Origin of the sequence: Longitalea arenae, from assembly GCF_016924755.1 — a bacterium.
Taxonomy (GTDB): domain Bacteria; phylum Bacteroidota; class Bacteroidia; order Chitinophagales; family Chitinophagaceae; genus Niastella; species Niastella arenae.
The window spans coordinates 346,027-402,591 of record NZ_JAFFJX010000006.1 but is presented as its reverse complement, the minus strand read 5'-3'; the positions used below and the strand labels follow the sequence as shown (position 1 = coordinate 402,591).

Here is a 56,565-nt window from a genome sequence, read left to right as displayed (position 1 = left end):
TATGAAAAGCCTGGTAGGAGATACCGTCATGCGCCAGATCTGGCGCGACTCGGTATTGCGTAAACAGTTTGCACCCCAGTTAAAAGGCATGCGCGAATTGTTCAAAAGTTCTACCACGGGTTTGCGCGAAAGCCTGGCTGAAGTGAACCACTTACAGGCACGTGTTTCCTCTAATTCTATCTCATCTTCCCAATTGCTTGATAAGGTCAATGAGCTGTTAAATACTTCTGCTGCCCGCATCTTCGGCAAGGAACATAATTACCTCTGGGAAAAAGATACAACCCGGCTTTCTGCCAGCGCCCGCCATTCGCTCGGTAAAGCGTATGATGGTGAAAGAAAGGCCCTCCATTATTACTTCAGGGACAGTGGCCAGAAGCGGCTCGTCCTGCTGCTCATTGGGATCTTGTTCTTCGTTTGGCTTTTCCGCAATATTAGAACCCTGAAGCGTTTGAACGCGTTGGAACGCATTAATGACCTTGAGTTTGAATACCTGCCTCAAAACTACATTGTGGCTGCCTTTATTATGATGCTGGCAGTGGCGCCATTGTTCGATCTGCATGCACCTTCTGCATACATCGAATCAGTACAGTTCCTCATGCTTGTGATCCTCACGATCATCTGCTGGAAAAAATGGCCCCGCCGTCTCTTCGTATACTGGATCGCTATCGTGATCCTCTATATTTGTTTTTCTTTTACCCATCATATGGCTGATCCCGGCTTCTGGCAGCGCAACTGGCTGGTATTACTGAACGTGCTGTCGGTGGTCTTTGGCATCCTCTTCCTTTCTCAAATGCAACAGCATCTGCCGGCGCGGCGTTTTTTGCGTTTCGTGATCAACCTGCACAATATCATGAATGTGGTAAGTGTGTTGTGTAATGTATTCGGGCGCGTTTCTTTGGCGCAGATCCTGGGCAGCTCGGCCATCTTTGCGTTTACCCAGGCCATCGGTTTGGCCGTATTCAGCAAGATCTGTATGGAGGCCATCCTGCTGCAGATCGTTAGCAGCCGCCTTCGCCGCAATGTAAAAGGACGATTGAATTACCAGCCGGTGCTCACTGGTTTTCGGCGGCCCATCCTGTTCCTGGTCATCATTCTCTGGTTGATCGTATTTGCCACCAACCTGAATATCTATACATCGGCATTGAGTGTGCTTGGTGAATTCCTGGCACACTCGCGCAGCATCGGGAACGCCACCTTTACCCTCGGCGGCGTGCTGTTGTTTTTCTTTATTATCTGGATCGCCCACCTGCTGCAAAAATATGTGGGTTACTTTTTTGGCGATACCGGCAACGATGATGATGAAATACATAATAAAGGGCAGCGTTCGCGCCTGCTGATCGCCCGGCTCGTTCTTTTATGCGTGGGTTACCTGCTGGCCGTGGCCGCTTCCGGTGTTCCGGTCGACAAGATCACCATCGTACTCGGCGCCCTTGGCGTTGGTATTGGTTTAGGTTTGCAAAATATCGTAAACAATTTTGTATCTGGTATCATTCTCATTTTCGACCGCCCGCTGCAAATAGGGGATGTGGTGCAAATAGGGGATAAGAACGGTAAAGTGCGCGAGATCGGTCTGCGGTCGAGCACCCTGCTCACCGGCGATGGGGCAGAGGTGATCATACCCAATGGCGATGTGCTTTCTCAACAGATCGTAAACTGGACCCTGAGCAATAATCAGCAACGCGTGCAGATGGACCTCTGCATTACCGGTAATGGAGATATGGAGGTGGTTTCCAGCATTGTGAAGAAAGCGATCCTGGCCTCGGGGTATGTATATGAAGAGCGGGAGCCTTCCATCTTATTTACGAAAGTGTACGACGATGGCTTTGATCTGAAAGCTTTTTTCTGGTGTAACGATGTGGGTAAGTCTGATGCTGCTAAAAGCGCTGTTCTATTATTGTTATTTCAAAAGTTGAAGGCAGAAGGTATGCAGTTGGTATAAAGAGCGGAGCCTCATCTGTCAGATGCATCATGTAAGCATGCACAAGGCTAAGTAGAAATGCACCTGGCAGGTCAGGCAATGTGAGTTACTGGTTATGCAGGTTCTATGGCGGACCTTACAGTCATTGTCGTTACCAGTCCCTGGTTGCAATCAGTTCCTCGGGGTCAGCATTCTTATAGCCGTATGCAGTAGCAATAAAACTGAAGTCTGCGCCAATAACGTCCCTGGCCACGGTCTCGATCTCACTGTCGTTCTCATAAAACTCGTCCTGCAGGTCATTGAATCTATCGGTGGCCGCATGTGTTAATGCATAGAGTTCTTCCAGGTCTTTGGGATGTGTTCTTTCAATTTCAAAGCAGAGGTCAATTAAAATTTCCTTGCCTTTATCAACCAGGTCAGTGGGAAAATAGTCGTCTTCGTACATGTCGTTTAAAAAAGTATACTCTTGGATCTTTTCGTTCTTCAGATCTGACTGTTTTTTCATTGCTGTCGGTAATTGTATTGCTACGAACTTTTAAAACGTACAATAACGGACAGACGGTGAATTTATTTTATGGTGCGCCGGCTATCGATTTACCGTCAGCCGCCGTTACTGCTCGCAGCTGCCTGGCATAAAAATCAGCCAGCTCTTTATTGCCGCATAAACTGGCCGATTGGGCCGCTCCCTGCAAGCCGTTATACCGGTTGGGATGTTTCTCCAGGTTTGCCTGGTAAGCCGCTAATGCTTTTTCGGGCGCTTTCATTTCGAGGTAGAGATCGCCGAGCAATTCCCGGGCAGGTAAAACCTCACCGGGCGTTACGGGATGTTTTTCGGTTTTGTCTTCCATATCTGCCGCCAGTTGCATTTTTTCCAGGGCAGCTGCCGGTTTGCCTTCTTTCCATAAGATCCAGCCTTCGGCCGCGTTGATCTGGATAGCTACCTGGTTGGCATAATAGGTTTTCTGTTTGTCCAGTAATTCTTGTTGTAATTGTTTCAGGATGCCGAGCTCTTGTTTGGCGCTGTCGACCTGGTCGAGGTGTACAAAACCGAGTAACCGGGCAAAATGGATGATGCCGCGTTGCCAGGGAAATTGCTGCATCGGAAATCCGGCCGGTGTGGTAGTTAGTTTTGTCGCTTCTTTCCATAACCTGTTTTCAAGTACATACCGTACAGGGATAGCGGCAAATGTATAGGCGCCTTTTAAATTAGGCGGGGAGGCTTCTTTGAAAGTATTCAGGTGATCCCATTGTTGTTTGGCGCTTTTCAGGTCTTTCTTCTGTAAATAAGCATATACTACATAGTCCATAGCATGCAGCTCTTCGTCCCATACACCTTTGATGCCGGCGCTCTGTGCATAACACCTGGCGGCTTCTATAGAAGCCAGGTTCGATGCGATGCTTTCATCCCACATGCCGAGCCGCGTAAAGATATGCGAGGGCATATGTTGGGCATGGGCCGATGAAGGGGCTACCGATGCGTATTTTTCGGCTGCAGGCAGGGCCAGGTGCGCCAGCTCCGGATAATCATAGGTGTGAATAATATAATGAACAACGCCCGGATGATAGGGTGCATTGGGGTAAAGGCTGTTGAGAATTTGTCCGGCCTTCCTTTGTTTGGTATAGGTTTTATCGGCAGGATCCGCGGCTGCATCCAGCGCCAGCGCATAAAAGATCGCCGCTTCCTTATCGTTGGGATATTTCTCCGATAACTTTCTCATGGCTTCTTCGTACTGCAGGCAGCGGGTGCGATGATCGAGTTTTTCCCAGTTCTTATAATAAGCAGATAATGCTTGAATATAATCCGATTCGCGGTTGGTCTTGGCATTTATTGACCGGGCAATTTCCAATGCCTTATTGCCTTTTATCAGTTCCGGCTGTTCGGGTGGTGTCCACAAGGGATGGAAGTTACACATGGCCACGCCCCAATAAGCCATGGCAATTTGCGGATCGCGGTGAATGATCTGCGCAAACACTTTTTCGGCTTCATCGTATTCAAAGGAATGTAAGAGGGCAATGCCGAAATTAAATTGTTTTGATGTGCTGTCGTCACCGGAGATAATAAATGATACTTTACCTACACCTTTATCTTCGGGGCCGCATAACACCACCTTACCCGTTTTCAAATTGATGGCGCTGATCTCTTTGGCCAGCATGGGCTTCTGGGTTTCCCTGCACGATAACACCAGGGACGCAACCAGCAGCGAAGCAGTTGCCATTTGTTTGTAGTTGTTCATGATCGTTACCGTTTGAATGACTTACAAATAGAGCAGAGTGCGGATAAACGTTATCAACGGGGACTATGTATAAAGGCCACTGTTAAAGGTAACTATATTAAATGGTATAATTGCCATTCACTTTCAGTGGCCAATGTGTTCCGGTATTTTGGTCCGGCCGTCGCTTTTTAGCAGGAATTTATGGGTTTTGAATATATCTTTATTTTACTATTTTTACCCGTTCGGTCTTGTAGTTAACCTTAAAAAACAACCAATGAACCAAAAACCCTCAAACGCCTTTATCGCGGCTTCGTGGATTGCCCTTGGCGCCGGTATGGCAGGATTTTTAATCGGCTTATGGCGCGCCGAAATGCAACTGAACGAAAAGGGCTATTACTTTACGGTTTTAATGTTCGGGCTTTTTTCCGTTATCTCTGTTCAAAAAAGTGTTCGTGACAAACTGGAAGGTATTCCGGTTACCGACATCTATTACGGTGTAAGCTGGTTTTGCAGCATTCTGTCCATTGTATTACTGGTAGTGGGTTTATGGAATGCGGCCATCTTACCCAGCGAAAAAGGATATTATGCCTTCTCTTTCATTCTCGCATTATTTGGCGCCATTGCTGTACAAAAAAATACGCGCGATGCGAAAACCGTTGGCAATAAGCAACAGGCAATAGGTAAAAATGACTAAGGGGATTTTGAGATTTTGGGATTTTGAGATTTGGGGATTTTGGGATTTTGAGATTTATCAAAAGCTTCGAACCGGAAGAAATCAATAAATCTCGAAATCCCGAAATCAGAAATCATAAAGGATTTTGGGATTTTGAGATTTATCAAAGGCTTCGAACCGGAAGAAATCAATAAATCCCGAAATCTCGAAATCAGAAATCATAAAGGATTTTGGGATTTTGAGATTTTGGGATTTTGAGATTTATCAAAAGCTTCGAACCGGAAGAAATCAATAAATCTCGAAATCCCGAAATCAGAGATCATAAAGGATTTTGGGATTTATCAAAAGCTTTGAACCGGAAGAAATCAATAAATCCCGAAATCCCGAAATCAGAAATCATACATCAGACGGGTTGCCGTTAAGAGCTTCTGAGATCTTGGGATTTGTGTAACTTTAAAGAAAAAAATGGACAACCGCGGTCTGCTTTTTATTCCTGATATCAGCGGTTTTACCCGTTTTGTTTCTGAATCGGAAATTGAACACAGCCGTTTCATTATTCAGGAATTGCTGGAAGTGTTGATCAATGCCAACCACCTCGGTTTGCAGATCTCCGAGATTGAAGGCGACGCCATCCTGTTTTACAAATTTGGTGATCCGCCGGCTTTACCAGCGCTGTATCAGCAGGTAGAGGATATGTTCTGCGCCTTTCACCGGCGCTTGATCGCTTATGACCGCCGGCGCTATTGCCAGTGTGCGGCCTGTGCTGCCGCTATTCAGCTTACTTTGAAGGTGATCACCCATTATGGTGAATTTACAGGGTACCAGGTACAGCAGTTCAATAAACTTATTGGCAAAGATGTGATCGTGGCGCATCAGTTATTAAAGAACGACATAGCGCAACATGAGTACTGGCTGGTTACCGATAACCTGCTGCCCGGTCAGCCGGAAGATATCCGGCAATGGATGCATTGGAATATCAGTAATAAAGAAACTGAGACCGGAGTGATCCCCTATCACTACACATTGTTAAGTAAGCTGAAAGAAGAATTACCACCAGAACCGCTGGAGCCGGTGAATGAATCGGAGATCGTAAAGATCCTGTCGATGTCGCAGGAGTATAATAAAGATATCATCACCATGTTCCATGCTACCGGTGATTTTAACTACAGAAGCAGCTGGCAGGAAGGCGTACTAAAGGTGGTGGATATTGAACATCCCTTACCCCGGATTGGTATGCGTTGCCGTTGTATCACTGATGCTGGTGAAAGCGTTCTTTACAGCAGCAGTTATTATTATCATCCCGATAAGATCAGGTTCAGTGAAACGGAGGAGAACACCTATAATATCACCTATTTTACACTCGACAGAATAAGCGATAACACGACCCGCGTTACGCTCGATATTTACCGGAAAAATAATTTTATCAATCGCTATTTGCCAGCGTTAGCCGGTAAAAGTAAAATAAAGCGCAGCTTGCAGCAATCGCTTAAAAAGCTCGGGAAGCTGGCGCAGGAAATAGTCTTACCTTGTTAAAAGCACAAAAGCTCCTGATCATGTATCAGAAGCTTTTGTAAAATTGTGCTCAATTACTGCGCATAGAAGGTAAGGGTGTTTTACCCGATGCTCCCGGGCAGCTTTTTGCGCGTGCCGGCCATCAACCGGTCCGGCGTTCAGCGTTTTGCAATTGAGCGTGTATGGGTTTTCATAAAGGAATCGTGATATGCAGCCGGCAGCCTTTACCCGGCGATGTAGTGATCTCGCAGTGGCCGTGCAGGTGTCTGGCTCTTTCCCTGATATTGATCAGGCCAATGCCATCTACCATGTGACCGGGGTCGAAACCGATGCCATCGTCGTCAATGATCAGTTCCACCTGCCTTTCATCGGTTTCGAGGGTCATGACCACGGTTTTTGCGTTGCTGTGCTCTATGATATTCCTGAATTGTTCCTGCAGGATCCGGTAGATATTGATTTTCTTATGGTCGGAAATAAGCTCCTCATTGAACTGATGGATGCCAAAAACAATATTGATCTTGTGAACCGATCTGATGTCTTCAATGAAAGTTCTTACACTTTCAAGCAGGGTATCCTTTTGTAGTTTTTGCAGTACCATTCCACGCGATAACTTCTTGATCTCATCTATTGCTTCCTTGAGCAGCTGAATAGTAATGTCTTTTGCTTTTTGATTATCAGCCTTATACACCTGCAGCAGGTCGAGGTGCAGTTTAGCGGTACAAAGCAGCTGGTTCACATTATCATGTAGTTCCTGTCCGATCATCAGCCGTTCATGGTCCAGCATGCGGATCAACATGCCGGAAAGGGCGGATTGCTGGTCTTTTTGCGTTGCGTCTTGTTTCAGGGGGGCGGTATTTTCGGCGCTAAAGGCGTTCTCATCGCTGGATCCCGCGCAGAGGATATAGCCCTTGTCTTCTTTTCCGGATATAAGCTGAAAAAAAGACCATTTAAATGTCAATTGATCAGGGCCGGTATTGGTGTACAGATTAACAGGGAAAGATTGCAGGGCAGGGTCGTTATTTGTCAATAGGGTAGTGAATAATTCCCGGTCAGTTTCTGATAACAGGGATTGAAAATGATCCAACTGCCGGCTGGATCCGGGGCCAAAAGCTTCGTTCATGGCCGTGTTCATAGATAAGATCCGGCCTTCCTGGTCAATGATTGCATAGTACACCGATTCCTGTCCGCCCGCGGGCGGACAATGAGGTGACCATCCGTCACTCATGTTCATAGCTGGTTTTACTTTTGTTTTAGAAGGCTTTCCAGGGCCTTATCTGTTATGCCTGTAATGGAGTCGAACCCCATAGACTTCTCTACATAGTAATCTGCTCCAAGGCGCATGCATGTTTCCAAATATTCACCAGGGTCGTTATTGGTAAGCATGACGATCGTCACATGCCTGTTCATTTCCCTGAATTTTACCAGCAGGTCAATACCGCTCCTGTCTGGCAGGTTGATATCCAGGAAGATCAAATGCGGTGTTTCTCGGGCGAACATCGTTAGGGCATCTTCATAGCAGCCGGCGATCGCTATGGAGACATTATTATAACGTTCAGAAAGCAGTTGTTTGATGCGATGAATGAATAAGGCCGAATCATCTATTAAGAGGATACAGAGTGATTGCTTCATTCATGCATTTTTGTTTGAAGGGCAAAGTTGCAACAACAACCAATGGTGGCCAATAGGGTTACTTGTCGTTTTTTTGTCAGGATGACAATTACTGGTTGTCATTGTTTATACTACAAAACAAAGTTCACGATAAGGAGGAAGAGCACGTTCTAAAGAAAGTATTACAGGTTACAGGTTGCAGGTCACGGGGGAAGACACTCAGGTTACAGGTTGCAGGTCACGGGGGAAGACACTCAGGTTACAAGTCACAGATTGCATGGCTAGGGTTCTGCGAGTCAGGAGACCGGTAACCGGCAACCGGTAACCGGGAACTGGTAACCGGCAACTGGTAACTGGTAACCGGCAGTAACCGGTCAGATTTTCAGATCAACTTATTCTCTATGGCATACACCGTCAACTCCGAATTATTCTGCATATTCATTTTCTCCAGTATGCGCGACCGGTAGGTGCTGATGGTGTTCACACTCAGGGACAACGAGCTGGCAATTTCAGATACTGTTTTGCCGGAAGCGATCCGCTTTAATACGTCGAATTCCCGCTCTGATAATTTCTCATGCGGTAACTGATTGGGATCATCACCAAAAGCGGCGGCCAGTTTCTCAGCGCCTTCTGCACTCACATATTTCTTGCCCTGCAGCAATTGCCGCACGGCTTTTATCAGCTCATCGGGATGGCTTTCTTTATTCAGGTAACCAGAGGCGCCGGCTTTCAGCGCCCGTACCACATACTGATCTTCGGGATGTACACTGAGGATCAGTACCGGTGTGGCTGGTAATAATTTTTTCAGTTGACGGAGGGTTTCAAGTATGTTTCGGCCGGGCATGGAAATATCTGAAATGATCAGATCCCATTTTTGCACCACGGCTTCTCTGAGCAGGGCAGCCGAATCGGTCACTTCGCTAACTTCTGCCCCGGGAAATTCTTCCCGCAGTAAAGTGCTCAGGCCTTTCCGGATAAGGCTGTGATCATCGGCGATTAAAAATTTCGTCACAGTTGGTTTATTTCCTGGTTAGTGATTAGTATAGGGATGGATATTTGAATATATGTTCCCTGGCCGGGACTGCTTTGAATTTGAAACTCTCCATCAATCATCAGCGCTCTTTCCTGCATGCCTTTCAGGCCCAGTGTTTTTTTACTGTCCACCACATCATCCATGGTGAAGCCTTTACCATTATCCCTGATCTCCAGCACATACCTGTCATTGTCCTGCGACAGCACCGCATCTACCTGCGTGGCGCCCGCATGGCGCGCAATATTGGTGAGGGCTTCCTGGTATATGCGGAATAAGGCGTTTGATTGAGATATGCTGAAATAAGGTTCGTTCAAAAGGCTTTCAAAAACGCAGTGGATACCAAAGTTCTTTTCAAACTCACGGCTTTGCCATTCCAGCGCACTTACCAGGCCCAGGTTATCGAGAATGCTGGGCCGCAGCTGGGTAGCTATCTTACGCACCGATCGCATGGTATCAGCCAGTAACTGATCGGCCTGTTTCATTTTTTCGATCAGCTCCGTTTCTTCCCGGTTAATTTTTTTTGTCATTTGTAACAGGTCGAGCTTTAACAGGGTCAATTGTTGTCCCAGTTCATCATGGATCTCCCGGGAAATATGTTTCCTTTCTTCTTCTCTGATGTTTTCGAGGTAAGAGGATAGTTCTCTGAGTTGCCGGTGCGATTGTTTCAGCTCCTGTTCGGCTATTACTTTTCCGGTAACATCATTGGCGACGATATAGATATTCTTCTGCCCGGCCGACACAAAAAATTCCACTTTCTTTTTCGACCCATCCTTACACGTGACCTCATAATGCTTAACCAATGTGCCGCTTTTCTGATGCGTTTGTTTTACCGACTCGCGGGTGGCCTTTATCTCTTGCCGGTAATTAATGTCCGGATACGCTTTTAACAGCCAGTCCTTCCGGGTAGGAATATCTTCTTTACCATAACCAAACGTATCGATAAACGCCTGGTTCAGGAACCGGGTTTCGCCTTTGTCACTAAATACACAAATGGGAATGGGTAATTGTTCGGAGATGTTCCTGAAATGCCGCTCGTTCTCCCGCAGGGTCCTTAAGATGGCATTGCGTTCAGTAACATCATTAAATGTTATATAACAAAGATTTTCATCTGTTGTCAGCGACAGTTCCAGGTCTTTTATGGTGCCGTCTTTGCAATATACAGTTACATCTATCGGCCCGCTTTCGGGCTTTTCACCGCTATGCACTTTATATAATTCAGTTTGCCATTGCTTTTGCATTTGCAGAAAATAGGTTTCATCGCGGAACGCAAGTTCCCGCCAGCGATCCATATCGGGAAGGTCCTCGATGGTATAGCCAAACCATTCGGTGAATTTGGGATTCATGAACGCAAAGCGCTTGGGCAGATGTATTTCGTACGCAGCAATGGGCATGGTTATCTTTTCAATAATGCGTTTGAACTTATCTTCTGCTTCCCGTACCAATTTTTCTGCTTCTTCTCTCGCGATAAATTCAGTCACCGCAGCTGCAGCCTCCTGGTTTACTGGTTGATGTATTACCAGTACGAACGCTTGTTTGCGCATATGCCATACAGAACAGTTATAAGTGGCTGGTGCTGATTTTTTGGAATGGAATTCCAGCGGGAGCGGAGTATCGGCCTCTTTGTTTTTTTTCGATACGGCTTTTTTAAGAGCCATTGTAGCCGCATGACTGAGAAAGGACTGGATCTTCCTGCCTAAACACCGTTTGCCGGCCACGCCATGCAGCGTGGCGCCGAGCGGCCAGATGCCTTTTATGATGCCTGATCTTCTTTCGACCGATAGCAGAATGACATCGCCCGAACGGTTGTTTGCAAGCATACTCTTTTCCATTAAACGGAAATTGATTTAAGTATGTATTAAGGGTTCCATTTATAAGTTACATTAATTCCTTATAAATATACTCGTAAAACAGTTATTTTTTAATGATTACCGTTTTACCTGCAGTTCTATAAACACAAAAAGGGTGAGTCCTATTAAGAAGACTCACCCTTTTAACAAGAAAATTATTGTTAATGCTTATTTGCTTACGTTCAGGTTGTAACCCTGTACAAATTTGTCTTTTATAACTACATACAGTTTGTTCTCCGCTTCATCAACAATATAAGCGGGGTCTTTATCGCCGAATGGAATTTTAACCAGGTCCTTACCCGAATCTTTATCAACTTTTACCAGTCCATTGATGCCGCTGTCTTCAAATTTGGTCAGAATATAAATGGCATCTTTGGTTGCCCTGGTAGCGTTGTGGCGTTCCCGCGCCATAGCGAACAAGGCATCGGCGCCGGCGCCTGAAGCGGCTGCTGATTTATAGGTTGAAGTGCTTTCATCTACATATCCTTCGATATGGTTGGCAATCGGTTTGCCATTGGCGTCTACCTGGTTGCGGAAGCGTACAGACTGCACCGTTTTCATACCCGAATAGGCAGTGGCGGCAATGGCTGCACCTTTCATCAGGGCGCGTACGCCTTTGCTCAATCCCGCTTCTCGGTAGTTGTGGTTGAAGACTACTTTGCCTTCGAAATCAACCATGGCAGTATTTTGTAAGGAGCTGATGAAATAACCGTTCCTTCTGGTCTCGATGGTGGCCAGTTCGCGGTCTTCATCGTAATCCTTTAAGGGAAGAGCTTCTGTTAATACGGTCATAGTGCCATCTGCCAGGCTGAATGAATTCAGTTTGTCGTCTGAATACACCAGCAGCCGGTTCTTTTCATTGTCAAAACCAAAAGCCGGGCGTTTGCGGATCTTGATATCTCTTTTCCACAGCTCTTTTCCTTTTTCATATTCTACCAGGTTAGCCCTTGATTCAGTAAAATACAGGATGCCTTTTTCGGTAGGTTCAATGATAACGGCGGGGCTGCTCAATTCAAACTTCCATACTTTTTTACCTTCATGATTGATCAGGTAAAATTTGGTTTCTTTTTCTGTATTGTTAATGGCCAGGATACCGTGGGCGGTTAAGCGGATATCATTGATGTTGTCGAGGCCGCTTTCTTTTTTCCAGCGCAGCTGACCGGTCTCCGCATCGATGATGTTCACGCCTTCTGAATGTTTCAGGATATAGCTTTTTTCATCGTAAGGGGCCAGACCGTTACATTTTCCATTCAGCTTTAACAGTTTTTCGCCATAAGCGCTGGTGCCATTGTCGGTCTTCAGCAGGTCGATGCGGTTCTCATATGAAACAAATACACTCGATTGGTCATAGGTGAGCAGGGCGTCTTCGATCTTCTCTTTGAATTCTTTTTTCCATACTTCGCTGCCGTCATTGCCGTTCAAACAAACGACGGTTTCTTTATCTACGATCACCAGGTTACCGTTCTTATCAACCATTGGAGGTACGGTAAAAATGCTTCTTGTATTTAAAAGCGCTTTCAGCCCTGTTTTAGCAGCGCCTACGTCTTTTGACCATCTTTCTTTTCCGGTGGAGAAATCGAGCAGGGCGATAAAGCTGCGCTTGTTCCGGGTGCCTTCAATAAGCAATGCGCCCATCCGGTATAAAGGTCTTTTACCGGAGATCTTCATTTCTGCTTCTGTGCTGTTAAAGACGATCTTTCCGGTTTCCGCTTCAATGATACTGGTTTGTGGTTTTCCCAGGCCGAGCGATTTGGCCGTTTCAATCATAAAATAGGGGGTGCCGGCAATGTTCTCGAATTTGTTCTCTTCGGCGCTTCCAAGCTCTTTGATCTCCCAGGTGATCTTTTTCGTTTTAGGATCGATCCCTGCCAGACTAAGATCGGTTGCAGCTACCAGCGAGCCGGTATTGGTTTGCTGCATCCATTTAATTTTTGTGATGGTGTTCCCTAACTGAAACTCAAACTCAGGTTGCACCTGGGCAAAGGATAGGGTAGAAAGGCATACAAATAGGGCCGTACAAATGGACTTCATATTGATGTTGGTTTGTGTGCGATGGGATTCCTGTGAATAATTGCCAAAATATTATTAATTGTACCAGGCATGGTAATGTGCAGGATGCTATTTTAACCAGCGCGGATTGTTGTTTTAATCAGGGCCTTCGTAAAAATACGTTTGGCCGCGCGATGGGGTGGTTTTGACTGTCTTTCGAATTATTTATTATTGCAGCATGAAAAAACAAATGCGCGACCTGTTAAAGAAGGGCGATTTCCGGGTAAATGGCAGTATCTGGGTAGAAGGTAAGGGAACCCGGTTTTTTGGTCCGGGCCCGGTAGAGTTGCTGCAGCTGATCCAGGAAACAGGCTCCATTAACCAGGCCGCCCGCAAAATGGGTATGTCGTATAAAAAGGCCTGGGAGATCGTGAGCCGGCTGAATGAGATCATGGACAGTCCCATGGTCATTACAGCCACTGGTGGCGAAAAAGGCGGCGGTTCCACCATTTCCGAAGAAGCCAAACAAATGATCGCCTGGTATCAGTCCTTACGCGATAAGTTCCGCAGGTTCATGGAGCAGGAGACGGAGAAGCTGCAGTAGCGCAATTTGCTAATGTGCTAATGTGCTAATGGGAAGGCAGGTGAATGGGCAATGGCAATTTGCTAATGTGCTAATGTGCTGATGTGCTGATGTGCTAATGGGCAGTTTGCAATTGGCAGTTCGCAGTTCGCTGCGCTCAAACTTTATCCTTCATCAAATTATTACCTAATAATCACTCAATAACTGAATAACTCATCAACTAAGAACTTTGAACTGTACTTTGAACTTTAAACTGTGAAGTGTAATTGCCAAAAAGAAATAACCCTTCTCGTAACAAATCCCAGGTATTCATATAATCGAATGGCGCGTTCATTGGTTTGCAAGACGTGCAGGAAAGGGGTGTTGCCCTGTTCAAGATTGGTCTTACATAAATGAACGATCAATTGTTGCGCATACCCCCGGCCTGTAAAGGCAGGATCCGTACAAATAGCGCTTATTTCCGTTAACTGTTCCAGTCGCATGCGTTCACCAGCTATTGCTACCAGCTGATCATTTTGCCAGATGCCAGCATAATTCCCCAGCTGGTAAGTCTCCGGTTCATAATACCCCGGTTGTACTTTGTTAATGAGGCGGAACATTTCTTCTTTATGAATGGCGCTCAGCTTCGATATGTTCACAATCATTTCAATATCCGGTAAAGGTTTTTGCAGGATCATTTGGGCGCAGGGTAATTCTTTCAGCAACTGAATGCCGCGCGGCAGCGGTGGCAGCTCGCCGATCAGGTAAAATATTTCGCCGGGTTCAAGCCACTCAGCCAGTGTAATAAGGTTTTCTGTTCTTGCCTTCTCAAGGGCGGTAAAAGGTAAAATGCGCCGTTGGTATCTTTTAACGCCTTTATCGCCGATCGAAAAGGATTGCTGCCTGCTGTTCAGGGCCCACCAGGCCGGGTTATCCAGTTTGTGAAAAAGATCACTGTTATGCATACCGCAAGATAAGGCCGGAACGCTTAACGCAAACCTGTATTTCATTATCACATTATCACATTATCACATTGACTGAAACGCCTGTCCCAGGAAATCGATGAGGTCAGAAGCGATGAGAGAAGGCTGGGAGCTATAGGCGGCGGCCAGGTCGCCCGCATGGCCATGCAGATAAACGCCTATAATAGCCGCATGCAGGGGTGCATAACGCTGCGCCAGCAGTCCGGTCAGTATGCCGGTAAGCACATCGCCGGTTCCGCCGGTGGCCATACCCGGATTGCCTGAGCTGTTAAAATAGCCCTTGCCATCAGGCGAAGCAATAAACGTATACCGGCCTTTCAGCACCAGGTATACATTATAGGTAGCAGCTTTTTGCAGGGCCAGCTGAATGCGGTCATAATCGTTGTCGGTTTTGCCGAATAACCGTTCAAACTCTTTGGGGTGGGGTGTAAGTATGGAACCGGCCGGGATCTTGTTCAGCAGGTCTTTTTCGCGGCCAATGGTATTCAAAGCATCGGCATCGATGACCATGGGCCGGCGGTTCTGCGCAAAAAGCGAATATAAAAGTGCGACGTTCCTGGCATCCGTGCCTAGGCCGGGCCCGATCCCGATGGTGTCGTACTTGTCCATTTCCTGAACGGGCGCTTCGTTTTCAGCGGTTTTGCACATGGCTTCCGGCACCGATACCTGCATAATAATGTAACCAGTGGCCGGTATATGGCAGGTGAGTTTGCCTACGCCGCTGCGCAAACAGGCCCGGGCGCATAATACGGCGGCGCCCATCATGCCATAGCTGCCGCTCACCAGGGCGGCATGGCCAAAGTCGCCTTTGTGCGCAAAAGCCTGGCGAGGTTGCAGCAGGCGGCTGACCATTGGCTGATCGACCAGCTCAAAGGGAGCATGCTGGGTGCTTAAAAAAGCGGGGTGGAGGCCAATATCCAGGATATGCAGCTGCCCGACGGCGGCAGCATTTTCCGGCATCAGGAATGCCGGTTTAAAGCATTGAAAGCTAAGGGTGTGCCGCGCCTTAACGACAATATTATTCCGGCTGCTGTGGTCTACGAACAGTCCACTAGGTATATCAATGGCAATGATTTCATTACCACTGTTATTTATATGTTCGATCAGGTGGGCGGTGAGTCCATCAGTTGGCCGGTTGATGCCGGAGCCCAGCAAGGCATCGATCACCAGGTCTTCTGCGGGAACGGGATACAAAGTTTCTTCTGATGAAATGAAACGGATAACGGCGGTGGTATCGTGCAATCGGGCCAGGTTGATCTGGAAATCAACGGTGCCTTTGTGGCCAAATTCGAGGATATAAACGCTTACGGCATGATTGCTCTGGGCGAGCAGCCGGGCGATCACGAGGCCGTCGCCGCCATTATTGCCTTTTCCGCAGAAAATGGAGAATGACCGGCCTTTATAATGGTGCTGCATCAGCCATTCGTAACAGGCCGTGGCAGCACGCTCCATGAGGTCAACAGATGCTATTGGTTCATGGCGGATGGTGTATTCGTCCCAGGCTCTAATTTGTTCGGTAGCAAAAATTTGCATCCGGAAATTTAATTACTTTCTGGCAGTTGAGCGGCGGGTGCTGCTTTTCTTTTTTGCGGGTGATTTTGATGAACGTTTAGGTCTTTCGGCCCGGGCCACCTGGGTAGGCTCATCGTCGGCGTAGCGGTGATGTTGCTGCATATAATCGCCAAAGATATCGGCCAGTTCCTTCACCTTGTACACGTAGCGGCAATCATTGTTACAAAGGGCAATGATCACGGCATCTTCATCCACCATCCGGTAAAAGGAAGTGCGGTTGCCATGCCACCAGCCATTATGGTAAATAAGCCTTTTGCCATTCTTCAACAGGTACATCCGCCAGCCCAGTCCGTAATTATGGGTGCCGGGCTTTTCAAAGCTATAGCCTGCATAAGCCTGGTCGAGGGTGGCTTTTTTGAAGTAGTTCTCCTTTTGCAGGGCCTGGTGCCATTTCAAGAGGTCGCGCACCGTACTGTAAACGTTTTTGTCGCCATACACGGCATCGAGAAATTCAAAGCGGTATTCGCGGTTGCTGTAGTAGAAGGAAGGCATATAGCGGGCAGAATCGGCCAGGGTGAATACGTAAGTGTCTTTCATGCCCAGCGGATCGAAAAAGGTCTTTTTCAAATAATCTTTGAAAGGCAAACCACTTACTTTTTCAACAATAAGCGCCAGCAGCGCATAATTGGTATTGCTATAACTGAAGCCGCGGTTCGGCTGTGCGATAGGTATTTTCTTGTAGTTGGCGATAAGGAAATCCAATACATCCTGGTTGGAGATCATCTTGCGTTTATCCCAACCCATTTCACCCATGTAATGATCGTATTTGGGAATACCGCTGCGATGATTCAGCAATGTGCGGATGGTAACGCCTTCCAGCGGGAAACCTGCCAGGTATTTTGAAACGGGATCTTCAATATTCAGTTTGCCTTCTTCCCATAACCGCAAGGTGGCCATGCCGGTAAAGGTCTTTGAAACAGAAGCCAGGTGAAAGGGAGTGGAAGGCGTGATGGAGTCTTTCTTCGTGCGGGGATCAACAAAGCCGGTATATTCTTCAAATACGATCTGTCCGTTCTTGGCCACCAGCACACTGCCATTGAACCGGGTTCTGCCGAGGGTGGAATCAAGATGGCTATCAACCATTCGTTTGTAGTAGCTGATCTCCTCGGGCGTTAACGGAACGGCAGCAGGTAAAGATGCAGTATCGCCTGCGTTCATTGGGCCAGAGGTCACTTTCTTATTGTTGACGCGCGCACAACTCTCCAATGCCAGTAGTATAAGCAATAACCTGACTATGTTTTTCACCAGGACAATCTAATTTTGGGTTACCGTAATTTGCGAAAATATGTAAAACCGATCAGTTACAGGCCCATGTATGCATTTTTCATGCCTAACTTTCTGCAACTATGAACTATATTTGCAATCTTTTAACTAAGGTACCGTAAATAACGTAAAAGCAGTAGGATTCATTATGACCGACAAACAAATTACGAGTTATCCCAAGGAAAAGATAAATATTCTTCTACTTGAGAACATCAGTGACACGGCTGTAAAATTCTTTAAAGACAATGGCTACACATCCGTTAAGAAAATAACGGGGGCGTTAAGTGAAGAAGACCTGATCAGGGAAGTGAAAGACGTGCATTTGCTGGGTATCCGATCCAAAACGCAAATAACGCCGCGTGTACTGGATGCTGCTAAGAAACTGCAGGCTATTGGCTGTTTTTGTATTGGTGTAAACCAGGTTGATCTTAAATATGCTAAACAACAGGGTGTTGCGGTGTTCAATGCGCCGTATTCCAATACCCGTTCGGTAGCAGAGCTGGTAATTGGCCTGTCTATTTTGTTGATCCGACGCATTGTTGACAAGAACAAAGCGGCGCATGAAGGGGTATGGTTAAAAGATGCCAAAGGCAGTTATGAGCTGCGTGGTAAAACGCTGGGCATAATTGGTTATGGTAATATTGGTACACAGGTAAGCGTATTGGCCGAAGCGCTGGGCATGCACGTGATCTTTTACGATACGGTCACCAAGCTGCCTTTAGGCAATGCCGTGGCAAAGAAATCATTGAAAGACCTGGTAAGCCAGGCTGATATCATTACGCTGCATGTGCCTGAAACGGCCAGCACTAAAAACCTGATCAATAAGAACGTGATCAAGAACTTCAAGAAAGGTTCTATTCTCATAAATTACGCCCGTGGCGAAGTTGTTGACCTGGAAGCGCTGGCAAAGGCATTACAGGAAGGACAAATAAGCGGTGCTGCCATAGACGTATATCCCTGGGAACCTGAAAAGAATGGCGACAAATTCACTACCCCATTACAGGGCTTGCAAAACGTTATTCTTACCCCGCATATTGGCGGTTCAACAGAAGAAGCGCAACAGAACATTGGTGAAGATGTGAGTAATAAGCTGTTCCAGTATCTTGAAATGGGTGTGAGCATTGGTTCGCATACCGTGCCACCGTTAAGCCTGCCGCCCCAGGAAGGTACGCATCGTATTTTACATGTGCACCGCAATGTGCCGGGGGTGCTGTCTGCGATCAATACCACTTTGTCGAATAACAAGATCAATATCCTGGGCCAGTACCTCAAAACAAATGATGAGATCGGGTATGTAGTGCTTGACCTCGATCGTAAGATCTCGAATACAGCGGTGCAGTTGTTGAAAGAAGTGAAGGATACTATTAAGGTGAGATTGTTGTACTAATAAGATATAATCAGTAATGAGAAGCGGATCGTTCTGTAAAGGGCGATCCGTTTTTTTGTGTTGTTACCGGTTACCGGTTTCCAGTCACCGGGCAAAAAATTGGGAGAACCCGGTTAGTTGCAGAGTGATCGAAATTCAAAGTTGGTAACGGATACCCGGTAACCGGTAACTGTTCGTGTCGCAAAACACCCCATGATTGTCCGTAACACACCCCGTTGAACCTGATGATTGCATTTATTTTTGTTTCAACAAACGGGGCCGGTAAATACAAGCAGGATCACTGGCCCGTCAAATAAAAACAAAAACAATTATCAAATCTATTAAACTGTTTTTTATGAAAAAGACCAACATTTTCTACTGGGTGTTTACCGGATTGTTCGCTTTCCTGATGCTGGGTTCTGCTATTCCAGATATCATGAGTCATCCCGTTGCTATTCAGGGCATGCATGTGGAGCTGGGCTACCCGAAATTTTTTGTACCCTTTATTGGGGTAGCTAAATTATTAGGCGTGATCGCCATCCTGGTACCTGGTTTTCCCCGTATTAAAGAATGGGCCTATGCCGGTTTGTTCTTCGATCTTATAGGCGCCACTTTTTCCATCTTGGCCATTGGTAAACCCGACTGGATGTTTATGTCATTGCCTTTGGCGCTGGCCACCGCTTCTTATGTTTTCTATCATAAAAGAAGGAAGTTAAAAGAAGACCGGATATATAGTCAACAGGCTGTTGTTGCATTTTAAGTTCAAAGTTCACAGTTCATAGTTCAAAGTCTAAAGTTCATAGTTCCTTAGTTAATTAGTTATTAAGTTGTTTAGTTCAGGTTACACCTGGGAGCTAAATAACTTAATAACTTTTCCCGGTTTATAGGTAAATTAGATGTCAGTTTATCTCTATACCAAACCATTAATTACAGAACCATGAATCAAACAAGTTTTGGCAAAACCTACCTCAAAGAGCTGGAAGCAGAAGTAACGGCTACCCGCAAATGCCTCGAGCGCATACCGGTTGAACTGTATCATTATAAACCTCACGAAAAATCAATGGAACTGGGCTACCTGAGCATCCTGGTGGCGGAGATGCCCAACTGGATCAGGACCATGATCGAAGAACCAGACATTGACCTGGCCACCGGTCAATTGTTCAAACCGGCTACGGCGGCTGACCTGGTAAAGCGATTTGATGAGAACATAGAAGGCGCCAAAAACGCATTGGCCAATGTGTCGGACGAAGCCCTGCAGCAACCTTTTTCTTTGAAAAGGAGCGGACAGGTCCTGTATACTGCTCCTAAACTCGGCCAGATCGGATCAACCCTGAATCATTGGGTGCATCACCGCGGACAACTGACCGTATACATGCGACTGAATGATATTGCGGTTCCTTCGATCTACGGACCTTCGGCAGATGAACGCCTGTGGTAAACAATTTCTGATTTTTGATTTCGTGATTTCTCGATTTACTCCCAAATCCTGAAATCAGAAATCTCAAAATCCCGAAATCAGAAATCTCTAAATCAGAAATCCCGAAATCAGAAATCTATTTAAGAAAACGGTAGGTCCACTTGACCAGAAAGATGTTCCTGGCCGCCTGGTTGTCAAATGCGTTCCGGAATAAACTTTTCGGAATGGCTACATCATTGTACAGATCGGCCGAGGCATCAGGTGTATTGCTTTGCGACCATACCAGGTATAACTCAGAGCCCGGTTTATATTCCCAGCGCATCACAAAGTTCGACCGGAACTGTACAAAATTGAAATCCGGTTTACTGAAACTATAATCAACGATCCCATCCTTTTGCTCATCCACCTGGTACCGTCCATTCATCTCCGTGACCTCCCCATTGGTAAAGCCATGAAAGCGGTCATTATATTCCCTGGCCATCGGGGCCTTTACATATGCAAAATGATCGTAGAGCGGACGCGTAATATATGGTTGTCCATAATATTGCAGCGTGAGATCGGGCGTTATATTATAGCTCAGCCGGCCCGTAAAACGTAAAGTGTGTTGCTTTACTTCGCCTACGATTGTCCGGATGGTATTGCCATAAGATACATTGCTTACGAACTGATCCTGCCGCCGCCAGTTATAGATATAATTCGCGGCCAGACTGATCCGCATGGCGTCGATGGGTTGATAATAGACGGTGAGCTCGATATCGTTATTTTTAATGGTATTCTGAAATCCCCAGAAATTATCCATGTTGAGGTTCACATATACTTTCTTACGGTAATCGCTGGTCGTCCAGAAATTATGGGAGATGCCGGCTGGCCGGCGCATGGCTGATGAACCGCGCAACGCATTGTTCGAAATTTCAAAAGGGTTCCAGGTAGATCCCGTTCCTACCTGCCAGTTGTTTTGAAAAGTAGCGCTGGTATTGAAGTTAAATGCCTGGTAAATGAACTTACCGCTATAATCCCACCTCGACCAATGGTTATAATTTAAAAACGCATTGCGGAAGAAGAGGAACGATTTCTGAAAATGATATCCGGCCCAAGCAAAATGATTGATCTCATTGGCGGTTAGCATAAAGCCGATATCATTCAATTCCAGTTCCGGCGAACGCAGGGTAACCCCGGTCTCGAATTTAAACACCTGGCCCAGCCGGCCCGATCTGCCGCCGTTTTTACCAAACCGGAAAGTGCCACCGGTTCCGGTGAGGGCCGTGCGGTTGGTGTCAATCGATACTTCACCGGCATTTGTTCTTTGGAACAGGTGTTCAAAAGCTCTTTGGGTATTGAGTATGGCGGTTTTAGTTCCCTGTACCTGGCTGATGATCGCATTTCCGCGAATATACCAGATGCGGTTCTTCCAGGTATGAAAAAAGTCAATGCCCCCGGAATAAGCATTGCGATGCAAAAGGTTATCCAATCCATTGCCGCGGTTAACGGCCGTAAAGATGCCGCCGATAATGGTTTTGCCGCCATTGATGTCTTTCTGCAATCGCCCTACAAAATAACTGGTAAGCGGTTCCACCAGTTCCTCTCTTTTTTCACCATTGTTATCGATCGTGGCCATTTCCCTTTCGGTAATGCTTTCCAAAATGCCTATGCTCCAGCCTTTCCGGGTCTTGCCGCTGAACTTGGCCGCGCCCAGGATGGTATTGTTCAAAGGCATTTTCAGGTATTCATGACTGTTTAAGGTGGGGGAGGCATGGGGTGCGCTGCCGATGCGCCGCGAATAAAAAAGCAGGTCTGAATCATAGTCGCCGCCGGCTACCGAGCCGGTTAGCTGGTAGTCAAAAATATTGCGGCTTTCCATAAAGAAAGGGCGGCGCTCTTCAAAGAAATTCTGGAAGCCATCGATGCGTACCTGCGAGGGATCGGCTTCTACCTGGCCGAAATCGGGGTTTACGGTAAAATCGAGAATAAGATCATTGGTAACGGCGAACTTGCCATCGAGACCGCCGGTCAATTTGGTATCAAAGCCTTTGGCAAAAGGGTTGCCATTTACCTTTTTGTATTTATCGGCCTGAATGGTTACATAGGGCGCTATTTCAACCTGGCGGTGCAGGGGAATATTCTTCAATCCTTTTAATTCCCCAAACCGGCTCACCCAAACGCCGGAGTTCTGGGGAATATATTGCCAGCATGACATTTCATCTCTGCGGAAAATCCGGCGGGTAACCTGGATGCCCCAGGTCTTATCAACTTCATTGCCATAACGGAGCTGGCTGAACGGGATCTTTACTTCGGCTGTCCAGCCGGTTTCATCGATATGGGTCCTGGCAAACCAGATGGGGTTCCAGTTAACATCCCAGTTGTCGCCGTTGTTTGATACAAATTCATCACCGCGTACGCCCGAGACCGATAGGGTGAACGAGAAAGCCGTGCGCAGGTCGTGGTAGCTGTCGATATTTATTTCCACCCAATCACCCGGGAACTGGTCGCGGCGTTCCATGCGTTTTATAATTGAATCGGGGTATTGATCTATACAATGATAAGCTACGTAAAGAAATTTTTCATCATACAATATTTTGAACCGGGTGGGCTGGGCCGGCGCTTTACCTTCATTGGGTTTCCATTGTGTAAAGTCTCCGGTCCAGGGAACGGCATTCCAGCTTTCTTCATTGGGAATACCATCTAGTGTAATGGCGCCTTGCAGATGTTGGGTATAATAGGATCTTTTTACAACCGTTGTATCGGCGGGTTTACTCATGGCGGTTGTAGTGGATGCAAGTACCAGCAATACCAGCAAAAAGCAGCGGTTCATAGCTCAATGGTACTGATTCTATATATGCTTTTCTAGTTAAAGTATAACAGCGGTAGTGGGGGAGATTTGGATGGCGGAACAATTCTTGCTGTGACCGAAGGGAATAGCCGTTCGACATAGTTGATGAAAAAGGAGCATTTCAGGGATGAGCGGAAAATGCCGCCCGCACGAACGATCCAAAACCGCGCTCAATGGTAAATGATCATCAGCTTTTAAAAGATCCCGGCAGGTTAATGGCTTTCAGGTATGGCATAGCTTCACGCCGGGTTAAATGAACGGTGCCCTGGCTTGCCAGTAACTAATTGTTATTTAAATTTAATCAAAATTGGCAATTATGAATTCCCGTCGAAACTTTCTGCAAAAACTGGCCGCTTCGGTGGCTGCATTTCCTCTTTTGTCTGTTGAAACATTAGCAAGTATTGAACAAACCGGATCACTGGTACAGGATGGGCCGCCGCTGCGGGTAGCTATCATGGGCTTGGGAAGTTATGGTACCCGGGTGGCAGAGGCGATGAAGGACTGCAAACGGGCGCGCTTAACCGGGGTGGTTAGCGGTACACCCGCCAAGATCACCAGTTGGCAGTCGAAATACAATATTCCCGCAAAGAATTGTTATAATTACGAAAATTTCGATCGCATAAAAGACAACCCCGATATAGATGCCGTGTATGTGATAACACCCAATGCCCTGCACCGCGAGCATGCGATCAGGGCAGCCAAAGCGGGAAAACATGTTATTTGTGAAAAGCCAATGGCCCTGAATGCAAAGGAAGGGCAGGAGATGGTGGATGCCTGTAAAAAAGCGAATGTAAAATTACTAGTTGGCTACAGAATGCATTTTGAGCCAAAGACCCTGGAGATCGTGCGCATGCGCAAAGAAGGTGAATTGGGGAAGATCCTGTTCTTCCAGGGATTGAGCGGTTTTGCCATCGGTGATCCCGGGCAGTGGCGGTTGACAAAAGAACTGGCCGGCGGCGGTGCGTTGATGGATATAGGTATTTATTCCATTAATGGTGCGCGTTATATGGTTGGCGAGGAACCGGTTTGGGTAACGGCGCAGGAGACCAAGACCGATCCGCAAAAGTTCAAACCGGGGGTGGATGAGACCATCCAGTTCCAACTGGGTTTTCCCGGCGGGGCAGTGGCTTCCTGTTTGTCTACCTATAGTATGAACAATCTCGACCGCTTTTTCCTGAATGGCAGCAAGGGCTTTGCCGAGTTGCAACCTGCTACCGGCTACGGCCCCATCAAGGGACGAACCAATAAAGGCGAATTGACGCAACCGCATATGACGCATCAAACGATACAAATGGATGAGATGGCGGCTATCATTATGGATGGCAAACAGGCGGTCGTTCCGGTCGACGGTGAGGAAGGCCTGCGTGATCTGAAGATCATTGATGCCATTTACAAGGCGGTGGCCACCGGCAAAAAAGTGGAATTGAAATTATTGTAGAAAGATTATAACGAGCCCCGGTCTTTTTTAACCGGGGCTTGTCATTTCGTGTTAATGAACCGCAGTTCGCCGCATGTTATTATCGCCACTGATATTTCTTTCCCCCGGCGTACGTCTTTCGCCAGGTTCCCGTTTCGAGATGAACACGATCAGCAGCCCGATACATCCCAGTATTACATGTGGTTCCCAAATGTAATCGTTGAAGCCGAAGAGCCAGGGGGATGCTATCAGGAAAAGGCTCACGAGCGTATCCAGCAATAAATGCCGGCGCATGGGTATCATGCGGGCCTGGCTTAACTCGTATCTTGTCATGAGGCTGTAGATGATCGTGGTGATGCCCAGGATGGGAGGAATAAAAGTACTTGCATCATCCCGGGCAAAATTAAAGATCCAGGGGGCTGCAATCAGCAGCGTACCCATAATATAGTCGATGTATCCGTGGATCCTTGTGCTCAGTAAGTTCATATCCTTAGGTTTAGTGTACGATACAAACTTCAGAAGTTATGCCAGCTGATTTATCGCAGGCCATGGGCCGCTCTGGTTGGGGAGTGTAGAGTAAAGGCAGTTATTTAGGGAGATTTATTTACACTGGTGCGGGATCAGCGCCAATGTTAAAACCTTGAAACACCCCCAACTTTTCATCAACGGCTTACGTATCTTGTAGCTCAAACATTTCGCCCTGATGAAAAAGATTGTCTTGTTTTCTGTTTCATTACTTGTCGTTGCTACGGGTTATGCCCAGGCTCCGCGCTACCGCAACCTGGTTATGGAAGGCGGGGGTGTGAAGGGTTTTGCCTATGCCGGCGCTTTACAGGTGCTCGACAGCATGGGTATTCTGAAAGACATTCAGCGGGTAGGGGGTACTTCCGTAGGCGCCATACAGGGCGCGCTGCTGGCTGTTGGTTATACCTCGGGGGAGATCATAGAGCTAACGGCGAATATTCCTTTAAAAAAGTTCAATGATGGCGGCTGGATGCTGGCTGGTGGCATCAGGCGTTTGCGCAAGCAATTCGGCTGGTATAAAGGCGAGAAGATAGCAGAATGGATAGCGAACCTGCTTGCTGCCAAAACGGGTAACGGTGATATTACTTTTGGTGAACTGCATGCCCAAAGCGCTGAAAAGGGATATAAAGACCTGTATATAACGGGTACGGACCTTACCTACCAGATGCTGCGGGTATTTTCGCATGAAAATTACCCGCATATGCGCATCTGTGATGCGGTTCGGATTTCCTTATCTATTCCACTGTACTACCAGGCTGTGCTGATGGATGACAGTGGCAGGGTTTATAAGAGACCAAAAGAAGGAAAATTATTACATGTAATGGTAGATGGTGGTGTGCTGAGCAATTACCCGATCGCTTTATTTGATTCCACCAAATACATACATGAACATGGTTCCCCGCCAAATGCCTGGATGGAAAATCGTGAAACCCTGGGGCTGTTGATGGAAATGCCCGAACAAATTCAGTACAATGCCCAACGGCCGGGCGTTTACCCCTTTGAAATTTATACGATGGGCGATTATTTAAAAGCATTGTACCACACCCTCATCGATAAGGCGAATCCCGAAGTTACACATCCCAACAGTTTGCGCCGCACCATTGCCATTAACAATATGAACCTTTCCGGCAGGGTGCGCAGGTTGCCAAAGGAAACTATAACGGCCCTGGTAGAGAGTGGGCGGGAAGGAGCAAGGCGCTTTTTTGCCGCAGCACCCTGAGGGCGGCAGGAACATTTGTATAAATAAGCAGTTCTGGTTTACTTTGTTAAAAAATACGGGTTAGTATCTATTTATGAAAAAAGCCGAGGCAACAAGAATGGGTATTTTACAAAAGGCTTTTGAACTGATCTACGTAAAAGGCTATCAAACGACGAGCATCGATGATATTCTGGCAACCACACAGGTCACCAAAGGCGCATTTTACTATCATTTCAGGAATAAAGATGAAATGGGTATCGCCATTATCAACGAATTGCTGAAACCCGGTTTTGCAGCTGCTTTCATTGAACCCCTTCATACCGAAGGCGATCCCGTAAAGATCATTTATGATATGATGTATGCTATTTTGATGAAGAATGAATTGCTGAAAGTTGAGTATGGGTGCCCGGCAGCCAATTTCACCCAGGAAATGGCGCCCTGGCATAGTGATTTCACCAGGGTATTGAACGAGTTGTCGCAGGAATGGAAGAACGCGATTATCCACTGCATCAGGAAAGGAAAAAAAGCCGGACGCATTCGCGCAGATGTAAAAAGCGAACAGGTGGCCGTTTTCATTATGTCGGGCTACTGGGGTATACGAAATATGGGTAAATTGAACAACAGCAGATCTGTTTATCTCATCTATTTAAAGCAGCTGAAAGATTACCTGCACACCCTGCAATAATTTTTTTCTCAATAAACATACTAGTTAGTATGTTTTTGCATTAGCTTTGTCCCGTCTTTATTTAAAACTACTAAAGCGGGTTAGCCTGGTTATGTATCAGTTCCTTATTTATTTGCATTCGTATGTACGCTGGTTCGTGCTGATCAGTTTACTCATTGCGGTATGGAAAGCGTATAGCGGATATTTTTTCAATAGAAAATTTACCAAAGCCGATAATGCGCTGCGTCACTGGACCGCTACTATTGCGCATATACAGTTAATGGCAGGAATGGTTTTGTACTTTCAAAGTCCGTTGATACAATATTTTCATCAGCATGGAAATAGTGCCATGGAAAATACCGACTATATGTTCTTTGGCGCGATACACAGTAGCCTGATGCTGGTGGCGATCATTATTATCACGGTGGGATCGGCGTTGACGAAAAGAAAGCCGGCAGATAAGAAAAAGTTCAGGACCATGCTCTTATGGTATTCGCTAGCCCTGATCCTGATCTTTATAGCCATTCCCTGGCCTTTCTCTCCATTTGCTAACAGACCTTTTATCAGATAGTCTATGCAATCATTATTTAAAACAAGAATAGGACGCCTGCGTTTACTGGGATTCCTGGAAGGCATTTCCCTGCTCTTACTGGTATTTATAGCCGTGCCGCTAAAATATGCAGCGGGCGATCCCGCTTTTACAAAATTGCTTGGGCCCATTCATGGCGCCTTGTTCGTGCTTTTTATATTCAATACATTGAGCGTAGGCGTTGAGCAAAAATGGGCCTTTACAAAGATCACCTGGAAAGTGATACTTGCCTGCTGTATTCCTTTCGGCACCTTTTATATCGACCGGAAGATCCTGAGTAAGGTGTAAGGTGTCACTAACAGCATCGATCACTTTAGCTTTTTCGGCGATACACCTTCAAAGGTTATTTTCACCGGTTTGATGAATCCCTTTTCATCAAACTCCATTTTATCGATGCAGGTCACCCGGTGGTTGCCATCCGTTTCGCCCAGGGGTCGACGGTGGTAAACAATATACCAATCATTACTGCCCGGAAATTGAAGCACCGAATGGTGGCCTGCCCCTGTTGCCACGGCCGCATCCTGTTGCAATACGGTGCCTATTCGTTCAAAGGGGCCAAATGGCGAATCGCCGATCGCATAGGCTACCCGGTAGTCGGGGCCCGTCCAGCCGCCTTCACTCCACATAAAATAGTACTTGTTATTGCGAATGAACATGATCGGTCCTTCCACATAACCTTTCGGTGTGATCTCGCGGAAACTGTTCCCATCTTCGAACGGAATAAAGCCGGTAAAATCGTCCTTCAATTTGGTGATATTGCAATGGCCCCAGCCGCCATAGATCATGTAGTACTGCCCGTCTTTATCGCGGAATACAAACTGATCGATCGGCTGCGCCTTGTTTACGATCTTATCGAGTAAGGGTTTGCCGAGATAATCTTTGAACGGGCCTTCCGGCTTATCGGCAACGGCCACGCCAATGCCACCGGGTTGCTGTTCGTTCTGAATATCGTTGGCAGAGAAAAACAGAAAGTACCGGCCGTCCTTCTGCACAATGGCCGGCGCCCACATGGCCCGTTTTGCCCATTTAATGGCTGCCGTATCAACAATGCGTTCGTGTTTTGTCCAGTGCACGAGGTCTTTGGAAGAAAATGCATCCAGGAACACCTGTTGATTATAAGGCGCGGAATAAGTAGGGTAGATCCAGTATTGCTTGTTGAAAATAGCTCCTTCCGGATCGGCATACCAGCCCGGAAAAACGGGATTGCCCGATGTCTTTTTCTTGGCCGCTGTTGGCTGCGCATTTAAGCTTGAATAACTGCTGATGACAATAGTAAAAAGTAAGCAGGTATATAGCGATTTTTTCATGTTCAGTGATCGTTCGGTTGAAGTTACAGGATAATTTATTTGCCGGCAGGGCTAAAATTGTTTTGCAGCAAGAACCATAATGCAGATATGGGTGTCATTAGATAGAACATTTGCTGCAAACCTCTTTTCTTACTCATTTATCCATTATTTCTACCGTTAAAAGCCTTTCATAAGGAGGATTTTTGTGGGGTAAACAAACAATGAATAAACACATTATGAAAGCAATAATTCTAAATGAATTTGGCGGCACTGATCAATTGATCCATACGGAACTTCCTGTGCCGTCCATCAAAGACGATGAAGTGCTGGTGAAAGTAGTAGCTATCAGCATTAACCCGGTGGATGTGAAAACGAGAACCGGCAAAGGGATATCTGGCCGCATCAAAGAAAGGCCGCTGATCCTGGGTTGGGACATCTCTGGGATAGTTACTGCAACCGGTAAGGCGGTAAGCAGCTTCAAAACCGGCGACGAGGTATTTGGCATGGTCAATTTCCCGGGTCATGGGAAAGCCTATGCAGAATATTTAGCAGCGCCTGCGGCGCAGCTGGCGCTGAAGCCGGCAACGATCACCCATCAGCAGGCTGCAGCCACTACCCTGGCAGCGCTTACTGCCTGGCAGGTCCTGTTCCAGCAGGCTTCTTTGCAGCAAGGGCAGCGCGTGTTGATACATGCTGCCGCCGGGGGCGTAGGCCATTTTGCCGTGCAGCTTGCCCGCCAGGCCGGCGCCTATGTGATAGGTACCGCTTCTGCTGCCAATAAAGATTTCCTGATGGAGCTGGGCGCCAACGAACATATCGACTATAAAAGCCAGCGCTTTGAGGAAGTCGTGAGCTATGTTGATCTCGTGCTGGATGCGGTAGGCGGCGAACTGATCCCCCGCTCGCTGGCAGTACTAAAACCCAATGGTAAACTGATAAGCATTCCAACCACCATTGCGCCGGATCTTGTACAACAGGCTGCCGCCCGTAATATAGATGCTTTCTTTTACCTGGTTCAATCAAACGGAAAAGACATGGAGCGGTTGGCCGCCTTGCTTAACGAAGGGGCGCTGCGTCCCTATGTAAATCACTATGATTTCTCCCAGATGGATATGGCGCATCAGCAGCAGGCAACTGGCAGTACAAGAGGCAAAATCGTATTGACCATTGCGTAATGACCGGATGGATCAATGAAAAAGATTAGGTAATTTGGCAGGCATTGACTGCCGATTCAAACCGAAAATAAGTGCGTATGCATATCGAAAACTCCACCAATCCGTTTTTTGTCAGTCGCGAAGAAGTAACAGTATGGACCCGCCGGCCGCATAAACACAATTTCTTCGAACTGGTGTTTATCGAGGCTGGCAGCGGCCTTCAATGTATCAATCAAAACAAGGTCCCTTATACGACCGGAAATATATTCTTATTACCTCCTTACGACTGTCACAGCTTTACGATCGGGGATCCGACGGTCTTCATCTTTATCCGCTTTAATTCCCTTTTTTTTCGGAAAGACAGGCTGCATATGATGGATTATACGGAATGGTTCCAGAACCTGCATTATATCCTGAGCAGCTATAATCGCCAGCCGGGCGATATCATTAATAATTCGTCTGACAAGACCATGCTGGTAAACCTCATCATGGGTATTTATGGAGAATATGTCAATAAAGGTGAGCAGTCCGAATCAATCATCCGTGCGCATATGTTCACCTTGCTGAATATCGTGATGCGCAATTTTGAGCAGAGCTTCCGCTATGGCAATAGAAATTTTGACAGGCAGGCCAATGATATTATACAATATGTGCAATACAACCTGTTCGATAATGAAAAACTAAGGGTCGAATCCATCGCCGGGGAATTTCATCTTTCGCCCAAATATGTGGGTGAATATTTTAAAAAGAAGACGGGCGAGAGCCTGAAAGAATATATTCTGCGGTCGAGGGTGAATGTGGCCAAAAGCCGGCTGGAAAATTCCGAGCAGACGGCCAAGGAGATTGCCATTGAGCTTGGGTTCACGGATGCCAGCCACATGTCGAAAGTGATCAGGAAATATGATCCTCCGCATAGCAGTTGTGACTCAACAGCGCTTGCCTGAGCAGAAGGTTACATCTACTTATTGCAAAGAAATAAACAGGGCGCTGCTTACATAGGGCGCCTTGTTTTATCTGCTCAACCACTTACGTACAGGATCATCTATATATTTCATGACCAGGTAAGCTACCAGCAACAATAAGCCGGTGCCAATGATAATGATCCATGTCACGGTACCGATAGCGGGTTTGTACTTTTCTATATAGCTGAAAAAGATCCAGATAAATGGATAATGGACCATATAAAGCGGGTAGGAGATCTTTCCTGAAACGCGGCAGATGGCATGGGTCGTTTTTTGTGTTATTGCGCCTGCGCCGAGCATCACCATCAGGGGAAAATACAAGATCACCACGAGCGGGTCTGCGATCCAGCTCCATGTTTTGGAAAAGGGAAACAAGAAGGCCGGCAACAGCAACAGGCTGATGGCAATAAAACCCAGCTTTGACCGGATGATCCACCGTGAACGATAGATCAGGATCCCCGCCAGGAAGGAGAAGCTAACCCTGATGGCGCCTCCTTTGATATTATCACCGCCCCATCCAACGCTTAGATGGCCCGATCGCCAGGATTCATACACCAGGGCGCCGGCAGCCAGCACCGTTAAAACCCAAAGCAGTTTCTTCGGCAGTCGCAGAAGCAAAATGGCGTATAATATATTAGCGATGTACTCCCAGAACAATGACCAGGTGGGTGGATTGAGGTGAAAAAGATTAAGATATCTTTCCTTCACTACCGCGAAAGGGATCATCAGGCAGGAACAGATAAAGATCAGCCATGTTTTATCTGCATAGCTTTGGTGCAAATTGCTGAACGGATCAAACAAAAAGGTCAATAAACCGAGGATAGAACCAATGATCACGAGGGGATGCAGGCGGATCAGTCTTCGCTTGAGAAAGCCGGTAATGCCAATGGCAGCCATTTTATCGTCATAGGCATAGGCAATCACAAATCCTGATAAGCAGAAGAAAAAATCAACTGCCAGGTAAGCATGCGCAATGAAGTTTTTCTCAGGATCAGGTATGGCAATTTCCATGAAGTGAAAGATCACTACTGCAATCGCCGCTACCCCTCTTAATCCATCCAAGGTCTCAAAATGTGGTTTGTTTGGCAGGGAAGTAAACGGGTGTTTCATTTCAGGGGCAATATTCCTGTATCAGCTTTATTAAAACCAGCCCGGGGCAAGAAATTAATGCGTATTTAATGTGGAGCCAGCTGCTGTTTCAAAAAATCAAGCTGGTCTCTTACTACTGTTTCAAAACCTTCTTCGTGATACATGGAAAAGTGATCGTAAGGGTATTCCCTGATATCGGCGTTTGGGCATGCTGAGAAGATTTTTTTTACAAAGCTGTTGTCCACTTCTACGTCTTTCGCTGCCAGTGATACCAATATGGGTGCTTTGATCCGTTCTATCGTTCCATCTTTATAACTTGGAAGTTTAAACAGTACCCGTGCTGCCACCGAATTATGCCAGCCAGGGCTCCCTTCGGCCAACACCTTAAAACGATGCGCCAGGGAAGGATCCGTAAAGATAGCTTCACCTGCCTTTCCATAGACCTTGATGTAATAAGGACTTGCGCCAATCAAACTTCTTACGACATCGAGAACAGCTGCTCCCACCAGTCGTAATGTTGAAATTATGATAGTTGCTTTAGAGGCATTTGCTGCTTTCGCTTTGGCCTGTACGTTTGATCCTTTGCGTGCATCGAGGGCAGGCGCGTTACAGATCAAAGCGGCTATCTCATTGTCTGTGGAAGCTACTTCCACAATATGACTTGCCCCCATGGACGTACCCCATAAAGCAATTTTTCTTTTATCAATTCTTGCATGATGGCGCACCCATTGCAGTGCGTTTTTCAGATCGGTTCTTTGCTTTTCTATATCGATGATCTGCCTTGGCTTTCCTTCGCTTTCACCAAGATGCCGGTAATCGAAGATTAATGCGGCAAATCCGGCGTCTGCAAAACGTTTCGCAAAATTGGGCAGGATCCAGTCCATGGTTCCTGAAAAGCCATTAGCGAATACGACGCAGGCGAGCTTGTCAGTTTTGTTCACTGGTAAATACAGCCTGCCTGAACAGTTCGATCCGTTTGAATCAAAAGACAGTTTGACTACTTCAATGCCTGTCATTATATAATATTAAAGTTAATTATGAGTTGATCAGATCATTGCGTTCTAAATTTAGCCAGAAAATTGAAGATCAGGCTCCGCTATTCTCCGGAATGATCTTTATCAATACTTAGTTTTTCAGACTAATTGCTGTCAGCCGGTTTGTAAAGCAGATTCCTGAATTTTGTAAAAAAATCAGAAAATGGTTAAATACCATAAATTTATTTGGAAAAAACCTTAAGCAAAGAGGAAAGGCGCTGATCAGTATTGCCCATCCCGATCACCAGGAAAGTCTGGAAAGATCTTTTTATGAGCGTTATAAGTGATCGTCTTTACAGTTGCATGTTTTACAGGCGCTCAAAAGCGAATCAATTCCATAAACCCTTCCTGCCCGGAAGAGCCGGGCATGCTTTTTATAGTACTTCTAAAAAGCATGGTAATGAAACGGTTACTCACAGTAGTTGCACTTCTGGGCGTCCTCTTCACCCAGGCCCAGGAAAGTTTATGGTCACCCGATTCATTATCAGCTTCTTCTCCCAATTTTGCCATGAACCGGTACCATCAATTGCTGGGATACCACGATCAGTTGATGTACCTGGCCTTTCCCATTATCAATCCGCTGCGCACAAGAACGATACCGCTGCGCGATGGTGAAGGAAAAGACGGCTATTGGCTGGAAGGGAATTTTTCAAACCGCTTTGTCATTCACAGGGGAAAATACTATAATCCTAAATGGTTGCAAAGGCTTCGTTTTACCTTCGACGTAGGACTTACACCGCGCCTGACGCGCGACGAATCGAGCCCGCTGCTGCCATCTAATAACAAATTCGGCTTAGGTCTTGACCTCCTTGTGTCTTCTGTCGGTGGTCTTATCAAAGAACGCACTACACCAGCCTGGATAACCATTCAAATGTTACATTATTCAAACGGCCAGGCGGATTCTTTTTTTATCAGGGACGAGGAAGGCAATCAGCGGCATAATTACCGTTCCGGCGATTTCAGTACAAATTCATTGCGCGTTCTGTTTAATATAGCCAATGTTTCGGCGCGAAATCATGTTATCTCCACCGCTGTGGGCTGGCAAAAAGAAATAGATTTCAAAGGCCCGTTGGGAATGAATCCTGAACTGGATAACAGCTATGGAAAACAAAGGCTGTTGTTCAGTTTTCAGTGGTTGAAAGCTTCGCGTTTAGTGACCATCAATAATGCATTAAGTTCAAAGGTTAAAAAAGTAGCGAAGAAGCGGCAGTTCTCCATACGCACAGATCTGGAATATATTCTGGGGAATTTGTCAAACTTTACCCTTGAAAATAAGTACCGGTTGGGCGCACATACCTATTTAACCTATATGCCCTCCATTACCAATGAAGTGGGCTTTTTACTGCACGCTTATGTTGGCCGCGATTATTTGAATATCCGCTACGACGATGCCGTGTTCATAGGCGAAGCGGGATTGTACATGAGAATAAATAAAAAGTGACCGGTGGAATTGGTTTTTATTTTTATTTATTAAGAAATTCTCCTAAAAGGCTTGTCTTCGTAACCCCTCTACTTTTTCAACTCCTGCAAATACTGAGAAGGCGTTTTGCCATATTCTTTCTTGAATGCTTTTGTAAAATAAGACTGGGTTTGCATACCTACCCGGTACATCACTTCTGTGATGAGCACGTCTTCTTCCGTCATGATCTGAACCGCTTTGCGCAGGCGCACTGTTCGTACAAAATCGCTGATCGATTGGCCGGTTATATTTTTGATCATCTGGTGAAGTTTCGTGCGACTCATGCCCATCTGGCGGCAGATATATTCAACGTCTAATTCCGGATTGCTCAACTGTTCTTCCACCACCGCCAGCAATTGCTCTATAAAATCTTTTTCCCTGGCAGCATGTACAAGGGCTTTTGTTTCATGATGCAGGTCTTTTGAACAATGTTCCTTAATACTTTCCTGGTGCTGGAAAATGTTCCGGATGGTCAGCAGCATCAGGTCGGTATTCAGCGGCTTTGAAAAGTAAAGGTCAGCGCCGGATCCAACGCCCTCGATCTTCGATCTTAAAGCTGCTTTTGCCGTTAGCATGATAAATGGGATATGTTTGGTCTGCGCATCTTCTTTTACTTTCTTACAAAATTCCGTTCCATCCATTACCGGCATCATGACGTCGCTAATGATCAGGTCAGGCGATTTTTCCTTTGCCATCAATAATCCCCTTTGCCCATCTTCCGCTTCCCATACATGGAAGTCGGCCGAGAGCGTTTCCCTGAGGAATTGCCGCAATTCTTCGTTGTCATCTACAATGAGCAGGTGTTTTGCCGGTTCCGTGCCTTTTTCTTTTTTTCTTTCTTCCTGTGGCGTTAGTAAAGGGCCTTCATATTTATAATCCAGGCTTTCAATATGAGTGACCGGCTCTTTTTTATTTTGCATCCATTTCTCATTGTTGGTGTAGTCGTCTTCGCTTACCGGCAGGGCAACAATGAATTCGGTTCCCTTCAATCGTTCGCTATATACACTGATCGATCCTTTGTGCAGGAAAGTGAGGCTTTTGACAAAGGCCAGCCCTATACCTGAGCCCAGATGCGAATCGGTGATCTTATAAAAACGTTCAAACAGGTGTTTGATGGAATCTTTTGATATGCCTATACCGTTGTCGCTTACCTGAATAAAGATATATTCTTTTCCCTGGTAGCTGTTTTTCAGAATAAGTTCGTTTTGAAAGGAAGGTGGCAGGGTATCCAGCGTTTTCGTTGCCTTCACGGTTATTTTTCCGCCGTTGGCCGTGTACTTAAAAGCATTACTGATCAGGTTCATGAGAATTTTTTCCAACACCTGCCGGTCGAACCATAATGAGGGCAGTTTATCAGTTACCTGAACGGAGAAGTCGATGTTCTTCGCTTCTGCCAAACCGGTAAATTCATCGGCTATTTCGGCCAGAAACAGTTTCAGGTTCCCGGGCATTACCTTTAGTTTAAGCACACCGGCTTCCGCCTTGCGAAAATCCATCAGTTCATTCACCAGTCCCAATAAACGGCTTGCGTTCCGGTGTATGGTTTGATAGTGATGCTGGAACCGGCTTGCCGCTTCTTCTTTCTGAAGTATTTCCAGCGGTCCCAGGATCAGGGATAAAGGGGTTCTGAATTCATGTGAAATATTGGTGAAGAACTGCAATTGCATCCGGTGCATTTCCACGCGTTTCGACTCCTCGAGCTTCTGGAGTTCCAGTCTTCGTTTTAGGATCAAAAAAGCGCTTGCGGCTGCAAGCAATACTGCCGCAACCAGTATCTTAAACCACCAGGTGTTCCAGAAAGGCGGCGTGATGATGACCGTGATAGCCGTAGGCGCTTCGTTCCATACACCATCGTTGTTCGACGCTTTTACTTCAAAGGTATAAGTGCCCGGCGGCAAATTGGTATAAGTCGCTTTCTGTTCATTACCGGCATAATTCCATTCATCATTTAAACCGCGCAGGCGGTAAGCGTATTGATTGTTTTCGGGCACGCTGAAATTCAGGGCAGCAAATTCAAATGAGAAGGTAGATTGTTTATAAGAAAGTTTGATCTTTTTCGTATAGCTGATGTCGTTTGCCAGTATTGCCGGATCATTGGCCGGCGTTATCTTTTCATTGGATACCTGAAAACCGGTGACATATACTGGGGGTACAAAGGGGTCGGGCTGAATGTCTTTAGGATGAAACATATTGAACCCGTTTACCCCGCCAAAGAACAACTGGCCACTCCTTGATCTCAAATAAGCGTTGGCCTCAAACTCAAGTCCCTGTAAGCCATCGGCCGTATTGAACTTTTTGATCGACTTTCTTTCAGGGTGAAAGCGGGTTAAGCCATTCGAGGTAGCGATCCAGAAATAGCCTTCCTGGTCTTCACAGATCCCTTTGATGAATTCATTCGACAATCCGCCTTCACTGGTATAGAGTGCAAATGACCTTTTTTCTTCATTAAACAGGTATAATCCCGCCTGGCCGGCCCATAAACGGCCTTTGCTATCTACGAACAGTACCCGCAGGTCGGGCATTTTCTCTTCATTCACAAAATAGTTGATGAATTTTTGGGTTTGCCGCTCCAGGCAGTTCAGTCCGCCGTCATCGGTGCCAAACCAGAGATTCCCTTTTTTGTCCTGGCAAATCGAAATAAAATTATTGCCCATCAGGTGGGTGAGGTGCTGTTCATCGCTTTCCACCCGTCTGAAGGTGTTGGTGTTCCGGTCAAATAGGTTGAGGCCGCCATAATAGGTGGCTACCCAAAGCCTCCGCTGATCATCTTCAAAGACCTGCTGTACAAAATTGGAACTAATGGAGCCTGGTGCTGCCGGGTTATGCAGAAAGCGTGTAAAACTGCCGGTTTTCCGGTCGACCAGATTCAGTCCGCCCCCCCAGGTGCTTACCCATAAATTGCCATAAGAATCCTCCAAAACATGCAGTACTGCATCAGAGCCGAGGCTTTTCGCATGGTAAGGGTTATAGCGGTAATGGTGAAACTGTTTGGTATCGGGGTCAAATACATTCAGCCCGCCACCGTCTGTGCCGATCCAGATCTTTCCGGCCCGGTCTTCAAAAAAACATTTGACATCATTATAGCTGAGGCTGTTGGGATCCGGTTCTTTCTGAAACAAACCGAAGTTTTGCTGTTTGGGAACATAGAGGTTAACGCCGCCGCGATGGGTACCGATCCAGAGGTTTCCCTGGCGGTCAGCCAAAAGCGCAGAAACCGTACGCTGCGAAAGGCTGGCCGGGTTGGCCGGCTCGTTCTGAAAATGCTGAAAGATACCATCTTTTAAAAGCAGGTTCAACCCACCGTTCACCGTGCCCACCCAAAGCTGGCCCTGTTTATCCACTTCAATACTTCTTACCAGGTTGCTGCCTAAACTCGACGGATCTTTATCAATGTGGTAATAGTGTTTCCAAAGGTTTTTTTCGGGATGGAAAGCATAGAGGCCATCGGCCCCGGTGCCAATCCAGAGTCTGCCGCTATCGCCGGCATGGATGATCCTGATCGCGGCCGGTGATCTTCCTGGCTCAAACCTGTTCTGCAAAACAAGGCGCCTTGTTTTGTTATCAAGATAAAAAAGTCCTTTTTCCGAACCCACCCATAAGCGGCCTGCGGGATCCTGGTATACGCAGTGCAGCTGGTTTTCCGGGGCCGTAAGGATCTCCCTGGCATACACCCGTAAAAAAACATTCTTCTGCGGCAGATAAAGATTCAATCCACTCCAGGTCCCGATCCATAATTCACCGGTTTTGCTTTCACAGATACTGGTGACCAGGTTATGGCTGATGCTTGACAAGTTGTGCGGGCTGCACTTAAAACGGGTGAAACGCCCGGTTTTTGGATCGAAGCGGTTAAGGCCGTTGCTGGTGCCCACCCAGATAACACCCGACCTGTCCTGGCTGATACAACGAATATAATTGTCACTGATACTGTTACTGTCTGCCGCATTATACCGGTAAACAACCATATGGTTGCCGTCGAACCGGTTTAAACCATCCCGGGTTCCAAACCAAATAAATCCACGATCATCCTGGAAAATGCACTCGATGGTGCTGTTCGAAAGGCCCTGTTCGCCCGAAATGTGATTGAAGCGAAGGGTAGCCGCTTGCGCAAAACCCAGCGCCGGGCAAATGAGCAGCAAAGCAAGCATCCCGAAAAGGAAATTACACCGCATTAAATATATACCAGGTTTATTGTAGCAGGAATTGAACACTACTAAAATAGCGGAAATGAGGCAGCATTGCTTCAATCATCCCCGAATTTGAACACCAGAACCAAAAGAATGAACAGGGCGACAAGCCTTTGGCTGCCTTCCAGTGTAGTTTAGACCTGCCTGATCCGCGAGTGCCTGCTGCCTTCGGCAGGTCGTTCGCCCGCGCGTAAACGGATCGAGGCGCTCTCATTAAATAAAACTGCCAAAATGGAAAACAACAAACGACTGCTTCGCTTTCTGCTTCTTTCTATGCTTTTAATGGCCGGCATGAACACCTATGCACAAAAGGCCATTACCGGGAAAGTGACCGATGCAGGCAATCAGCCGCTGGCCGGGGTTACCGTAACCGTGAAAGGCAGGCCTGCAGAAACTACCAAAACCAATGAGAATGGTGATTTTACCGTAAACGCCGCCCCCGGTGAAACCCTGGTCTTCAGCTCTGTTGGCTTCCTGCCCAGGGAAATGAAACTCGGCGATGAAGGGGCGCTGAAAATTGCCATGAACAGCAATCCCGCCAGTATGGACGAAGTGGTAGTGATAGGGTATGGCAATACTTCCCGCCGCAACCTCACCACCGCCGTTTCCAAGATCGACCCGAAAGGGGTACCGCAGGCTGCGAATAACTCGGTGACCCAACTCATCTTTGGCCGGGCGCCTGGTACGGTGGCCGTGCAAAACAGCGCTGAACCCGGCGGAAATATCAATGTATCGATCCGCGGCCGGGGCAATCCCCTGGTCGTAGTAGATGGCGTGCTGCTGCCTTTTTCGGGGCTGGAACCCGGCAGCGGGAACCGCACCATGAATGGCAATGTTAACCGTGGTGGATTTGCCGGCATCAATCCCAATGACATTGAATCCATCGAATTCCTGAAAGATGCCAGTGCTTCCATTTACGGTGTAAATGCAGAGAACGGGGTAATGATCGTTACCACCAAAAAGGGGCGTGGCCGGAAGACCAATGTGAGTTATGACGGCAGCCGTTCGCTGGTAAAGAATATGGATTATTTCCAGCCGCTGAACGCCACAGAATACATGACCTATTATAATCAGCTGACGCTCGACAAGTACCTGTTTGATAATAAAATGGCGCCTTTTGGAACAACACCGGTCAACCTCACCAATTATTATAATAGTCCAACAATAAAACCTTTCACCGAAGACCAGATCAATAATGCCGGAGCAGGCACCGACTGGCTCAGCTATGTGTTGCGCGACGGCAGTATCGACAATCATAATATCAGCATCAGCGGCGCCAGCGAGAAAGTGAGTTACTATTTTTCAGGCGGGTTTTTTAATCAAAAAGGCACGGTACATAACTCGGGCATGAAGCGCTACACGGGCCGGATGAACCTTAGCTTTAACCTGACTTCGTTTTTGTCGCTCACCACCAATGTGAATTATGGCCGCAACGAGTACCTCAATTCACAGGCAGGCGCACAAACGGCGAGCGTTGGCCCCGAAGGTTTTGGCGCCCTACAGGCGGCATTGGCTTACCCGGCTTATTTGCCCGTTTATGAACCAGGCAGCGGTAAATACACCCAGTTCCGTATTATCGGCAACCCGCTTTCGCTCATGAATATTCGTGATGAAACGAATAATACCAGCCTGTTTGCCAGCTTTTCGGCCGACATCAAATTAATTCCAAAGGTATTGACAGCGCGTTTGCTCTATGGCAACAATACCGAAAATGCCGAGCGCAACTTCTTTATTCCTTCCACTACCTATTTCGATCAGTTAAACCGGTCGCGCGGCTCCCTGTCTACCTCAAAACGGCAGAACCAGACCCTGGAGGCGACCATTTCCTATAAACAACGCCTGCTGAATGTCGTGCATGTAGATGCCATGGCAGGTGTTGGACAATACCCCACTACCAGTTTTGGTTTTACGGCTACCGGCGCCGATATGATGGATGCCATCGGCACCGATGCATTGGGTACTGCTTCGCTTAGCTCACAAACCGTTTCTTCGAGCCGCAATGAAACCAAACTGCGCTCTTATTTTGCACGCAGTTCTTTCGATATCCTGGATCGTTATATACTATCGCTTTCTTTTCGCTATGATGGGTACAGCCAGTTCTTCCCGCAGAACAAATACGCGGCTTTTCCCAGCGCTTCCTTGGGGTGGAAGATCTCAAACGAATCATTCCTGCAGAACATGAAATTCATCAACCTGCTGAAACTGCGGGCGAGCATTGGTGTTACGGGCAGCGCAGGCTCCCAGGCCTATGCCACTTACAGCCCCGACGGATATGTGGTCACCTTCAACAATGGGGCAGTGGCTTATGTGCCTTATTATTTAACGCAACTGGATAACCCGGATCTGCAATGGCCCCGGACGGTGAACAAGAACCTTGGGCTCGACTTCAGCTTCCTGGGCGAACGCATCTCCGGGTCCTTCGATATTTTCCGGGATGATCTCACGCGCCTGATCACGAATGTGAACACGCCGATGTTGTCGCAAATTGCTACCGCTCCGGTAAACAGCGGCCACCAGGTACGTACGGGATGGGAATTAGGTATTAATACAGTCAATATGCGGAAAGCCGGCTTTGAGTGGACCAGCCTGATCAATATTTCGCGCAACCGCCTGCGTTGGGAAGAACGTTATCTGAACACCTTCCTGCGTGGCTGGGAAGGCGAACGGAACCTTGTTAATTCCTATTACGTGTATAAAACCGATGGAATTCTCGACGGCGTGAAAGCGATCCCTGAATCGCAACCGGCCAGCGCCCGCCAGCCCGGGATGCCCATTTTTGTTGACCGCAATAACGATAAGAAAATAGATACAAATGATGTACACCGTATAGATCCCGATCCCAAGTTCGCGCTGGGTTTTGGCAATACATTCCGGTATAAGGGATTCGACCTGGGCCTGATGTTCTATGGGCAGATCGGTGGAAAAGCAACGACCCCGGCTGCTGCCTGGAGCAATGCCGTGGATTTTGTGGTAGGCAGTCAAAACGGCGTTCGCGAATTAAATGAAGTATGGTCCACCTCCAATCCTGCCGGCAGCCGCCCGGGGGTGGCATATAATGAAAGCGCATTGGGATTGCCGGTAGGGACCGATATCGGTTTGCAAAGCACTGATTTTGTCCGCTGCCGCAATATTACCCTGGGCTATACCTTCAGTTCGGGTCAACTAACCAGATATGTTTCCAGTCTGCGTCTGTATGTAGACGTACAAAATGCTTTTATCATCACGAATTTCAAGTATGTCGACCCGGAAATTACCGTCGCCAGTGTAAAGGGCGGCCCGGCGCCTTATCCCATGGCCAGAACTTATTCCCTGGGGGTAAGAGCTAACTTCTAACAAAAGAACCCGGTCACGGTTCCAAACCGTGGCACGGTTGATAATAACGAACGCTTAAACTTATTTATACATGAACAAACTATTAGTGCTTCTCACACTGGCTGCTGTTGCCATCGGCGCCGGTTGTAAAAAAGGGCTCGACCGCACTTCCTTTGGCGTGCTTTCGCCCGTTAATTTTCCGAAAACAGAAGCAGAATTTGAGACCTATGCACTCGAAGTGTATAAACCCTTTGGATCTAAATGGTCTTATAGTGATGGCGGTACGAACCAATTTCTCTGGCACGGCATGGAGTGGAGCAACACATTCCTCAATGACCTTCCTTCTGATCTAATTGCCTCTTTTCCCGAATGGGGCGGCTATTGGACAGAAATGAGCGCGGCCAATTTTCTACCCCGTATTAACCATGGCGCCGATGGTCATTTTCAAAAAACAAGGTTCATTACCCGGATCACCAAGATCATCGCTGACATTGAAGCGGCCTCGATTTCCGACGCCAAAAAGAAACAATTAGTGACCGAGGCGCGGATGGCAAGAGGCTGGCTCATGTATTATTTGTACACGCTGTATGGAACGGTGCCGGTGATCCTGGATGCCTCAAAGATAGGGACGGAAGCAGAAGCGGATCTTACGCGGCCCGACAAAGCCAGTTTCGTGGCGGCTGCAGCGGAAGACCTGCGGTATGCAGCGGATAACCTGGTAAAAACACCGGCGGAATATGGGCGCTTCAACAAAGGCATTGCGCTAGGCGTGCTGATGCGCTTGTACCTCTTTGACAAAAATTATCAACAGGCGGAAGCGGTAGGCCGGGAGATCATCGCGATGGGGTATAACCTCATAAACAATTACCAGGACCTGTTCAGAGTGGCCACCGAAAAAAATGATGAGACTATTTGGGCGGTTTCCGTTGATCCGGCAGGAGATGGTACGGGCGCAAAAGGAAATTTCAATGCCTGGGGTTTTTATACTTATCCTTCTGATTATCCGGGTATGTTATCAAGCGGGGCAAGAAAAGGCGGTTATTCCAATCCGTCATCATTCACTGCTACCTGGGCTTTTTACGATTCTTTCGATCCGCTGGATAAACGACGCGCATTGCTGATCACTACCTACAATGCAGTTAACAGCGCGGGCAATCCAACCGGGGTGGTAAAAACAAGGGCCAATCTGCGTGGACCGGTCATTGCCAAATACCCGGATGATGATGCGACTGCTTTCCAGGGCAACGATATTCCCGTTCTGCGTTATGCAGATGTATTGTTAATGATGGCAGAGGCCATCAACGGACATGCCGGACCAAACAGCGAAGCCATTGGTTTTATGAATACGGTAAGAGCCCGGGCCGGCCTTGGCAATCTTCCGGCTGCCAGCACGGCGTCTAAAGAAGCATTTGCTGCGGCCATTTTGCAGGAAAGGGCCTGGGAGCTTTACTTTGAGGGATTCCGCCGCATCGATCTCATGCGTTTCGGCAAATGGAACGAATATCTACAGGCGGCCGGTAAAACACCCAACCCCGCAGGGGCAAATGGTTATTTCCCCATCCCGCAATATGTTTTAAGTGCCGGGAACGGAAAAATTCAGCAGAACGACGGATATTAGGGCAGCTGGCGTAATAGCATGAGCTATCATATTTTTAGATGAAAACCAAAAGATGAAACTGACACATATAGTGGCCGGGTACATGCTGGTGATTACAAGTTATATATCCGCCCATGCGCAAAGTGATAAGAACAATCTTGTTTATGTAGACAAAAAAGGGGTGATACGGTATACGAAGGGTGGGGCGGAAGCGGCTTTTTTTGGTGTAAATTATACAGTTCCTTTTGCGTATGGCTACCGTTCTATTAAAGCGTTGAACCTTGACCTGAAGCAGGAAATTGAGAAAGACGTGTATCATTTTGCCCGGCTGGGTATTGACGCCTTCCGGTTACATGTATGGGACACGGAGATCTCCGATTCTGCAGGCAATTTGCTCGGGAACGAACACCTGGAACTGTTTGATTATCTCCTGGCCGTTTTGAAAAAACGGGGCATCAAAACCATCATTACCCCAATCGCGTATTGGGGTAATGGTTATCCTGAACGCGATGAGCCCACACCGGGTTTTTCAGCCAAATGGGGAAAGGGCAGGGCCAATATAAATGACAGCGCTATTCGAGCGCAGGAAAATTATCTGCAGCAATTTTTCAGGCATATAAACCCGTACACCAAAACCAGCTGCCAGAACGATCCGGATGTGATTGCGGTGGAGATCAATAACGAGCCCAGCCATAGCGGACCAAAGGCTGGTGTTACCAGTTATATCAACCGGATGGTGGCGGCCATCAAAAGCACAGGCTGGACGAAACCGCTGTTTTACAATATCAGCCAGAACCCTTCTTATGCCGATGCCGTTGCTGCAGCCAATGTACATGGCTTCAGCATGCAATGGTATCCGAGCAACCTGGTTGCCAACCACGAAGTGAAAGGTAATATTCTGCCAAACGTAGATGTATATGCTATTCCCTTTGATACCATTCCGGCTTACCGTAACAAGGCGCGCATCGTCTATGAATTTGATCCCGCCGACATATTACAGTCGAACCTCCTACCGGCCATGGCCCGCAGTTTTAAAACGGCCGGTTTTCAATGGGCTACCCAGTTTGCCTATGATCCAATGGCCACTGCCTATGGGAATACGGAATACCAGACCCATTATCTGAACCTGGCGTATACACCGGCAAAAGCGCTGAGTTTGCTGATTGCCTCGAGAGTCTTTCATCGCATTCCGCGCGGCAAAAGTTTTGGCAGCTACCCGGCCGACAGCAGCTTCGACGTTTTTCGCGTAAGCTACAGGAACGATCTGAGTGAAATGAACAGCGAAGCTGAATTTTATTATAGTAACAACACTTCAACCAGACCCCGGTCGCTGGCCGCTTTACAGCACCTTGCCGGCGTGGGCAGTTCGCCGGTAGTACAATATGGCGGCAGTGGCGCTTATTTTCTCGATAAACTCGAAGACGGTGCATGGCGGCTGGAGGTGATGCCCGATGCCATACAAATACGGGATCCCTTTGAAAGGGCTTCGCCTAAAAAAGAGGTCACCCGTATTGAATGGAAACAGCATGCCATGCAGCTTTTTCTGCCGGATCTGGGTGACAACTTTACATTGGAGGCACTGAACGAAGGGAACCATTTTACGCCTAGCGTCACCGGGAATCGTTTTTTTATTGAACCAGGTACTTACCTGCTGATGCGGAAAGGAAAAGGCGCTGGTAAATGGAATGCTACTGCCCGTTTGGGCACTATTTTCCTGAAAGAATTTGCGGCGCCGGCAGGGAAAGAAACAAGGCCGTTGATCCGGTATGAACCAGTGAAGGATGCCGTAGCGGGCAGGCCCTTAGAACTGCGGCTGCAGGCGGTGGGGGTAGACAGCGCCGACCAGATCTCTCTGCTGTTAACTGGTGGTGGCCGCTTTGGGGCCAGGCCCCTCCCGTTTTTACCAACGGCGCCAAATATTTATACAGCAGTATTACCAGCGGGGTCATTAACGGCTGGTGTCATCAACTACCGCATTGTACTGCAGAAAGGCAATGACCATTATGTGTATCCCGGCCCTGTAAAAGGGGATCCTTTTGCCTGGGATTATTACAATAGTGATACCTATGAACTAAGGGTACATCCGGCGGACGATCCGGTGTCGCTCTTTAATGCAGCAACGGATAAACAGGTGTTGACCTATACCGCTTCCCGCAAGGGTTATGAGAGCCGGTTGCTTCCTGCTGAACGGCCCGGCAGTTTTGTATTTCGTATGGCTGGTGAATTAAGCGGCAGGCAGGTCCTGGGCTTTCAGACTTATTTAGGTAAGAAGCTGGACAGTAACCGGCTGAACATGGGTGCTATGCATTCCATTGTTATTCGTGGCCGCAGCAACCATACAGAGGCGCTGACGGCCAGGCTGATCCTCATCACCAAAGATGCGATCCCGTTTTCAGCGACCATTTCCCTGCCTGCAGCCCTCCAGGATCTGGAGATCCCTTTGAATGGTTTTCAACAGGACTCCATGCTCCTGCTGCCAAGGCCCTATCCCGGTTTTATGCCGCTTTGGTTTTCACCCGCAGGCCGGCATTCGTTGTCATTGGCAGATGTAGAACAATTGCAGGTAGTTCTTTATGCTTCTTCTGAATTATTGAAATCGTATTCGATGGACATTGAGTCCATCTGGTTAAAAAAATAAGTCTGGCATGTGTACCCGAATCCATTTATCAATCACTGTTTTTTGCATTCTCTTTATATTTTCAATACCGGCAGCAGCGCAACATAGTAAAGGCCGCCGGCATATCAGCCTCGATGAAGACTGGCGTTTTCACTTCGGGCATGCAGGCGATCCCGGCAAAGATTTCAATTACGGCATTGCCACCATATTTTCAAAAAGCGGTGGCGCCGCCGGAACAGCCATTGACCCGCGTTTTCCCGATTCAACATGGCGAAAGCTGAACCTGCCGCATGATTGGGCGGTAGAGCTTCCGTTTGTGAACTCACCAAACCTCGATGTAATGGCGCACGGGTATAAACCGGTCGGCGGACTATTCCCCGAAACCAGCATTGGCTGGTACCGCAAGCAGTTTACCGTTGTTAAAGCAGATTCCGGTCAGCGCTTCCAACTGCAGTTCGACGGGGTGTTCCGCGATGCCAGTTTCTGGCTGAACGGTTTTTATCTCGGCAACAATAAAAGCGGTTATATAGGCGCAGCCTATGATGTTACCGATTACATGCGCTACGGCAAACCCAATACACTGGTCGTAAGAGTAGATGCCACCCAGTATGAAGGCTGGTTTTATGAAGGCGCCGGCATTTACCGCCATGTATGGCTGAACCAATACCATCCTGTGCATATCGCCCATGACGGCATATTTGCTTATGCCGATGTTAAAGGCAGGGAAGCGACGGTGACGGTAGAAACCGAAGTGCAGAACGAGTCCTTTGCGCCAGCGAATATGACGGTGGTGTCGTTTCTGGCAGACAGGAACGGCCGAAAGCTGGTAAGCGCTCCAGAACAACAAGTGCATACAGGTATCAATGGTAAGATAACGGCCAGGCATACATTAAAGTTGAGCGACCCAACGCTTTGGTCGCCCGATAATCCCTATTTATACCGGGTAGTATCAGTAGTGAAGCAGGCAGGCAAAGTGGTAGACAGCGTGTCTCAGCGCTTTGGCATCCGTACCATTCAGGTAAAAGCAAACGGTGTTTTTTTGAATGGGCAGCATGTGAAGATCAAAGGCACCAATAATCACCAGGACCATGCTGGGGTGGGAGCTGCCCTGCCCGATTACCTGCAATACTATCGTATTCGCCTGCTGAAACAATGGGGCAGCAACGCGTATCGTACCAGCCATAATGCACCCACACCCGAACTGCTGGATGCATGCGATAGCCTGGGTATGCTCGTGATGGATGAACAGCGCCTGCTGAACAGCTCGCCCGAATACCTTAACCAGTTTGAACGATTGCTGAAAAGAGACCGCAGCCGAACCTGTGTATTCATGTGGTCTATCGGTAATGAAGAAGGCTGGATCCAGGCCAATGAAACCGGGCGGCATATTGCACAGACCTTACTCGCCAAACAGCGGGAACTCGATCCCACCCGCATAAGCACCTATGCAGCTGATCTGGCGAACATATACAAAGGAGTGAACGAAGTGATCCCGGTGCGCGGTTTTAATTACCGCCAGTTCGGCGTAGCCGATTACCATAAGGACCACCCCGTGCAGCCCATCATCGGCACCGAGATGGGCAGTACCGTTACCACAAGAGGTATATATGAAAAGGATACGATAAGAGCGTATGTGCCCGACCAGGACATCACCGCTCCCTGGTGGGCCAGTACGGCAGAGACCTGGTGGAAGCTGGCCGCGGAAAATGATTTCTGGCTGGGCGGCTTTATCTGGACCGGCTTCGACTATCGCGGAGAACCCACGCCGTATAAGTGGCCAAATATCTCCTCGCATTTCGGCATCATGGATGCCTGTGGTTTTCCCAAGAACATTTATTATTACTACCAAAGCTGGTGGACCGATAAAGATGTGTTGCATATTTCACCGCACTGGAACTGGAAAGGAAAGGAAGGACAACCCATCGAGGTATGGGTGAATACCAATGCCGATAATGTGGAACTTTTCCTGAACGGACGATCGCTGGGGAAAAAAGACATGCCGCGCCATTCTCATCTTACCTGGACGGTGAACTACGAACCCGGCACCCTGGAAGCAGTGGCTTATAAAAAGGGACGGAGGCTTAGCCATAAAGTAGAAACTACCGGCGAACCCTATGAGATCGTGCTGTCGCCTTACAAGACCACGATGCTGGGCGATGGAAAGGATGTTGCGGTGATCAATATCTCAGTAGCAGATCGCCAGGGCAGGGAAGTGCCCGATGCGGCGCACCTGCTTAGGTTTTCCCTGAAAGGCGATGCAAAGATCATTGGAGTAGGCAATGGCGACCCCAGCAGTCATGAACCGGATAAATATTTATCAGATAGTGGCTGGCAACGCAGCCTGTTCAACGGTAAAGCACAAGTGATCATCCAGGCGGGTAAAACTGCCGGCAGTTTCCATTTTGAAGCCCGGGCCGAAGGCCTGCAAAAAGGCAGCGTTGATATCATCACCATTCACCCGGGCACACCAAGACCGGTGCATAGTGTGCAGCAGCCTTTTCCTGCTTCGAAAGGTATCAGTCGCCCGGTAGATAAAATGATGGGCGCCGATATTTCATTTCTGCCGCAACTGGAAGCACGGGGCATCAAGTTCTCGGATGATGGCAGGGAAAAAGATGCGATCCAGATCCTGAAAGACCATGGCTTTAATTATATCCGCCTGCGCATCTTCAACGATCCGGCCAGGGACAGCGCTTATTCGCCCGGCCGAGGTTTTTGTGATCTCCAACACACGATGGCAATGGCCAAAAGAGTAAAAGCGGCGGGACTGAAATTATTGCTCGATTTTCATTACAGCGATACCTGGGCCGATCCCGGTAAGCAATACAAACCGGCCGCCTGGCGCGGCAAATCGTTTCCGGAACTGAAGCAGGCCGTTTACGATTACACAAAAGAAGTGATGCAGGCGCTGAAACACCAGGGCACCCTGCCCGATATGGTGCAGGTAGGCAACGAGATCAATCATGGTATGATCTGGCCCGAAGGCAGCATTGGCAATCTCGACAGTCTGGCCCAATTGATCTATGCCGGTATCAATGGCGTAAAAGCCGTAGCGCCGGCGACCAGCATTATGCTGCACGTGGCCCTGGGCGGACAAAACGACGAATGCCTGCTCTTTTATGACAACATGATACAACGGCAGGTGCCCTTTGATGTGATCGGTCTTTCTTATTATCCCAAATGGCATTGTACCCTGGAAGACCTGCATTACAATGTAAATGATCTGGCGCGGCGTTACGATAAAGACGTAATTGTCGTGGAATATTCTCATCTGAAAAAGGAGGTGAATGAGCGGGCCTTCGATGTGTACAATGGCCATGGCAAAGGCTCAGCCATCTGGGAGCCATTGAACACCTGGGAAGCTGTCTTCGACAGGCAGGGAAAAGCCAATGAGTTGTTGAAAGTGTATGATGAATTGAGTAAGCGTTTTATCAGAGCTGGCGAAAAGAAATAGGGCAGGCAAGCCATAAAAAAGCCCCGCCGGGGCGGGACCTTTTTTGTAAAAAATACCGGGATGACTACTCCTCTTCGTTGAGTACTGCCGATTGGCTTACGGCGCCCATTACGCTGCCGGCCACCGCCAGGTAACTGGCTATATCGGTGACGATCGTTGGCAGTGCCACAGGGGATGCTAACAGGGCAGCGCTGACTGCGGCGAGGGCCACGCCTATGTTGCGAAGTATTTTAAAAAACTTCGGGGTGGTATCCTGCATCCGGTTGATGATATTGCTCATGATGAAAAATTAACTGGTTAACAATTAAACAACACTTGCTACTAGCCATTTTGTGTAACCGTTTGCGCAACTTACCGGCCGCGCGGCCCCTGCGCACAGGGCCTTCGGCTGGTAAAGTTTGCCTTCCGGCAGGTATGGAAGCGCTTCATATATGCATACCTGCGTTGAGGCAAACAAGCGCATGGGGTAAGAAGGAGAAGCAACAGATGAATACAGGCTTCAGCTGGTGGCTGCTGTAAGAACAGGCAGCCGTTCCCTTTAGGGAAGTAAGCCGTTCATGGTTGCTGTAGAAGGCCACTCGCTTTTAGGAGGCTTTATCTACCAGGATGATGCTGGTAGCATTGTGCTCACCTGTTTTCAACGCATAGCTGCGGGAGTTCACCTTTTGGTAATACTCGATGCCCAGCACCGCTACAATGGTATCAGTGCTGTTGGCTGGTAATGCCAGGGTAAGGGTAGTTGCCTGGGTGGGATCGCTGTTATAAGGCAATTCAGGCGTTGCCTGCATGGCATACACGTACTGCTCGCTGTCGAAATTGATGGCGGCTGCTGCTGCCACAAGCCTGAAATGGGTGACTCCCCTTGCCTGTTGTACACTGTTACGAGGTACAAAGGAGGGAATGTTTAACAGTACCTCGCCCGTCGTACGATTGAAACTCACCGGGCAGCGTACAAACAAGACATCTGAAATGCCTGCCCGTACGTTGAAATTGAAGTTGTGCAATTGCTGCAGATCGCCGTTGTTGACCGTACGGGCGCCCCTTTCATTTACAGGGTCGGCAATTAATATGCGGGACGTCACTTTCAACAGGCGCGCCTGCGTGATCTTGTCCTTCGCATTGATGGTTACATCCCGGAAGATGGAGCGCAGGAGTTTAGCTGCTTTACCGGCACGCGAAAACTCCGCCATATTCTCCCGGGTACGTTCAAAAGCTGAATCATTTTTGATTCTGTCGCCTGATACGCCGCTGGTTGATGCTGTTTTTGCCATTGTTTTTGTTTTAAATGATTGAATATTTGGCTGACCGGTACAGCCCAAAGCCATTTTATAGTACTGTGTCCCGTACGGAGTGCTACGGGAGTTGGTGTTGAGTTGCCTAAGAGTTGTCTGGGAGTTGTCTAGGAGTTGTCTGGGAGTTGTCATGCTGCAGTAGAGTTCCTTGAGAACACCTGTAGGGTCCGGGTACAGTAGGTAGGCCATCAGGTTACCAGTTTCAGACAATACAGGTACCATCAGGTTACCATCTGCGCCGGCTATATTGAATGGGTTTGTCATGGTGATCAATTTTATGATCACAAAGCTGGGGCGTTTGTATGACCTGATTTATCCTGGTATTATCAACTGATAGAAATTTATTTTTGCAACAACTGGGTAGAAATTGCCATAAAAAAAGCAAAATTGAAGTAGTTAACTACAGCGATACATGCCTATACAAAATTTTTGGGAGATGATTTATCAACTGATAGATTTTGTGGCCGCAGTAACTACCGTGGATATACGATCATTTTTAAAGAAGGTCTGATCAATATCGATTGACTTTGATCAAGAAGTTCTATAATGTGGAACCGACAATACAGGTTATTCGATAGGCTGATCGCTCGCCATAAGCGACGGGCTTTATCCGCGGCGATGTATTTGGTTGTTAGAACCGTCACCGGACGATGAAACGGAATGGGCAGGCATAGGGTATAAGCGCTAATTGCGTCAAAATGGACCATTGAGGAATTGAAATAACGCTTGGATACAGTTGATCAATATCCAGGGCCAGGTTTTAATCGCACAATTGATGAAAGAAATTTTCAGCCAGCACACCATGTGTATTCATTCATATATATTTAAATAATCTCAGCACTACTATTAATAACCTCCTCTTTTTGACTGTTTTTTGGTTACGTTAATTTTTGTTGCCGATATTTGATTATTGTGAGCGACACAAACGCCAAATCTCTACTTTCTACTTAATCATGTTAACGGCTGGTAAGTTGAGGGATGCTGTTTACGCCTACATTTAAATTAAGAATTATATTATGAAACAAGGAAGAATTATTATAATTACGGGTTCACCAGCGACTGGCAAAAGTACAACGGCATCAATAGTTGCTAAAGAGTCTAATTTATCAAAGTCCGTACATATGCACACTGATGATTTCTATCACTATATTCAAAAAGGGGGAATACCTCCGTTCTTACCGGAGTCACAGGAGCAAAACTTAATTGTTATCGAAGCCTTTTTGGAAGCTGCAAAACGATTTACACGTGGTGGGTTCGATGTGATTGTCGATGGAATTATTGGTCCCTGGTTCTTAGAGCCATGGTTAGAAGCGGTAGCAGATAATTATGAAGTACATTACATAATCTTAAGGGCGACTAAGGAAGAAACCATGAAACGCGCAATCACTCGCTCTAAATTGGACGAAAAGGCCAATATTGAGTTGGTAGAAAAAATGTGGGTGCAATTTAATAATCTGGGGCGCTATGAATCTAATATTATTGATACAACAAATCAATCAATCGAACAAAGTGTTTCCAATATAAAAGATGAGATTGAAAAAAGATCTTTTTTACTCGCTATTTGATACAAAAGTTAATCAGGTCAAAGAGCTATACTTAAAACGGAAGCTGAGGCGCCAACCGCAGTTATTCCCCTAATCCCCCCGATCCACATACCTCACAAAACCATTCTTCAATTCATCCAAATATTTAGTGAGGTTGCGTTTTCGTTCCCGGATCTGATAATATATACGTTGGTGATGTTCCAGGTCGATCTGTAACACCTTCGACAGAAAGGCCATTATATCCTTGATAGAAGCGTTTCCATAGTTAAAGAAACCGGCGGCGTACAACGCATAACCTAATTCAACGACATCCGTCCTGGAAGCCGTGCAATTAAGCGGTGTTTGATGGGCTCTTTGTACAGCAGAACCAGGAGCCGGTTCGATCAGTTTACACCCAGGGTTCAATCTATCATCAATGTATTTCAGCAACAACTCATAGGCCATCAACTCCGCCAGCTTTCCATCGCCACTGGTAGTGAAAATGCCGTCAAATTGATTCACTTCCGGACAAATTTTCCAATCATACACTCCCCGCACAAAAAACAATTCATCATGATGGTTGTAACCCATACGGTAGTATGTATAAAAATCCTTGTTATCGGCAAAGTATCGCGCAATATCCTTTAGTTCCTGTTCCAACCGCTCTTTTTCCAATAGTCCGCTGCCATTAAAATATCCAATGTGCAGCCGATAAATTTTTTGATAATAAATATACCGGGCCATGATCACCGGTTTTACCTGCTTGAAAAAATAGATCTCGCAATCCTTATCGGGAAAGGAACGTTCCATGACCCATTGCCTGAGCTGCGAAAGGCTTTCCTCGCAGATCCGGATACAGGTTTCTACTCTTGCGGGCAGATCGGATTCTGCGGCTTCTGCTTCCTGTAAACGCAGCTGCCATGAACGGGTCAGGTCTTCGAATGTCGATTGAAAAGAAAGCATGGTATATTGTTTAGTGTTAGCAGTTCAGGGTTATTGTCAACGCAAAACTACGTGACGATAAAACAACCGATCCGCCTTGTTTCAGATTCGCTGCTACTCTTCCCATATTCGCATGGTAGCGGTAAAAATCCGCCAATAAATAATGGGGGAGAGGCCGCTTCGTTTCAAGAGTGAATTGACTAAAATCAATAAGTAATAGCCCTTACTGCTCACGCCGAAGAGTACGCTTAATTAATATTACATTTAATATCGATTGCTTAACTATCCTGACCATGAACCCTGGCCCTCCTTTAAGAATTGTTATTGTTGAAGATCAAACCGCGCTGCGGTTAGACATAGAGAACTTTCTCGCCCAGCAAGCTGGCTTTATCGTGATAGGCTCCTGCGCAACCGTTCATGACGCCATTGTACTGATCCATAGCACGAAACCAGACCTGCTGTTACTCGATATCGGTCTTCCCGATGGAACCGGTTTCGATATCCTCGAACAGATCCCTGCTCAGATGAAGGTCATATTCCTGACGGCCCACCATGAGTATGCTATCCGGGCGATCCGTTACGGCGCCATTGATTACTTACTAAAGCCGCTAAGCGAGGAAGAACTAAAAGAGGCGTTACAAAGGGTCATCAGCGCGCAACCGCTGTTACAGGAGCAAATTGCCATCACCCTGCATACTTTCAAGAAAAACAAGCTGCAGGATCACATCGCATTGCGGAGCCAGCAATTCGTAGAGATCGTTGCCGTAAAGGAGATCTGCTACCTCCAGGGCGATAATGGTTATACGACTGTTTTCTTAAACGGCGGCATGAAGGTGGTCACCACCAGGAACCTGAAAGATTACGAGGAACTCTTATCCGGCACTTCCTTCCTGCGTACCCACCAGTCTTACCTGATCAATGAATTGTATATCCGTCGTTACCATCCGAAAGAAGGTATACTTTATTTAAAGGATGGAACACAGATCCCCGTGTCGCTCCGGAAAAAAGAGATGGTTGATAAGTATTTTAAATGGCTGTAAGCGCTATGTACAGGATCTTCGCCTTAACCATCATCATCTGTATGGCTTGTAATTCCGGTGTTAAGCGGAAGCAGCAAGCTGCCTCCGGTTATGTTTTGTCTTATTTAAAAGAAGAGGTCAATCCCTTATTTCAAAACCGGGAAATTCAGGCCGCCAGAAGAAAATTAGACAGCATTCTGCCCGTTATCAAAAAAAGGGACGACTATGTAGAAATGTGTTCCTGGCTTCGCTGTATGGCCGTAGTATACGAACTCGAAAAAAAGCTCGATAGCGCCCGGCTCTATGTGGATCAGGCCTTAGCACTGGCCATTGAGAAAGATACCACCGAAAGGCAGATCCTGGCTGGTAACATTCAAACGGCTGCTGTGCTCAGTGAATGCAGATCACTCGACAGCGCCCTGCGTTATGCCCGGGAAGCTTATTCTTTAGCTAAAAGGATCGATACCCCGGGGCTGCCTTTCATTTGCATGAAGCTTTATGATATTTATGAAAAGATCGGTGATCTGCCGATGCAAAAAAAATACCTGTTCGAGGGATTCAACCTAAGTACCAGTCCAAAGTATAAAACAGTGTTTGCCACGAATATTTCAGCATATTATGAGCGGGTGAACCAGGTAGATTCTGCGCTGATCTTCTTTCAGGCTTTGATGAGGGATAGCAGTTTCAGTAATCCCTATTATGACGCTGTGAGGTATGAAAGCCTGGGAACGCTTCTTTCCAAAAAAGGTTTTTTAGAAGAGGGCCTTCGCTATCAGTTGAAAGGCATGCAGATCAGCCGTGCGCTGGATGAACTGAATGCCCAATCGTATTTAAATGTAGCTGCCACCTACCGCAAACTGGGCCAATACAAAGTGGATGAACATTTGCTGGACACGGCATTGCGCCTGGTTAGCCATGAAAAAAACTGGGCGCTCGAAAAAAAGATCTGGAAGGCCAAAGCGGAGAATCTAATGCTTCAGCAACAACCCGGGAAGGCCTATGCTGCCCTAGATTCCGCTTTTGTATATTATCAAAAAGAGGTCGATTCCTCAATGATCGGGCAGGCCAGGGACCTGGAAGCAAAATACAGCCTGCTGGAAAAAGACAATCAGATCAAGTCGCTGGCCTTAAGCAACCAGCTGAGCGAAAGGACCCGGGAAGGGCAACGAAGAACCATCGTTCGTATCATCTGCGGTACAGCCATCCTTGGTTTGTTGATCGTATGGATGTGGAGACGGAAGCAATTCAAAAGGAATATCAGGGAAGAAAGCCTTCGGCAGCAATTACTCAGAGGACAGATCGACTCTCATTTTTTATACAGTTCCGTGAGCGGGCTTCAGCAATTGATCAAAAAGGGAAATACGGAGGACGCCACTGAATTTGTGCGGCGATTGGCCCGGCTCTTCCGGCTCAGCCTGGAAAACGCCCGGCAAGCTTTTGTGCCGCTTAAAAATGAACTCGATGCCCTGGCCAGTTATTTAACGCTGCAGCAATCGTTATACGAAGATCAGTTTGATTACGAGATCAGGGTGGAAGGTGTATCGGATCAGGAAGCAGTATTGATACCACCCATGCTATTGCAGCCATTTGCCGAAAACGCCATTTTGCACGGGTTTGCCGGTCAAAAAGAAAAAGGGCAAATTACCATCCGTATCCAAATGGATCATAAAGCGCTGTATTGCGTTATAGAAGATAATGGCCGCGGTTTCCAGGGTATGGAAGATCAAGATCAAAAGCGCCCCTTATCTACCATCATTAACCAGGAACGTTTGGAGATCTTAGGCCGGCAAACCAGAACGCCTGCCCAATTGAAGATCATTGATAAAAAAGCAACAGGGGCTGGGGCAGGGGTGCGGGTGGAGCTCAGGCTTCCGTATCAACAGGAAGCCTGAAGTGATTTAGACACAAAAAAAATAAAAATAAATCTTGCAGTTTGAAAAATTAAAGCTAAATTACAGTACAAGTAGTTATCTTCTGCTTTCGTTTTAGTTATTATTGTTTTGTATTTAAATTTTTCTTTAAAAAGTTAAGTTTATTTTTAATTCAGTTTTTATTATTTCGTTTATAGGAGATAACTATTTAAAGAGGCTGTCTCAAAAGTAATTTTGAGGCGGCCTTTTTCAATTTATTAGTTTTTGTACAGTTGTTTTTGGGACAAACCCGCCATATACCATTCGGGGTATGGCAATGTGGAGTTATAAGGGTCGATGGTTTGTTTTCCGGGCTTTGATGGAAAGCATCATCTTAATGCACGATGACATTCCATACTACATCTAATGCAGCGGTCAAATCCATCGTATCGCTTAAAAATCTACCTGCGCTATTTTGTCCATTTGTCTCTGATTTTTGTCCATTTGTCTATAAGTCGTTTCACTATCTTTCTGGCCACTTTTTATATCAGGTAAAAACCTATTTTGGCGAAAACCGTATGGCATGCCAACAGGAAAACGTATCCCAGGAAAGGA

43 protein-coding genes (1 of these 43 only partly in view) are annotated in these 56,565 nt (G+C 47.1%); 24 read left to right on the top strand and 19 right to left on the bottom strand.

The window, feature by feature from the left end:
• Window positions 1-1,939: mechanosensitive ion channel domain-containing protein (locus JT717_RS16340; protein WP_205511562.1), on the top strand; the 1,939-nt coding region annotated here is incomplete at its 5' end.
• 130 nt (window positions 1,940-2,069) lie between these two features.
• Here the strand turns inward: JT717_RS16340 and JT717_RS16335 are convergent.
• Both JT717_RS16335 and JT717_RS16330 read right to left on the bottom strand, forming a co-directional pair.
• Window positions 2,070-2,423, bottom strand: a complete 354-nt coding sequence (locus tag JT717_RS16335) for a DUF5713 family protein (RefSeq protein ID WP_205511561.1) — start codon at window positions 2,421-2,423, stop codon at window positions 2,070-2,072.
• Between the two features lie 67 nt (window positions 2,424-2,490).
• Window positions 2,491-4,152, bottom strand: coding sequence for a tetratricopeptide repeat protein (locus JT717_RS16330; protein ID WP_240348153.1), 1,662 nt, complete (start codon window positions 4,150-4,152; stop codon window positions 2,491-2,493).
• A gap of 253 nt (window positions 4,153-4,405) precedes the next feature.
• Here JT717_RS16330 and yiaA point away from each other — a divergent pair, with 253 nt between their 5' ends.
• The gene (gene yiaA, locus JT717_RS16325; protein ID WP_205511560.1) at window positions 4,406-4,825 is read left to right on the top strand and encodes an inner membrane protein YiaA; all 420 of its coding nucleotides are present in this window, start codon (window positions 4,406-4,408) and stop codon (window positions 4,823-4,825) included.
• A gap of 444 nt (window positions 4,826-5,269) precedes the next feature.
• A complete protein-coding gene (locus JT717_RS16320; protein ID WP_205511559.1) occupies window positions 5,270-6,337 on the top strand; it encodes a DUF2652 domain-containing protein in 1,068 nt (355 codons plus the stop codon).
• A gap of 169 nt (window positions 6,338-6,506) precedes the next feature.
• On the opposite strand, the gene JT717_RS16315 is transcribed toward JT717_RS16320, so the two are convergent.
• The 5 genes from JT717_RS16315 to JT717_RS16295 form a co-directional block, all read right to left on the bottom strand.
• Entirely contained in the window at window positions 6,507-7,541 is a 1,035-nt protein-coding gene (locus tag JT717_RS16315) for a sensor histidine kinase (RefSeq protein ID WP_205511558.1), read from the bottom strand.
• Window positions 7,542-7,555: 14 nt separating this feature from the next.
• A complete protein-coding gene (locus JT717_RS16310) occupies window positions 7,556-7,945 on the bottom strand; it encodes a response regulator (RefSeq protein WP_205511557.1) in 390 nt (129 codons plus the stop codon).
• Between the two features lie 361 nt (window positions 7,946-8,306).
• Complete coding sequence (locus JT717_RS28825) at window positions 8,307-8,936, bottom strand: response regulator (protein WP_205511556.1); 630 nt, start codon at window positions 8,934-8,936, stop codon at window positions 8,307-8,309.
• Window positions 8,933-10,786 carry a PAS domain-containing sensor histidine kinase gene (locus tag JT717_RS16300; RefSeq protein WP_205511555.1) on the bottom strand — a complete coding sequence of 618 codons (1,854 nt, stop codon included), beginning with the start codon at window positions 10,784-10,786 and terminating at the stop codon, window positions 8,933-8,935. The genes JT717_RS28825 and JT717_RS16300 overlap by 4 nt, the downstream gene beginning before the upstream one ends.
• Window positions 10,787-10,972: 186 nt before the next feature.
• A complete protein-coding gene (locus tag JT717_RS16295; protein WP_205511554.1) occupies window positions 10,973-12,835 on the bottom strand; it encodes an outer membrane protein assembly factor BamB family protein in 1,863 nt (620 codons plus the stop codon).
• A gap of 196 nt (window positions 12,836-13,031) precedes the next feature.
• Between JT717_RS16295 and JT717_RS16290 the strand changes: the two genes are divergently transcribed.
• Window positions 13,032-13,397 (top strand): winged helix-turn-helix domain-containing protein, encoded by a 366-nt coding sequence (locus JT717_RS16290; RefSeq protein ID WP_240348150.1) that lies wholly within the window; start codon window positions 13,032-13,034, stop codon window positions 13,395-13,397.
• Window positions 13,398-13,624: 227 nt separating this feature from the next.
• Here the strand turns inward: JT717_RS16290 and JT717_RS16285 are convergent, their stop codons facing one another.
• From JT717_RS16285 to JT717_RS16275, 3 genes are read right to left on the bottom strand one after another with little or no spacing between them, the layout of a single operon-like run.
• Window positions 13,625-14,365, bottom strand: a complete 741-nt coding sequence (locus tag JT717_RS16285) for a GNAT family N-acetyltransferase (protein ID WP_205511553.1) — start codon at window positions 14,363-14,365, stop codon at window positions 13,625-13,627.
• An 18-nt stretch (window positions 14,366-14,383) separates the two neighbouring features.
• Window positions 14,384-15,871: an NAD(P)H-hydrate dehydratase gene (locus JT717_RS16280; RefSeq protein WP_205511552.1), complete on the bottom strand. Its 1,488-nt coding sequence runs from the start codon at window positions 15,869-15,871 to the stop codon at window positions 14,384-14,386.
• 12 nt (window positions 15,872-15,883) lie between these two features.
• Window positions 15,884-17,155, bottom strand: a complete 1,272-nt coding sequence (locus JT717_RS16275; RefSeq protein ID WP_205511551.1) for a serine hydrolase domain-containing protein — start codon at window positions 17,153-17,155, stop codon at window positions 15,884-15,886.
• A gap of 166 nt (window positions 17,156-17,321) precedes the next feature.
• On the opposite strand from JT717_RS16275, the gene serA reads away from it, so the two are divergent.
• The 3 genes from serA (at window position 17,322) to JT717_RS16260 (ending at window position 19,977) form a co-directional block, all read left to right on the top strand.
• Window positions 17,322-18,560 (top strand): phosphoglycerate dehydrogenase, encoded by a 1,239-nt coding sequence (gene serA, locus JT717_RS16270; protein ID WP_205511550.1) that lies wholly within the window; start codon window positions 17,322-17,324, stop codon window positions 18,558-18,560.
• 334 nt (window positions 18,561-18,894) lie between these two features.
• Entirely contained in the window at window positions 18,895-19,299 is a 405-nt protein-coding gene (locus JT717_RS16265; RefSeq protein ID WP_205511549.1) for a DoxX family protein, read from the top strand.
• Window positions 19,300-19,476: 177 nt separating this feature from the next.
• On the top strand, window positions 19,477-19,977 hold the full coding sequence (locus tag JT717_RS16260) for a DinB family protein (protein ID WP_205511548.1): 501 nt from the start codon (window positions 19,477-19,479) through the stop codon (window positions 19,975-19,977).
• A gap of 115 nt (window positions 19,978-20,092) precedes the next feature.
• Here JT717_RS16260 and JT717_RS16255 read toward each other — a convergent pair whose 3' ends face one another.
• Window positions 20,093-22,765, bottom strand: a complete 2,673-nt coding sequence (locus JT717_RS16255) for a DUF5916 domain-containing protein (protein WP_205511547.1) — start codon at window positions 22,763-22,765, stop codon at window positions 20,093-20,095.
• Between the two features lie 334 nt (window positions 22,766-23,099).
• Here JT717_RS16255 and JT717_RS16250 point away from each other — a divergent pair, with 334 nt between their 5' ends.
• On the top strand, window positions 23,100-24,221 hold the full coding sequence (locus JT717_RS16250; RefSeq protein ID WP_205511546.1) for a Gfo/Idh/MocA family protein: 1,122 nt from the start codon (window positions 23,100-23,102) through the stop codon (window positions 24,219-24,221).
• Between the two features lie 51 nt (window positions 24,222-24,272).
• Here JT717_RS16250 and JT717_RS16245 read toward each other — a convergent pair whose 3' ends face one another.
• Window positions 24,273-24,686, bottom strand: a complete 414-nt coding sequence (locus JT717_RS16245) for an SPW repeat domain-containing protein (RefSeq protein ID WP_205511545.1) — start codon at window positions 24,684-24,686, stop codon at window positions 24,273-24,275.
• Window positions 24,687-24,903: 217 nt separating this feature from the next.
• Between JT717_RS16245 and JT717_RS16240 the strand changes: the two genes are divergently transcribed.
• The 4 genes from JT717_RS16240 (at window position 24,904) to JT717_RS16225 (ending at window position 27,464) form a co-directional block, all read left to right on the top strand.
• The gene (locus tag JT717_RS16240) at window positions 24,904-25,944 is read left to right on the top strand and encodes a patatin-like phospholipase family protein (RefSeq protein WP_205511544.1); all 1,041 of its coding nucleotides are present in this window, start codon (window positions 24,904-24,906) and stop codon (window positions 25,942-25,944) included.
• 73 nt (window positions 25,945-26,017) lie between these two features.
• Window positions 26,018-26,608, top strand: a complete 591-nt coding sequence (locus tag JT717_RS16235; protein ID WP_205511543.1) for a TetR family transcriptional regulator — start codon at window positions 26,018-26,020, stop codon at window positions 26,606-26,608.
• Window positions 26,609-26,699: 91 nt separating this feature from the next.
• The gene (locus JT717_RS16230) at window positions 26,700-27,158 is read left to right on the top strand and encodes a hypothetical protein (protein ID WP_205511542.1); all 459 of its coding nucleotides are present in this window, start codon (window positions 26,700-26,702) and stop codon (window positions 27,156-27,158) included.
• A 3-nt stretch (window positions 27,159-27,161) separates the two neighbouring features.
• Entirely contained in the window at window positions 27,162-27,464 is a 303-nt protein-coding gene (locus tag JT717_RS16225; protein WP_205511541.1) for a DUF3817 domain-containing protein, read from the top strand.
• A gap of 20 nt (window positions 27,465-27,484) precedes the next feature.
• Here JT717_RS16225 and JT717_RS16220 read toward each other — a convergent pair whose 3' ends face one another.
• On the bottom strand, window positions 27,485-28,483 hold the full coding sequence (locus JT717_RS16220; RefSeq protein ID WP_205511540.1) for a glycoside hydrolase family 43 protein: 999 nt from the start codon (window positions 28,481-28,483) through the stop codon (window positions 27,485-27,487).
• 215 nt (window positions 28,484-28,698) lie between these two features.
• On the opposite strand from JT717_RS16220, the gene JT717_RS16215 reads away from it, so the two are divergent.
• A complete protein-coding gene (locus JT717_RS16215; RefSeq protein WP_205511539.1) occupies window positions 28,699-29,637 on the top strand; it encodes an NADP-dependent oxidoreductase in 939 nt (312 codons plus the stop codon).
• 77 nt (window positions 29,638-29,714) lie between these two features.
• Window positions 29,715-30,560, top strand: a complete 846-nt coding sequence (locus JT717_RS16210; RefSeq protein WP_205511538.1) for an AraC family transcriptional regulator — start codon at window positions 29,715-29,717, stop codon at window positions 30,558-30,560.
• A gap of 66 nt (window positions 30,561-30,626) precedes the next feature.
• On the opposite strand, the gene JT717_RS16205 is transcribed toward JT717_RS16210, so the two are convergent.
• Together JT717_RS16205 and JT717_RS16200 are read right to left on the bottom strand one after the other, a co-directional pair.
• Entirely contained in the window at window positions 30,627-31,688 is a 1,062-nt protein-coding gene (locus JT717_RS16205) for an acyltransferase family protein (protein WP_205511537.1), read from the bottom strand.
• Window positions 31,689-31,753: 65 nt separating this feature from the next.
• Complete coding sequence (locus JT717_RS16200) at window positions 31,754-32,683, bottom strand: alpha/beta fold hydrolase (protein WP_205511536.1); 930 nt, start codon at window positions 32,681-32,683, stop codon at window positions 31,754-31,756.
• A 125-nt stretch (window positions 32,684-32,808) separates the two neighbouring features.
• On the opposite strand from JT717_RS16200, the gene JT717_RS28820 reads away from it, so the two are divergent.
• Both JT717_RS28820 and JT717_RS16190 read left to right on the top strand, forming a co-directional pair.
• Window positions 32,809-32,988, top strand: a complete 180-nt coding sequence (locus JT717_RS28820) for an acetyl-CoA hydrolase/transferase C-terminal domain-containing protein (RefSeq protein WP_369411707.1) — start codon at window positions 32,809-32,811, stop codon at window positions 32,986-32,988.
• Between the two features lie 113 nt (window positions 32,989-33,101).
• On the top strand, window positions 33,102-34,142 hold the full coding sequence (locus JT717_RS16190) for a hypothetical protein (protein ID WP_205511535.1): 1,041 nt from the start codon (window positions 33,102-33,104) through the stop codon (window positions 34,140-34,142).
• Between the two features lie 68 nt (window positions 34,143-34,210).
• Here the strand turns inward: JT717_RS16190 and JT717_RS16185 are convergent, their stop codons facing one another.
• Window positions 34,211-38,329, bottom strand: a complete 4,119-nt coding sequence (locus tag JT717_RS16185; protein WP_205511534.1) for a hybrid sensor histidine kinase/response regulator transcription factor — start codon at window positions 38,327-38,329, stop codon at window positions 34,211-34,213.
• A gap of 246 nt (window positions 38,330-38,575) precedes the next feature.
• On the opposite strand from JT717_RS16185, the gene JT717_RS16180 reads away from it, so the two are divergent.
• The 4 genes from JT717_RS16180 (at window position 38,576) to galA (ending at window position 49,324) form a co-directional block, all read left to right on the top strand.
• Window positions 38,576-41,677 carry a SusC/RagA family TonB-linked outer membrane protein gene (locus tag JT717_RS16180; protein WP_205511533.1) on the top strand — a complete coding sequence of 1,034 codons (3,102 nt, stop codon included), beginning with the start codon at window positions 38,576-38,578 and terminating at the stop codon, window positions 41,675-41,677.
• Window positions 41,678-41,747: 70 nt separating this feature from the next.
• Entirely contained in the window at window positions 41,748-43,274 is a 1,527-nt protein-coding gene (locus tag JT717_RS16175; protein ID WP_205511532.1) for a RagB/SusD family nutrient uptake outer membrane protein, read from the top strand.
• A 52-nt stretch (window positions 43,275-43,326) separates the two neighbouring features.
• Window positions 43,327-45,891 (top strand): cellulase family glycosylhydrolase, encoded by a 2,565-nt coding sequence (locus JT717_RS16170; RefSeq protein WP_240348148.1) that lies wholly within the window; start codon window positions 43,327-43,329, stop codon window positions 45,889-45,891.
• Between the two features lie 7 nt (window positions 45,892-45,898).
• Window positions 45,899-49,324 carry a beta-galactosidase GalA gene (gene galA, locus JT717_RS16165; RefSeq protein WP_205511531.1) on the top strand — a complete coding sequence of 1,142 codons (3,426 nt, stop codon included), beginning with the start codon at window positions 45,899-45,901 and terminating at the stop codon, window positions 49,322-49,324.
• Between the two features lie 64 nt (window positions 49,325-49,388).
• Here the strand turns inward: galA and JT717_RS16160 are convergent, their stop codons facing one another.
• Together JT717_RS16160 and JT717_RS16155 are read right to left on the bottom strand one after the other, a co-directional pair.
• Complete coding sequence (locus JT717_RS16160) at window positions 49,389-49,604, bottom strand: hypothetical protein (protein ID WP_205511530.1); 216 nt, start codon at window positions 49,602-49,604, stop codon at window positions 49,389-49,391.
• 304 nt (window positions 49,605-49,908) lie between these two features.
• Window positions 49,909-50,595 carry a hypothetical protein gene (locus JT717_RS16155; RefSeq protein WP_205511529.1) on the bottom strand — a complete coding sequence of 229 codons (687 nt, stop codon included), beginning with the start codon at window positions 50,593-50,595 and terminating at the stop codon, window positions 49,909-49,911.
• 1,037 nt (window positions 50,596-51,632) lie between these two features.
• Here JT717_RS16155 and JT717_RS16150 point away from each other — a divergent pair.
• Window positions 51,633-52,181, top strand: coding sequence for a P-loop nucleotide/nucleoside kinase family protein (locus JT717_RS16150; protein WP_205511528.1), 549 nt, complete (start codon window positions 51,633-51,635; stop codon window positions 52,179-52,181).
• Between the two features lie 69 nt (window positions 52,182-52,250).
• Here the strand turns inward: JT717_RS16150 and JT717_RS16145 are convergent, their stop codons facing one another.
• A complete protein-coding gene (locus JT717_RS16145; RefSeq protein WP_205511527.1) occupies window positions 52,251-53,102 on the bottom strand; it encodes an RteC domain-containing protein in 852 nt (283 codons plus the stop codon).
• A gap of 272 nt (window positions 53,103-53,374) precedes the next feature.
• Between JT717_RS16145 and JT717_RS16140 the strand changes: the two genes are divergently transcribed.
• From JT717_RS16140 to JT717_RS16130, 3 genes are all read left to right on the top strand, one after another.
• Entirely contained in the window at window positions 53,375-54,121 is a 747-nt protein-coding gene (locus JT717_RS16140) for a LytR/AlgR family response regulator transcription factor (protein ID WP_205511526.1), read from the top strand.
• Entirely contained in the window at window positions 54,112-55,992 is a 1,881-nt protein-coding gene (locus tag JT717_RS16135) for a sensor histidine kinase (protein ID WP_240348146.1), read from the top strand. Before JT717_RS16140 ends, JT717_RS16135 begins: the two co-directional genes overlap by 10 nt.
• 541 nt (window positions 55,993-56,533) lie before the next feature.
• A protein-coding gene (locus tag JT717_RS16130) for a LacI family DNA-binding transcriptional regulator (protein WP_205511525.1) crosses the window boundary here: on the top strand, window positions 56,534-56,565 show its beginning. It continues 982 nt past the right edge of the window; only the first 32 of its 1,014 coding nucleotides appear in the window; the start codon lies at window positions 56,534-56,536; its stop codon lies off the right edge, out of view.

Bases quoted from the DNA above. Each gene is read 5' to 3' on its own strand.
- JT717_RS16335 (WP_205511561.1), bottom strand. From the start codon at position 2,423: ATGAAAAAACAGTCAGATCTGAAGAACGAAAAGATCCAAGAGTATACT.
- JT717_RS16330 (WP_240348153.1), bottom strand. From the start codon at position 4,152: ATGAACAACTACAAACAAATGGCAACTGCTTCGCTGCTGGTTGCGTCC.
- yiaA (WP_205511560.1), top strand. From the start codon at position 4,406: ATGAACCAAAAACCCTCAAACGCCTTTATCGCGGCTTCGTGGATTGCC.
- JT717_RS16320 (WP_205511559.1), top strand. From the start codon at position 5,270: ATGGACAACCGCGGTCTGCTTTTTATTCCTGATATCAGCGGTTTTACC.
- JT717_RS16315 (WP_205511558.1), bottom strand. From the start codon at position 7,541: ATGAGTGACGGATGGTCACCTCATTGTCCGCCCGCGGGCGGACAGGAA.
- JT717_RS16310 (WP_205511557.1), bottom strand. From the start codon at position 7,945: ATGAAGCAATCACTCTGTATCCTCTTAATAGATGATTCGGCCTTATTC.
- JT717_RS16300 (WP_205511555.1), bottom strand. From the start codon at position 10,786: ATGGAAAAGAGTATGCTTGCAAACAACCGTTCGGGCGATGTCATTCTG.
- JT717_RS16295 (WP_205511554.1), bottom strand. From the start codon at position 12,835: ATGAAGTCCATTTGTACGGCCCTATTTGTATGCCTTTCTACCCTATCC.
- JT717_RS16290 (WP_240348150.1), top strand. From the start codon at position 13,032: ATGAAAAAACAAATGCGCGACCTGTTAAAGAAGGGCGATTTCCGGGTA.
- JT717_RS16285 (WP_205511553.1), bottom strand. From the start codon at position 14,365: ATGAAATACAGGTTTGCGTTAAGCGTTCCGGCCTTATCTTGCGGTATG.
- JT717_RS16280 (WP_205511552.1), bottom strand. From the start codon at position 15,871: ATGCAAATTTTTGCTACCGAACAAATTAGAGCCTGGGACGAATACACC.
- serA (WP_205511550.1), top strand. From the start codon at position 17,322: ATGACCGACAAACAAATTACGAGTTATCCCAAGGAAAAGATAAATATT.
- JT717_RS16265 (WP_205511549.1), top strand. From the start codon at position 18,895: ATGAAAAAGACCAACATTTTCTACTGGGTGTTTACCGGATTGTTCGCT.
- JT717_RS16260 (WP_205511548.1), top strand. From the start codon at position 19,477: ATGAATCAAACAAGTTTTGGCAAAACCTACCTCAAAGAGCTGGAAGCA.
- JT717_RS16255 (WP_205511547.1), bottom strand. From the start codon at position 22,765: ATGAACCGCTGCTTTTTGCTGGTATTGCTGGTACTTGCATCCACTACA.
- JT717_RS16250 (WP_205511546.1), top strand. From the start codon at position 23,100: ATGAATTCCCGTCGAAACTTTCTGCAAAAACTGGCCGCTTCGGTGGCT.
- JT717_RS16245 (WP_205511545.1), bottom strand. From the start codon at position 24,686: ATGAACTTACTGAGCACAAGGATCCACGGATACATCGACTATATTATG.
- JT717_RS16240 (WP_205511544.1), top strand. From the start codon at position 24,904: ATGAAAAAGATTGTCTTGTTTTCTGTTTCATTACTTGTCGTTGCTACG.
- JT717_RS16235 (WP_205511543.1), top strand. From the start codon at position 26,018: ATGAAAAAAGCCGAGGCAACAAGAATGGGTATTTTACAAAAGGCTTTT.
- JT717_RS16230 (WP_205511542.1), top strand. From the start codon at position 26,700: ATGTATCAGTTCCTTATTTATTTGCATTCGTATGTACGCTGGTTCGTG.
- JT717_RS16225 (WP_205511541.1), top strand. From the start codon at position 27,162: ATGCAATCATTATTTAAAACAAGAATAGGACGCCTGCGTTTACTGGGA.
- JT717_RS16220 (WP_205511540.1), bottom strand. From the start codon at position 28,483: ATGAAAAAATCGCTATATACCTGCTTACTTTTTACTATTGTCATCAGC.
- JT717_RS16215 (WP_205511539.1), top strand. From the start codon at position 28,699: ATGAAAGCAATAATTCTAAATGAATTTGGCGGCACTGATCAATTGATC.
- JT717_RS16210 (WP_205511538.1), top strand. From the start codon at position 29,715: ATGCATATCGAAAACTCCACCAATCCGTTTTTTGTCAGTCGCGAAGAA.
- JT717_RS16205 (WP_205511537.1), bottom strand. From the start codon at position 31,688: ATGAAACACCCGTTTACTTCCCTGCCAAACAAACCACATTTTGAGACC.
- JT717_RS16200 (WP_205511536.1), bottom strand. From the start codon at position 32,683: ATGACAGGCATTGAAGTAGTCAAACTGTCTTTTGATTCAAACGGATCG.
- JT717_RS16190 (WP_205511535.1), top strand. From the start codon at position 33,102: ATGAAACGGTTACTCACAGTAGTTGCACTTCTGGGCGTCCTCTTCACC.
- JT717_RS16185 (WP_205511534.1), bottom strand. From the start codon at position 38,329: ATGCGGTGTAATTTCCTTTTCGGGATGCTTGCTTTGCTGCTCATTTGC.
- JT717_RS16180 (WP_205511533.1), top strand. From the start codon at position 38,576: ATGGAAAACAACAAACGACTGCTTCGCTTTCTGCTTCTTTCTATGCTT.
- JT717_RS16175 (WP_205511532.1), top strand. From the start codon at position 41,748: ATGAACAAACTATTAGTGCTTCTCACACTGGCTGCTGTTGCCATCGGC.
- JT717_RS16170 (WP_240348148.1), top strand. From the start codon at position 43,327: ATGAAACTGACACATATAGTGGCCGGGTACATGCTGGTGATTACAAGT.
- galA (WP_205511531.1), top strand. From the start codon at position 45,899: ATGTGTACCCGAATCCATTTATCAATCACTGTTTTTTGCATTCTCTTT.
- JT717_RS16160 (WP_205511530.1), bottom strand. From the start codon at position 49,604: ATGAGCAATATCATCAACCGGATGCAGGATACCACCCCGAAGTTTTTT.
- JT717_RS16155 (WP_205511529.1), bottom strand. From the start codon at position 50,595: ATGGCAAAAACAGCATCAACCAGCGGCGTATCAGGCGACAGAATCAAA.
- JT717_RS16150 (WP_205511528.1), top strand. From the start codon at position 51,633: ATGAAACAAGGAAGAATTATTATAATTACGGGTTCACCAGCGACTGGC.
- JT717_RS16145 (WP_205511527.1), bottom strand. From the start codon at position 53,102: ATGCTTTCTTTTCAATCGACATTCGAAGACCTGACCCGTTCATGGCAG.
- JT717_RS16140 (WP_205511526.1), top strand. From the start codon at position 53,375: ATGAACCCTGGCCCTCCTTTAAGAATTGTTATTGTTGAAGATCAAACC.
- JT717_RS16135 (WP_240348146.1), top strand. From the start codon at position 54,112: ATGGCTGTAAGCGCTATGTACAGGATCTTCGCCTTAACCATCATCATC.